We start from the raw sequence: 57,671 nt of genomic DNA, 5'->3' as shown, positions 1-57,671 counted from the left end.
ATAGATTCGCGCTTTGAGGATTTTTAATGCCTTGTCTTTATTTTTGTGCTGGGATTTTTCATCTTGCATAGAGACTGAAATACCTGTGGGAATGTGCGTGATTCGCACCGCAGAATCGGTAGTATTGACACTTTGTCCGCCGTGTCCGCCACTGCGAAACACATCGATTTTTAAGTCATTTGGGTTGATACTCACTTCCACATCATCGACTTCGGGCATTATGGCGATTGTTACGGCAGAAGTGTGAATGCGCCCTTGTGATTCGGTCTCTGGGACGCGCTGCACGCGGTGTGTGCCACCTTCATACTTTAAGCGAGAATACACGCCCTCACCCTTGATAAGCGCGATGATTTCTTTATATCCTCCCACGCTATTTTCGCTTGAGCTTATGATTTCGACTTTCCATTTACGCAAATCCGCATAGCGACAATACGCCTTGAATAAATCCCCCACGAAGATTCCCGCCTCATCGCCTCCTGTGCCTGCGCGGATTTCTAAAAATACATTTTTATTGCCATTTGGGTCTTTAGGGATTAGTAAAATCTTTATTTCGTCCTCTAACTTAGCTTTTGTCGCTTCTAGGCTTTTTAGCTCCTCTTTTGCAAGTTCGCCCAGCTCTTTGTCATCTAGCAGGGCTTTGCTATGCGTGATAGAATCTAGCGTAGAAATGTATTGTTTGGCTTTTTGAGTGATTTCCTCTATGGAGGATTGCTCTTTGCTAAGTTCGGTTAGTAGTTTGACATCGCTTAGGCTTGCAGAATCAGCTAGTTTTGAGCTTATTTCCTCGTAGCGAGAAATGATTGGCTTTAGCTTATCAAGTAGCATTTCTAAGATTTGCTCTTTTGGATTTTGTGCTAGATTCTGCGTGCTACGGAAGTAGATGAAGTATTACAAGATTTGTGAAGTTACGCACTTAGCTTTTTTAGTGCGCTATTTAGTCTGCTTACCTTTCTAGCGGCAGTATTTTTTTTCAAAATGCCCTTAGAGACAAATTTATGCAACTCTTTGTTTGCGATTTTGAATGCTTCTTGGGCTTTTGTCGCGTCTTTGCTTTCTATGCTTTCTCGCACGGATTTTATGATATTTTTGATTCTAGTGCGATAGTAGCGATTGCGGAGCGTGCGCGTTTGTGTTTGTCTTATTCGTTTTTCTGCGGATTTATGGTTTGCCATAAGATTGTCCTTTTGGGAAAATTTAAACTGCGCATTTTACAGCAGTTTTGATTAAAATGAGTTTAATTGCCCCAAAAACATTACAAAAATAGTTGCAAAAATAGTGTAAGATTCTAGTTTACAAACAAAAAGCAAGCCTAAAAAAGCAAGTGAAAATAGTGAAAATAGGGGAAGCGCAAAATCGCATAAAAAATTCTTTAGGAGTTTTTAGACAAATGACAAAATCCACAAAATCACAAAAACAAGCCCTCAAAAAAGTATTTGGCACAGATGGCGTTCGTGGCGAAGCAGGAGGGGTTATTACGCCTAGTTTATGCTTGCGTCTTGGCATAGCAGCGGGGCTATATTTTCACAACACACAAGACTCCAAAATCCCCTCAACCAATAAAATCTTAGTTGGCAAAGACACGCGGCGAAGCGGATATATGATAGAAAATGCCCTAGTTAGCGCACTTACAAGCGTGGGCTATGATGTCATACAAGTAGGACCTATGCCAACCCCTGCGATTGCGTTTCTCACTGCTGATATGCGCTGTGATGCTGGGATAATGATTTCTGCAAGCCACAATCCCTATGAGGACAATGGCATAAAGTTTTTTGACAGATTTGGGCACAAACTAGATGAGAGGGCAGAATCTCACATTGAGGAGATTTTCCACTCGCCCACACTTTTTGACAATGCCTACAAAAAAGGCAAGTCTATCGGTAGCTCAAAGCGCATAGATGATGTCATCGGGCGATATATCGTGCATATCAAAAATTCTTTCCCAAAAGAGCTTACCCTGCAAGGACTTAGAATCGTGCTAGATTGTGCAAATGGCGCGGCATACAAAGTCGCCCCCACAATCTTTCGCGAACTAGGTGCAGATGTAATCGTTCTAAATAATGAGCCAAATGGGTTCAACATAAACGAGCAGTGCGGGGCTATGCACCCTCAAAACCTCGCAAAAGCGGTGCTAAAATATCGAGGGGATATAGGATTTGGACTTGATGGCGATGCAGATAGGCTTGTAGTCGTAGATGACAAAGGTGGCATAGTCGATGGGGACAACCTCATAGGTGCGCTTGCTGTATATTTGCATTCTATAAATGAGCTAGAGAATTCCATAGTCATAGCCACACAGATGAGCAACCTTGCCTTAGAAGAATACCTACAATCCCAAAATATCTCGCTTAAGCGGTGTGGGGTAGGGGATAAGTATGTGTTTGATGCGATGAAAAAGCATAGCACAAACTTTGGTGGCGAGCAAAGCGGGCATATCATCTTTAGTGATTATTCCACCACAGGAGATGGCGTCCTAAGCGCGATACAGGTAATGGCACTTATCTTGCGCAAAAAGGCAAAATCCCACAAAGCCCTGCGTCCATTTGAGCTATACCCACAAAAACTGCTAAATATCAAAGTAACTTCAAAGCCACCACTAGAATCATTAAACGGCTATAAACAATTATGTGAGAAAATCACAAAAGCACATTTGCGCCCGCTTATCCGCTACTCTGGCACAGAAAACAAGCTAAGGATTCTCTTGGAGGGCAAGCAAATGAGTGTGATTGAAGAGATGAGCGCAGAGATAGAGACATTTTTCAAAGGAGCGTTAGGGTGAAAATCTCACAAAATACGACATTTTTTTCATATCTCCCACCCAAATCACCCAAAAAAGCTCCCCATTCCACTGCAAAAAGCAAAATCTATGGCTTCATAAAACTTACCCTTGTCATCATAGCTGTGATTGCTTGCGACCAATATGTAAAAAGCATTATTTTAGATGGATTTCGCTGGAGTAGCGAGATGATTTCTATCGTGCTTGTGTATAATGACGGCGTAGCTTTCTCTATGCTAGCAAGTCTAGGCGAATATCTCAAATGGCTTCAAATGGGATTTTTGCTAGCGATTTTTGCATACTTGCTTTTCAACAATGACGCGATGAAGCGGTATTTTTTGGGTATAGGGCTTATACTAGGAGGTGGGGTTTCTAATGTCATTGATAGATTTATACACGGCGCGGTAGTGGATTTTGTGCATTGGCATTATTGGTTTGAGTTTGCGATATTTAATGTCGCTGATGTGTGTATCGACATAGGCGTGGCTATACTTATGATTCAATGGCTATGGCTAGATAAAAAACACGCTAGCAAAAGCCAAGAAGTCCTAAAATAAATTTTTTGATTACTTTGTAACCCAAAATTAAGCCAAACAACCTTATAATAATGCCTTGAAAATGTGTCAATCACAAGTATTGCGCCTGAATAACTCGTGTTTCTTTTTTGGTGAGTCCGTTAATCGAAGTATTTTAGGCTTTGGTAGCGGTTTTTGTGTGTCGGTATTCGCGTTTGAAGCCTTTAAGTAGGCGAGTGTCTGCCGCCTAAGAGAATCCTCCAGCCTTATTTGTAGCTTGTAAGAGTGGGCTGCGCAAAGTTTAAGTAGCGGTTATTTGGGTGCTTCATCATACAAAATCTTAAAAAGGCTAATAATGTCAAGCAACCCCCCTAGCACTTCGCAATCCTATTCCACGCAATCCTATTCCACTTCCCAAAACATCACAAACAAAAAATCCATACTCATAGTCGGCAATGGTGGCAGAGAATACGCTCTAGGCGAGCATTTGCGAAGTGATAAGCGGGTAGGAGAAATCTACTTTGCCACAGGCAATGCAGGCACAAAAACGCTAGGGCAAAATGTAGAGCTAAAAAGCAATGAGGAAATCACTACCTTTTGCAAAGAGAAGCAAATCGATTGGGTGATTATCGGTGGGGAGAGCGCACTAGTGGCAGGGCTAAGCGATGAGCTAGCAAAAGAGGGCATAAAGGCTTTTGGACCTAGCAAAGATGCCGCAAAGCTAGAGGGTTCAAAAGCGTTTATGAAAGATTTTTTATGTGAGTTTAAAATCCCAACTGCGAAATATATCCAAACAGACAATCCACAAAAAGCCCTAGATTTTGCACGCACGCTTACCCCACCTATCGTAGTCAAAGCTAGCGGACTATGCGCGGGCAAAGGCGTAATCATCACCCAAACTTATGATGAAGCCAAGCAAAGTATAGAGTCAATGCTAAGTGGGAAAAGCTTTGGGGAAGCGGGCTTGCGTATCGTGGTGGAGGAGTATCTAGCAGGCTATGAGCTATCCGTCTTTGCAATCTGTGATGGAGAGGACTTCATCACTTTGCCTGCTTGCCAAGACCACAAGCAGCTTTATGACGGAGATAAAGGACCAAATACAGGTGGTATGGGTGCATACACACCAACACCACTTTGTGATAAAGCCCTAATGCAAAAAATAGAATCTAGGATTTTTGCACCTACGCTAGAGGGAATGAAAAAAAGAGGCACGCCTTTTTGTGGGGTGCTTTTCGCAGGAATAATGGTGGTAGAAAAAGAGGGCGAGTTAGAGCCATATCTACTAGAATTTAATGTCCGCTTTGGCGACCCAGAATGCGAAGTGCTTATGCCACTTTTGCAAACGCCTTTGCTTGATATTTGCGAAGCTGTGAAAAACAAAAGCCTAAAAAACCTTCAAGTAGCATTTAGTGATAAGCACTGCGTAGCAGTAGTGCTTGCAAGTCATAACTATCCCTTTGGTAGTAGCACTCCTCATACTATCAAAATCACTCCTTATGATAAAAATCTAGGGCGAGTGCATTATGCAGGAGTGAGTGAGAGTAGCGAGGATAGGGAGCATTCTATGCTAGCAAGTGGTGGGAGAGTAGCCCTAGCAGTTGGCATAGCAGATAGTTTGCCAAAAGCCAAAGCAAACGCCTACACAATCGCAAAGTCCATACAATTTGAGGGCGCAATATATCGCAAAGACATCGCAGATAAAGCAATCAAGCCTTAGGCAACAAACTTCGCCCAAAAATGCCAAAAAAATGCAAAAACCCTAAAATCTAGCAAAATCTAACCACAAAATCCAAACCATAGCCAAAACAAAAGGAAGCCAAAAATGAGCGATGAGCAAATCCAAGAAATCCTTGATAGAGAGGACATACAGCTAGCAGACATTGATAAGCGATTCATTGCTTTTGTGCTAGATAGCTTGATAGTAAGTGTGGTGGTTTGCTTGCTAAATTTTGGTGCGCTAGAGAGTATCAACAAAAGCCTCCAAGAGAGCAACGCAGAGCAAATCATAAACACTATGAGACCAATGCTATTACAACTGTTTGTGATAGATATGATTTATCAGTGGATTTTCGTGGCGTGGTATGGCGCAAGTGTAGGCAAGATAGTCTGCAAAATCGAAGTGGTAAGTATAGATTTGCTTGATTCACCCTCTGTGCTAAAGTCGCTACTTCGTGCGTTTTTGCGTGAGATTTCACAGCTTGTGTATTATATCCCTTTTATATTTGCGCTAAGCGATAGCTTCAAGCGCACGCTATATGATAGACTTTGCCAAAGTATCGTTATCCAAAAAAAGCAATAGGGATTTTGCGTGGCTAGATTTTGGTGCGGACTTTGGGGGGGATTTTATCACGGATTTTTAAGCCTAATTTGCGCTAGATTTTTCAAAGCCTTTCGCGCTAGATTTTGGATTTTGTTTGTTTGTGTGCTGCTTGCTGGAGTTTGCTTTTCAAATGAGTTTGGCACAAATATGAGAGATTTTAATCTCGATGATGATAGCCTAGCACAAACTTTCAAATCCCAAAGAAAAGCACAAGGCAAAATAAAAGATAGCAAAACTCTCGCCCAAGATTTTGCCCAAACCCCGCAAGAAGCGCAGCCTACCCAAGCCGCACAATCCCAAAATCCACAAGCCGCCCCCCAAGCCACCAAAAATATCCCACCAAATCTCCCTCTATCCTCTGCCTCTAAAACCGCAGCCGCAGAGTATGACAAAGACAATCAGCGGATTTTTGAGCTACTAGCCGATGAGGTAAAAAGCGAAAATAATGTCATACACGCTATCCACAATGCCATAATGATAAATCCTGAATTATACACCATAGCCGATGTCATCAAATACGACATAGAAAACAAAAAAGTCTATGCAGAGGGGGAAGTGAGAATCTATCGGGGTGGCACTTTGCTTGTGCGCACTCATTCTGCTAGCTTTGAGCTAGATGAGCACTATGGGATTTTAGAGCCACTATATTTGCAAGACACCACTAGCGGAATGTGGGTAAACGCCATATCTGGTAGTTCCAAAAAAGGCGTATATGGCTTCAAAAAAGCCATAATCTCGGGCTGTCAAGTCCAAAGCCCGATATGGCGAATGGAAGCTAGCTCTGGCTCATATAATGCCGAAAAACAGCGCGTATCTTTGTGGAATCCTCGCGTTTATATTGGCGATGTGCCGATTTTTTATTTCCCCTACTTTACCATAGATACAAACCTAAACCGCAAAAGCGGATTTTTGTTTCCATACTTTTTGTCATCAAATACAGAGGGGTTTATCTACGCACAGCCCTACTTCGTGCCTATAAAGTCGTGGTTTGATATGACTTTCACGCCACAAGTGCGCACTTCTCGCGGCGCGGGCGGACACTTTGAGATGAGGCTAGTAGATAGTGCAAATGATAGGACTATGGCAGAAGTGGGCTATCTTTATAATTTCGATTCTTACAAAGAAAGATACAACATAAAAAACAGAGAAGTTTATGGCTTTAGATTTTATCATCTAGGCAAGCAGCCACTCCAAAAATATTTTCGCCTAAAAAACGAGCTAGATAATGGAATCTATGTCAATATGGTGCATATGAATGATTTGGACTACTACCGTCTAGATAAGGCAAATAAGCGAATCTATGACGCCACTTACGCTTCTAAGGCAAATTTCTACCTCCAAACAGATAATCACTACTTTGGGCTAAATATCAAATATTTCCTAAACCTAGCCAAGCTAAGCAACTCCACCACCTTACAATCCGTGCCAAACCTCCAATACCACAAATACACAAACTCTCTTTTTTGGAAGTCTTTGCTCTACTCCATAGACTATCAGATGAAAAACACTATCCGCACGCGTGGCTATGGCTATATTGAAAATGCCGTGAAAATCCCTGTGGGCTTGCAGTTTTCACTTTTCAAAAAATACCTCTCTATTGGACTTTGGAATGAATTTTATGCAGAAAATCTAAATATCCACTCCGCTCAAAATAGCTATGTAGGAGGTGTCATCACAAGCGAGGCTCAAAGCCAAAATCTCCCAAATCAACTAAAATACGGCAATATCTTTTCGGCTAATTATTCCCTGTCGCTAAACACGGATTTATCACGCAGTTTTGACAAAATATTTCACTCTATCCAATTTGAAGCCCTATTTAGCGGACCATATCCTTATGTTTCTTATACAGATGGGCTTTTTGATAGGCAAGCAGGACCATACTTTGCCTCCTTGCGTGCGCGTGGGTTAAGCAATCGCAACAGCGCAACACTATCAAGCAATGCAGAATTTGCCAATACTTATCCATTTATGGTAAATGGCGAGTGGAAATACTATGATGACATTTGGGACCCAAGCGGTATAAGTGCGTATTCTATCCTAGCAAACACGCTAGATTTGAAGCTAAGCCAATACTTCATAACCAATAATGGCAATCTTATTTTTGATTGGAAAATCTTTCAGAGGCTAAATTTTGACGCTGATAGCAATGGCATAATAAAAGACATAAACGACCCAAGACAAATCGCTAGACGCCCGCTAGAAAATCGCTTCACCTACTCGCCACTAGATGGGCTAAATCTCTCCACAAGCTTTTTTTACTCTTTTTATTATGGCTCGCTAAATGAAATCTCTGCTAGCATTAGCTACAATGTCGGCACATTTAGTTCGCTACTTTCTTACTACTACAAAGACGGCGGGGCAAATCGTGGGTTTGATTTGACTTCAAATACATTCACTACCAATACCCACGCTCACTATATGCGCGGAGTTTTATCAAAAGATTTTGGGGTTTTTGCGCTATCTATGCAGGCAGGATATGACATTAGCAGAGATGCTTTTCTTGATTGGGATATAGGGATTTATAAAAATGTGCGTTGTTTTGGGATTGGGCTAAAGTTTATAAACCGCAGGCGTCCTATCCTCACAAACAACGATGATAATCCGTTTTTTATACAAAGTGATTATTTCGTGCGCGTAGTGTTTAATTTCGTCCCCTTAGGTGGCACGGGACTTTCTATGAGATTTTGATAGATTTTGATATGGGGAGTTGATAGAGGTTTTGGGCATAGATTTGGCAAGTTTGCTTTTTATGAGATATACTTGCTTATAAGATTTAGCCCCCTTTTTGCTCAAAATTTATTTAGAGATTTTTAAGATTTAAGGAGAGAGTATGCCAAGCAAAATCGCTCAAAAGCACGCCAAATCAAGCATAAAATCCGCACCAAAGCCCACACCGAAAGATATAAACTCTAGCGATTTAGACAAAGACTTTGCTAGCACGCAATCTAGCCTAGAATCAAAAAATCCCACAAGCACCCAAAGTCTTTCAAGTGCCCAAAAGCCCTCCCCTGCCAAAACCACAAAACCACCCAAACCCCAAGATACCCCACGAAGCACAAAATCCACCATACAAACCCTAAACCAAATGAGTGCAAAATCATTTGCCCAAAACTTACCACAAAATCTATCCCAAAATCTATCTAATGAGACGCGCGATACAAGCCCACACGGACTAACAAATCTAGCAGCCAAACTTTTTGCAAACAGAGAAGACGCATTTGACAAACTCTATGATATGTTTGTCAATCAGCATATTGACTCTAGCCAAAATATTATTCTATCTACGAGCTTTGATGGGCTATTTTTCGCGCACAATCTTGCACATAAGCTAAACTCCAAGCTAGATTTGCTTTTTAGCGCGCCTATATTTGCGCCGATGAATGATGAGTGCGAGATAGCAAGTGTGAGTGAAAATATGGATATTGTGCTAAATGAAGAGCTTATTGATAGCTTTGATATTACGCTTGATTATGTCTATGGAGAGGCTAGACGCACCTATGATGAAGTATTGCTTCCTAGAATCTATAAATTCCGCAAAGGCGCGACACTAAGCGATTTGTCCCAAAAAGATGTATTTCTCATCGACCAAGGAGTAGAGAGTGGAATCACAATGAGCCTAGCGATAAAAACTTGTATCCAAAAAAAAGCAAAAAGCATATTCGTCCTAGCCCCTGTAATCGCACGCGATGTCGCCGAGCTACTAAAATCCCAAAGTGATATGCTTATCTGCGTGGCAAGCATAGATTATTTTGTCAGCACCGAGCATTATTACAAAGAGCTAAAAAGCCTAAGCGAAGAAGAAGTGCTAAAAATAATGAGCGCACATACAAAAGCAGACAAAGCAGAAAAAAGCAAAGAATCTATTTAGATTTTTTCTTAGATTCTCTTGCGCAAGTGGGCTTGGTGCTAAGATTTTTTGGCTACTTAGATTCCCTACTACAAAATTCCTTTCATCACTACTACCACTACAAATGCTAGCACAAAAAGCGAGAGATAATACAGCATTTCAAACGCGGTGTTTTCAAACACGATGAAATCTCTTTGCTCCTCTTTTGGGCGTTGAAATTTTTGATAGATTCTGCTTGGTAGATACACAAAAGTGCCATACACAAAAAGAGGTAGCCACAGCAGCAGTCCAAACAACGCTACCATTCCGCCAAAGCCCACTTCATCAGCTCCATTTATCACGCGAAACACAACACTAGCGATAGTTATCACCGCTACCAAAGCGATTGCATAGATTTTGTAAAACTTGACTAATTTTTCCATTTTTACTCCTTGTCTTACTTCTTACACACGCATAGGGCTTTTAAGCTCTTGTATGAGTTAGAAGCTATACTCCACATACCCGCGAAATATCGTATAGCTACCACTTGGACCAAATCTCGTTGGCATCACACGATTATTTCTAACATTTACCGAGCTATTTACCCCCACCGCGCTCGCTCCTAGCAATACACTTTTGATAGGACGAAAATCCACTCTCGCTTCCCAATTTAACACCGTTTCACTACTAGATATGATACTTGTGCGAAACGCTCCATACAAGCTCACATATCGCCATAGATTTACCGAAGCAAAGGCATAAGGCGTGGTGGAGTTATAATAAAAAATCCCATCCGCCCTCTCAAAAGGCGTATTTTGCCCAAAGCTATCAATATATATCGCCCCACGATTTGGTGTGTTTATGATTCCCACGCCTGCAGTCAAAAAGCTCTGCCAATCCTGTCCAGCTGCTACAAATCTCCCCCAATCAATCTGTGCTTCTCCCCAAATAACTCCCCCGCCACCTCCGCTTGTAGAGCTTGCTTGCTTACCTACACCCACATAGGAAGCGAGGTGGATAAGTGCGCGGAAAAATAGCTTTTGGTTGATAGGCAAGTCTAGCTTCGTCTTTAGCCCCGGTGCGACAAAAAAATCTGGCACCATATACAGATATGGACTAAGCACAAGTGCAGCTTGGGGGATAGCAAAATCTGCACGCAGATTAAATGCACCACCGCTAAAGCTACCTACTTTTCCACTTTGATAATCGCCAAAGACTTGATAATTTTGCGCGAAATAATTAGTAAAAAACGCATTTCTCAAAGCCCAAGTAAAATTTAGTGATAGATTTCGCACCCTATCATAGCTAGCACTTAAGCCCTCTGTGTAGTTGGTTATCCACTCCTCATCGGTTTTAAACCGCCCGATGATTCCACCAAATCTCTCATACTCATTATAAAAATCCGCATAGATTTGAGGCACTTCAAAGTAAGTCTGTGAGCGCGTGAAATCCCCCCCATTTGCCTCATATAGCTTAGGCACTATCCACATTTCCGCGCCAAACTTATAGCCCATAAATCGCCTTGTCTCATATCCTAGACTTAGGTTTATGTCGCCATAAGTGGAGTAGGGATTAGCACCGATAGACTGCTGAAAAAGCAATCCTGCGTGCCCATAGATAAGCCCACGCTTAAACCCATCTGCAAACGAACTCGCAGGGGCATTATCAATACGCACCTCACCCGCTCCAAACAGCACAGCTAGCGCACCTGCCCATATCGCTAAAAGTCTCTTTAGCCTCATTTGGTATGATTCCTTTGAAAGTGTCTTTATGCACTTTTGCTAGCAAAAACAATACCACAATTTGCTTATATGATTTTATGCCTTACTTAAAAATCAAAATCCCCACGCACCACACTATGACTAGCTATCGCACTAAGTATTCACACTAAATGCTTATGATACTAAAAGCCTACACTTCCTAGCTCCCAAATCGGCAGGAAAATTCCAAATGCTAGCCACGCAACAAGAAGTGCTATGATGATAGTAGAAAATGGCTCAATATAGGCTAAAATCTTTGCACTTAGCTGCTCATATCTGTTTTTATAGTATTTTGTGCATAGATTTAGCATTTTTGCTAGCTCGCCACTTTGCTGGGCTATACTCAAAAAATGCTTGATATTTGATTCTATATGCGGGCAGGGGCTAAATGCTTCATAGATATTTTTGCCATTTTTTACGCGAGTGAGTGCTAGGCTTAGCTCGTGTTTTAGGTGTGGATTTTGGATAGCATTTGGTGCGACTTTTAGCGTGGTATCAAAATCCACCCCCGCTTCATACAAATGCAAAAAACTCAAAAAATATACCCACAAATCCCTATATAGCACGATTTTACCTATAAGCGGTGCATCTAATATGTAGCGATGAAGGGCAAAATAAATATGATTTTTTGCCCTCATTCCTTGCGCCACAAACGCCGTAGCCAAGCACACAAAAAGTAGCATATACACACCAAAATCCTGCAAAATCTGCGAAGCAAAAATAAGGCTTTTGGAGCTAAAAGGTAGCTCCACACCAAAAGACAAAAACAGCTCGCTAAATTCTGGGATAACAAAATACGCGATAAAAACAAATGCCAAAATCGTGCTTAAAAGAACAAACGCGGGGTAAAAAAGAGCTTTTGTAAGATTTTGCCTTGTGGTTGCTATATGGTGGAAATACTCACTCAAAATCTGCAAAATAGATGGAAGTTTGCCACCTTTTATCCCTGCTTGCAGAAGTGCCACTCCCATAGGCGTAAAGATTTTTTCAAACGGAGAAATCGCCTCACTCAAAGATTCTCCATTTTGCAAAGAAAGCAAAATCTTTCTATACATTTGTGCTAGAGTAGGACTAGGTGTAGTAGCACTTAGGCTCAAAAACGCATCTTGCAAAGGCAGGGCAGACTCTAGCATAATACTTAGTAATGCCAAGTCTTGCGATATGCTAAGCGGGCTTATAGGGCGAGTAAAAAGATTTGCAAAACTTTGATTGCTTATACCATTTGCACCCTTTGCACCACTTGACGCAAATGGGCGAAACACCAACAAAACCTCTGCAAAAACATTCCTCCAAAAATCCACACCAAAGCCCACAATCCTCCCCACAAATGAGCTAGCAAAAAATCCACTATAAGGACACTCTACTATGCTTAGTGGATATATGCCTTTATTTACGGCTTTTTGCATAGCTATATCGCTAGATGAGCCACGCAAAAATATAGTGATTTTTTGGCTTCCTTTTAGTCCCTCTACCCTAAATCGCACAGCCAATCCAAAATCCAAATAATCAAAGCAAAATCTACCTAAAAAGTTTTTTAAGCGTGTTGCCGATTTCTTTTTTTGTCCCCTCATCTATGTGCTTATCAAGCGTTTTTTCTAGCTCTTTGCCCACGCTTTTTTGCACTTCATTGCCAAGTCTAGATTTTAGCAGTTCACCCAAGTCTAGCTCGACTTTGGGGGAAGTGAGATTCCCACTTAGCTTTATGCCTAGCGTGTCTTTTTTTAGCGTGGTTTTTAGCTTGGCATTTATCGTGCTTTTTTCCAAATCCGTTATGATATTTTGACCACTTAGGCTAAAATCGCCGCTTTGCATATTTAGCGCGGAGTTTAGCACCATTTTGTTTATATCACTATTTAGACTTATGTTGTTAAACACTAGTCCTGTGGCGTCAAATTTGGCATATTGCTTGAGTGCGTCTGTTAGTTGATTTTTCAAAAATCTACCATTATCAAGCCTAGCTTTTAGCGTGCCTTTTTCACTCGCAGTGTTATACACCAAGTCGCCATTTACCTTAGAGCTAAACACCTTTTGGATTTGAGCCATACTTAGCACAGAGTCCAAATCCACCTCTTTTATCTTTGCATTGAAATTATCGCCATTTAGCTCCGCATCGACATTTCCGCCAAGACTTTTGGTATGAAAAGTCGCTTTTAGATTTTCACTTAGAGCAAAATCCCCATTCGCTTCAAATTTCCCCACAAGCTCGATTTTGGTCGCAAATTTTAGCTTTTTTAAATCTGGCAAAATCGCGTTATATGGCGAGGAATAAATTCCTTTATGCAAGTCAATAGCGATATTTGGCACATTTAGCCTTGCTAGATTTGAGTCAAAGATAAGATTTGCATTGCCCACACCTTTGTCTAGTTTGGCATTTAGATTCGCACTAAAAGGTGTATTTGGCATATCTAAGTCAAATTCTTTTTTGATTACAGGATTTGAGGTTACGCCCTTTAGGGAGAAGTTTGCTTGCGTGCTTATGCCTTTGTCAAAATCCCACGCTTCAGCCTTGCCACCCACGCTAGCAGAAATGTATTGGGGTTGATATATCATATAAAGTAGTTTTTCTATGCGCAAATTTTGTGTATCAAACTTTACTTTTGCAAGCGCAGATTTGACAATGCTTGCGCTATAAGTGCTAGCAGAATCAGCTATATCAGTTTTGCCTGCAATAAGTATGTTTTCTAGCCCTCCCTCTATGCTTCCCTCTGTGCGAAGTGCACCACGCACTTTCATTCCTAGCAATGGCGTAAACGCGCTAATATCGCTTAAAACTATGCTATACACGCCCTTTGTGTCAAATGATTCTATGTTTGAAGTCGAGCTAAGCTTGATTTTGCCCACATTTGAGTCAAATACAAAATCTTGCTTAATGTCTTTTTTGTCAAATATGCTTTCTTGGTGTATGGTAAATGTGGTTTTTGGGACTTGGATACCAAAATCTTTAGCGATAAGTCGTTGGCTAAAATCCCCCTGCTTTATCTCTAAGATATTTTTCCCGCTAAATTCCATATTTTCGTTGCCTACTATGTCCGCATCAAGGCTTAGCACACCCTCAACATAAGGCTTTTGCCCTATCATTGCTAGCACTTCTGCTAGCTCTAGGTGGGCTATGTCAGCATAGATTTTTAGTGGATTTAGATTTTGGAGCTCTACTTTTATGTCGGTTTTGGATTTGGCGATATTGCTATGCGCTTGCGCACTTAGCGCACCAAATACCTTGCCTTTTGCACTTGCTTCAAGCACAAAAGCACCACTTAGAGGCATTCCAGCCACTTCATCAAATAGCGAAATATCACTAGCATTCACATTTAGCGTAGTGTCAATATTTAGCGTGAAAAGATTATAATCCCCCTTTAGCGCAATCTCTAGCTTTGGCTCATTTTTGATTACAATCTCTAGCCCTGTAAGCCCCACGCTAAAGGTGCTAAGTGTGAGTGGCACGGGCGAGTATTTGTCTATTTGGGATTGCACCACAGGCTTAAAGATAAAATTGCCAATAGGGCTAAACACTAGCACATACACAAGTAGCAATAGCCCCACTATGATACCTGCAGACCATTTCAAAATACGCAACGCCATTTTGTTCTCCTTACAAACTTTGGATTACTTGGATTTAGGGAAGTTTTTGCAAGATGATTTTGCAAAAATTAGCCCTAATTATAATTTGTCTAAGGTTACAAAATGCTTATAAACAATGCTTTAGATGATAAAACACCTTGATTAGCAATTCCTAGCTAGAAAAACCAAAATTCACACACAACAATAAAAACGCTAGAATTTATACCCCACTTGTAGCCAAAACTGCCTCCCCACCTCATAGACTGCCACAGCATTTGAGGAAGCAAAAGCCCCACTTGAAGTGCTACCATTATAAGCAGTATTTGCAATGGTTGATTTGATTTTGCTATTTAGGACATTATAAATATCTACATTCATATACAGTGTTTGTCCCTTATACATATCTAGCTCAAACCCCAATCTCATATCCCAGCTAAAAGCATTTGGAAAGCGCATTTTTCCATATTGAGAGCCAGAAAAGCTAGAATCATAGCGTGGGTCAGTCCTTGTGAGTATCACCATTCTGTCATAGCCCGCACGAAATCTAAAAAAGTTATTCCACACCCACTTTGTTTTGGCGATTTTAAAAGCGTGTGTGGTATCAAGTCGCAGGGTAAAAGGACGCGCCCAATTTTCCACAGGTCTATTGCGATAGTTGATAATCTCTCCATTGTATTTGATAAGTGTGTCATTGTAGTAGGCTTCATCTGCGCTTAGCAGGTTGTAAGTGCGACTTGTGCGAGTGTAGTCAAAGGCAAAAAGATAGTTATGTGCCACACCATAAGTCAATATAGGTTTTATGTTTTTTATGATTAGGCTAAAGATATGGCTTTGGCTACTGCCATCATTTGTCCAAATCGTGTAATTATTTGAGTAGCCCTCTAAGCTTGGCAAACCATTGCTATTTGTCCTAGAGCGGCGCATTATCTCATCTCTACCTTGCCTATAAATGTATTTAAACGCGATTTGAGCGTAGCTTAGATTTTGGCTTATTGCGCCCATTAGCTCATCATCATAAGGGACTTTTAGTTTGTTAAATTTGTAGGTAGAATTATTTGTTGTGCTAGATTCTACAAATGCCTGATTTGAGGAAGTCCTTGTGTAGTTTTTTCGCAAGTTTTGTTCATTGTCATAAAGCCTATATGAAAAAAGATTGCGCCCATAGTAGCGATTTGCCCCAAAAGTGAGAGTGGTTTGGTAGGCTTTTGCAATTGGCGTTATATATCCTAGTGAAAATCTAGGAGCAATCGTATGCTTACTCATATAGTCATCGCCATCAAGCCTCACACCGATTCTAGCATTTAGCTCGCCTATTTTCACCCGCTCAAAGTTCAAATCTAGCTTCATATCATCTTCTGCAAAAACCCCATAAGACACGGAATCTAGGCTTGTTTTGCCTGCTTGATATACTTGCAGGGCATTGAAGTATTGCCCACTCCATTTTGCATTTGCTTGTGTCGTCCCTGTGGTAAATGTATCGCCAACCGAGCAAAAATCCTGTCCTATTCCAAATTGGTCTTTATAGCAGGTGCTTCCATTTGTATTTCGTGGTAGCCCAGAAGTGAAATACACATCTTCTAGCCGATTTCTTTGCACCTTTTGGTAATTGATTTCTGTGCCTATGCGAAATACATTATCAAAGATTCCCCACGACAAAGGATTGAAAGTGAAATCACTCTTTAGCGTAAGTGTATCTTGCAGTGTATCCAAATCGCCATATCCCCCCTCAATAGCCCTACCTGAATTGCCTGTGGTGGCATTTGTATAAGCCCAATTATGAATACTTGAGCCATACCAGCTTATATAGTAGTTTTTATCACTTCGGCGAGAGTTTTCTATGCGTGTGTAGCCTAGCGAGTTTAGCCAAAATCCAATAGGAGTTTGCAGACTTGCCTTTAGCCCGCTTTGGATTCCGCCAGAATCCATTTGGTAGAAGCTGTCTTTGGCGTTATTTGTGAAGTAGGTGTTTGTTTGAGGCATATAGCCTAGATATGCTTCAAGGGTTAGATTCTCTGTAATATCATAGTTCATCTTAGTATAGAAATTATAGCTTTGACGCTTCTGCTGCCTTGTGCCTCCCACTTCTGTGCCTATGTATGCCGTATTTGCCGCAGTTGTTTGCGGATAGGATTTGAGCGGGATAAAGCTCTGTGTGGTATTGAAGCTAGCCACTAGCCCGACTTTGTCCGTGATATAGCCCTCTGTGCTAGCGCGGATAATATGCTTGTGAAAGTTTGGCTGATAGGCTTCACTTGCACTAGCATAGAAATACTCCTCACTTGATTTATCTAGATGATACTCTGTCAAATCACTTGAGGTAAATTGATAGCTTATATTTGCCCTCCAGCCATTTATTCCGCCCGCATTTCTGCGTGGTTTGCGCACGGTGGCTTCTATCACACCACCGCTAAATCTCCCATAAGCCGCACTGATATTGCTATCTTGCACGACAATGCCCTCTAGCAGGCTTGTATCTATGGCAAAGCCTTGATTTTGCCCACCTCGCAAGGTGTTTATGTTGTTATTTACTTCGCCGTGCGGGTCTAAGTCGTTGTTGATATTTAGTCCATCGATTTGGAAATTGTTTTGATAATAAAGCCCACCTGAAATGCTGATATTTGCAGGGTCGATTTCGCCCTGCGCGGTAGAGCGATTTTGGGCATTGTCAAATTGCACATTTGGTAGTAAGCGCAAAATCGAGCCTATATCGCCATTGCCACTTGGGTGGGTTTGTATCATTGATTTTGAGATTACCCCAGCATTGCTTTGGTATTTTGCAGTTGAGCTAGACTTCACATCGGGCGAGCCATAAGCGACTATGCGCCCCAAATCTCTCTCGGTGATAGTTTGTGAAGTGTCTTTTTGGGGTTTTTCATATTGTTTTGTAGTCTGTGTAGCTTGCGTAGTGGGGCTATCAAAATCTTGGGTAGATTCTACTAAAGCTAGCTTAGCAATATTTTTGTTTTGTTGCTTAGATTTTGTGGCATTAGAATCAATATTTTTAGATTCGCTAGAATCGCTAGAATCCACTTGCCCAGATTGTGCGTGAGCTACTCTCTCTCTCTCTCTCTCTCTCGTTATCAGCAAGCGCAATCCCATTAGCGATTTGACTAGCAAATATCCCTTGCGTAGTAAGCGCACTCATCGCACTTGCAAGCAAAAACGCTTTTTGAATACTTTTTGGCATATTTTTCATAAAAACTCCTTAAAATATTTTCGCGCCATATTTTGCACTACAAAAGATATTTTCTCATTATTCATAGCTTTTTAAGAAAATAAGATTCAAATGCAAAATAAAAATATGAAATGATAAAACAAATAAACTTAATCAAACTTTAATAAGAGAAAATATCATAACCGAAAACAAAAAATCGCCAAAAACTACCAAGCATTTTTAGACAACGATTTTTGTAAGCGCGTAAAATTTTGCCTAAAATAACTTGCCTTTTAGTTTTGCTAGTAATTTATGATTATCTAAGCATAATAATAATATAATGCCCTCCCTAAAATTCACAGCACGCCCAAAGCTATACACAAGCTACGCGCTTCTAGCAAAATAGGGCAAATCTAGGACAAAAGGCAACTTAAAGGCAAAATCTTTACAAACTATCTTGCAAAATCTAAAACTGCAAATTCCACAACCAAAATCCACAATTTAAGGAGAGAAAATGAGCAAACAAGCGCATTTGCAAATCCCCAAGCAAATTCCAAAAATCCCCCCAAAGCCTTTAGACAAAATCTCGCACACTTCAAATTCACTCCAAACCCCCTCACAGCATACTACAAGCGACACAAGCAATACCACAAATCACATTTGCCAAAATCCACTAGATTCTAACCATATCGGGCTATATGAGCCACGATTTGAGCACGATGCGTGCGGAATCGGTGCGGTGGCAAATATCCGTGGTATCCGCTCACACAAAGTCATCACAAACGCTCTCCAAATCCTGCTTCAGCTTGAGCACAGAGGTGGAACAAGCGCAGATGATACTTCAGGCGATGGTGCGGGGATTTTGCTTCAGCTTCCACACGAGTTTTTTACCTCTCAAAATCTAAGTTTCGCCCTCCCAGATGAGGGGGACTATGCCGTAGCTCAAGTCTTTCTCTCTCCAAATGTCGAGGCAAAAGAGGAGGGCAAAGCCCTCATAGCCCAAACATTGCAAGAAAAGGGCTTAGAAGTGCTAGGATTTCGCTTTGTCCCTGTAAATCCAAGCGCAATAGGGCAGGTAGCAAGAGATGCGATGCCCTACTTCCTCCAAGTCTTTGTCGCTCGTCCAAAAGACATTGCTCAAGGGATAGATTTTGAGCGCAAACTCTATATAGCAAGGCGAGCGATTGAGAAAAAGGCTTATGCCCAAAATCTAGCTAGGTTTTATATCTGCTCTTTTTCATCACGGACTATCGTGTATAAAGGAATGCTTATCTCCACACAGCTAAGTGATTTCTACCTAGACCTAAAAGATGTCAATATGAAGTCCGCTATCGCCCTAGTGCATTCGCGCTTTAGCACCAATACCTTTCCTAGCTGGGAGCGTGCCCACCCCAATCGCTATATGGTGCATAATGGCGAGATAAACACCATAAAGGGCAATGTAGATTCTATGCGGGCGCGTGAGGGGCTGTGCAAAAGTGATTATTTTGATGATTTAAGCGAGGTGTTCCCTATCATTGCTAAGCCCTCAAGCGATTCTGCAATGTTTGATAATACCCTAGAGTTTTTAAGTCTAAATGGACGAAGCCTAGAAGAAGCATTTATGATGATGATACCCGAGCCGTGGAGCAAAAATCACAATATGGACCCGCGCAAAAGGGCGTTTTATGAGTATCACTCCACACTTATGGAGCCGTGGGATGGACCTGCTTCTATCATATTTACCGATGGGATTATTATGGGGGCGAGCTTGGATAGAAATGGATTTCGCCCATCGCGCTACTACCTTACAAAAGATGATTTTTTGATTTTGGCTAGCGAAACAGGCACGCTAAATATTGATGAAGCAAACATAAAAGCAAAAAAGCGACTAGAGCCGGGCAAGCTACTTCTAGTGGATACTGCACGTGGTAGGCTAGTCTCTGACTCCGAGCTAAAAGACCAATACGCCAATGCAAAGCCATACACAAAATGGCTAGAAAACCTTATCAAAATCGAAAAACTAGAATCTAGCAAGCACAAGCACGAGTTTATGCCAAAAGAGAAAGTCTTGCTACTACAAAGTGCGTTTGGCTGGAGCTATGAGGAGGTAAAAACTAGCATCTTACCTATGGCACAGCAAGGCAAAGAAAGCCTCGCTGCTATGGGGATTGACACGCCTTTGGCAGTGCTAGATTCTACCCCGCAAAATCTATTTAAATACTTTAAGCAGCTTTTTGCTCAAGTAACAAACCCGCCACTAGATGCCATAAGAGAAGAAATCGTAACTTCACAGAGAATCTACTTAGGACGCGAGGGAAATCTCCTAAAGCCAAATGAGACAAACTGCAAGCGAGTGAAGCTAACCTCGCCTATCATTAGCAATGAGGAGCTACACAAAATCCAAAACCTAAAAGGCTTTAGCGTAAAAACACTCTCTATCGTGTTTGACTACACCAAGCAGACTTTGCAAGACGCGCTAGATTCGCTATTTGCAGACGCGCTAGAGTCTATTGAAAAGGGCGCGTCTATCATTATCCTAAGCGATAAGGGCATAGACAAAAATCTTTGTGCGATTCCCTCACTTTTAGCCGTATCTGGCTTGCACAACTTCCTTGTGCGCAAAAACCGCCGCACTCACGCAAGCCTCATCATAGAATCAGGCGAGCCAAGAGAGATTCATCATCTTGCGTGTTTGCTAGGATTTGGTGCGACCGCGATAAATCCGTATTTGATTTATGAGTGCTTATATCAGCTGATTTTGCAAAAAGAGCTAGAGATTCCTTATGAGAAAGCATTGGCAAACTATATAAAAGCCGCTTCTAAAGGTATCGTAAAAATCGCTTCAAAAATGGGAATCTCCACTATGCAAAGCTACAATGGAGCACAAATCTTTGAGTGCATAGGCATAGGCTCACAAGTCATTGAGAGGTATTTCACTTCCACACCTAGCAAGATAGAAGGTATAGGGCTAGAGGACATTGAAGCAGACTATCTATGCGTGCACAAAGCCGCTTTTAGCGCACCACAAATCAACGCCCTGCAATCAAAAGGAGCACACAAATGGCGAGCAGGATATAGCGATGAAGCACACTCCACAAGCGCACATTCTGCAAGCACACACTCTTGCGACAAAGAGGAGCATTTGCTTGACCCTATGGCGATTTTTCGCTTACAAGAAGCCTGCAGGCGCGGAAGCTACGAGCTTTTCAAAGAATACACAAGCATTATAGATTCTAAGCTAGTAAATCTGCGAGACGCGCTTGAGCTAGACTTTAGCGAAGCAATTAGCCTTGATGAGGTAGAAAGTATAGATTCTATCATCAAGCGGTTTAAAACAGGTGCGATGAGCTATGGCTCTATATCCAAAGAAGCCCACGAATGCCTAGCAATAGCTATGAATCGACTAGGTGCTAGAAGCAATAGTGGCGAGGGTGGCGAAAACGCAGAGAGATACAAAAAAGAGCCAAATGGGGATTCTAAATCAAGCGCGATAAAGCAAGTCGCTAGCGGACGATTTGGCGTAAATATCGAATACCTTGCCAACGCAAAAGAAATCCAAATCAAAGTCGCACAAGGCGCAAAACCCGGCGAGGGCGGACAGCTCCCGGGGTTTAAAGTATATCCTTGGATAGCTAGGGCTAGACACTCTACCCCCGGTGTCGCGCTTATCTCGCCACCACCACACCACGATATTTACTCTATCGAGGATTTAGCCCAACTAATCTATGACCTAAAAAACGCAAATCCTCACGCAAATATCTCTGTCAAACTTGTCGCAGAATCTGGCATAGGCACAGTCGCCGCTGGTGTGGCAAAAGCAGGGGCAAATATTATCCTAGTTTCTGGCTATGACGGGGGGACGGGAGCAAGCCCCAAAACCTCTATCGCCAATGCTGGAATGCCTTGGGAGCTAGGACTAGCAGAAACTCATCAGACGCTGATTCTAAATGGACTTAGAGAGCGCGTGAGGCTAGAGACAGATGGCAAGTTGCTAAGCGGGCGGGATTTGGCTATCGCTACGCTACTAGGTGCAGAAGAATACGGCTTTGCCACCGCGCCACTTATCGTTATGGGCTGCACAATGATGAGAGTGTGTCATCTAAACACCTGCCCATTTGGTATCGCTACGCAAGATAAGCTACTTAGAGAGCGATTTGCTGGTAAGGTAGAAGATGTGATGAATTTTATGCGATTTATCGCTGAAGAGCTACGAGAATATATGGCTAGGCTTGGATTTCGCACCATAGATGAAATGGTGGGGCGTGTAGATAAACTGCGACAAAAAAAGCTATCAGGCAAAGCCTCAAAAATCAACCTAGATAGAATGATAAAAAATCTACCCACCTATAACCAAACCGCCACTTATTGCAAAGATTTCAAAGACAATAAGCTAGAAAAAACGCTAGACTCTACCATACTGCTACCTCTATGCAAAAAAGCTCTCCAAGAGGAGCGCAAGACAAATCTAGCCCTAGAAGTATCAAATCTCTCACGCACATTTGGTGCTATGCTTTCTTATGAAATCACCAAAATCTACGGCGCAAAGGGACTAAAAGAGGATACTATCCACATAAAAGCCATAGGCAGTGCAGGCAATAGCTTTGGGGCGTTTTTAAACTACGGAGTGAAGCTAGAAATCATAGGCGATGCAAACGACTATCTAGGCAAAGGCTTAAGCGGTGGCAAAATCATCGCCCGCATAAGCGAGGAGTCCTCCCTAAGCCCCGAAGAAAACATAATCGTAGGCAATGCTTGCCTTTATGGGGCGACTGCAGGGGAAGTCTATCTAGATGGCATAGCAGGGGAGAGATTTTGCGTGCGAAATTCTGGTGTGAGCGCGGTGGTGCTAGGTATGGGAGTGCACGGGTGTGAGTATATGACAGGTGGGCGCGTGCTATGTCTAGGCGATGTGGGCGAAAACTTCGCAGCAGGTATGAGTGGAGGCTATGCTTTTGTGCTAGGACAGCACAATATCCCGCGTGTAAATGCCGAGCTAGTGGACATAAAAGAGCTAAGCAAAGAAGATGAACGCGAGATAAAACAAATGCTACAAACACACATTGACTACACAGGCTCAAAAAAGGCAAAAGAAGTGCTAGGGCGATTTAACAAAAATGACTTTTTTAAGATTTTGCCACGCGATTATGAGGTGGCATTGCGTGCATTGCAATCGTGCAAAAACGAGCCAAATCCCGAGCTAGCGGCGTTTGAGAAAATCACAAAAGCATCAAAAAAATAAGGCAAATATTTTGACAAAAGCCAATAAGGAGTAAAAAATGGGTAACCCACGCGGATTTATTGAGTTTAGCAAGCAAAAACCACAGGCACAAAGCCCAAAAGAGAGAATCAAACATTATAGGGAGTTTTATACACCATTGCCCATAGAGGAGCAGCAGAGACAAGCAGGGCGGTGTATGGATTGTGGTGTGGCGTTTTGCCACACAGGGATAAATGCCCCCGCCCAAAAGCCTTATAGCGAAGTCGCTAGGCAAAATCTCCCCACTTGCACTTCGCAGTCGTGGCGAGTAAGCGGAGGCGAGATAGGCTGCCCACTTCACAACCTTATCCCCGAGTGGAATGACTTAGTATATCGTTCCCATTGGGAGCAGGCATATCATCGATTAAGCCTTACCAATCCATTCCCTGAATTTACAGGGCGTGTATGCCCAGCACCTTGCGAGGATTCTTGTGTATGTGCGATAAATGGCGAATCTGTGGCAATCAAAAACACAGAGCTAAATATCATTGAAAATGCCTTTGAAAATGGACTTGTAAAGCCATTTAGTCCCAAAGTCAAAAGTGGCAAAAAAGTCGCTATCATCGGCTCTGGTCCTGCAGGATTAGCTTGTGCTAATAGTCTAAATGAGCTAGGGCATAGTGTGGTAGTCTATGAGCGAAGCGACAAAATAGGCGGACTACTAATGTATGGAATCCCTGATATGAAACTAGATAAATCTATCGTGCAAAGACGCGTAGAGATAATGCAAAAAAGTGGCATAGAATTTCGCGTAAATGAGGATATAAACACCAAATCAAAAGCAGATAAGATTTTAGCCCAATATGACGCAGTAGTGCTAGCCACAGGTGCTAGCAAGCCTATTGATTTGCAAATCGAGGGTAGGGATAGCAAGGGGGTAATGTTTGCTATGGATTTTTTGCGTGATAATACAAAAAAACTCCTCCAAAGCGCGACTTCAGCCAAAAAAGAGTGTGCAAAAAAAGGTGGCGACATAGCAAAAGATAAGCGCGTGCTTATCATCGGCAGTGGCGATACAAGTGTGGATTGTGTAGCGGTGGCACTTCGTCAAGGAGCTAGCTCTATCACGCGCTTTGAGCGAAGCCCTAAGCGAGAGCAAAACCGCGCAAAATCAAATCCTTGGCCACTAAAAAAGCAGACTTTTTACACAGACTATGGGCTAGAAGAGGCAATAGAGCATTTTGGAAAAGATGTGCGTGAGTATCAAAAGCTAACCAAAAAATTTATCGCCAAAAACGGACAGGTAAGCGGTGTAGTCGCAGTGGATTTGGAGTGGAAACAAGAGGGCGAAAAAAGAGTTCGCTCTGAAGTAAGCGGAAGTGAGAAAGAATACAAAGCAGATTTGGTGCTACTTGCTATGGGGTTTAGCGGGAGTGAAGAAGTCCTAAAAAGCGCGTTTGGAGTGGAGTTTGATAGCAACGGCAATGTAGCTACAAAATGTGGCAATAGTGCAGGATTTTCTAGCCCAAGCAAGTCTTTAGCCACTTCTTTGGAGAAAGAAACCACAGATTTTTCTACAAGTGATTTTACAAGTGGCATCGCAAAATCTAGCGCAAATCTTTTTCGCACAAGCAGGGATAAAGTCTATGCTTGTGGGGATTCACGCATAGGGCAAAGCCTCGTTGTGTGGGCTATCGCTGATGGGATTTGCTGTGCCAAAGCCGTGCATAGCGCACTAAATAAGTAGCTTGGCATTTTTACGCGCTTTTGGTTTTGTGATTTTCTTAAGCAATCACAAAACCTCTAAGCAACTTATCAAGGCATTTTATCAAGCAACAATAAAAGCGCAAAAAAGTTTTTCAAAGATTCTAAAAGATTTTTCTAAAAGATTTTTCTAACCTCGCCACAAATCAAACTTCTAAAACTGCCAAAACCTACAAAAAGCATTTTACTTCCCAAAATGTGTTTGCAACGCGCTTAAAATCTAACCCCCAATAAACACACATAAGAAACTTACACATAGTGTTTGCAAAATCATTTTTGCAAACACACTTCACACAAAACACATTTTACCAAAGCACTTTCACTTGCACACGCTTTTACAGATAACTATAAAAGCGCGATAAGAAATAAGATTTTCTCATTAAGATATTCATTTTAAGACATTTATAAGAATTACTCGCTTTTTTATTTTATTTTTATTTTTTTGTATTATAATGCGGGCGTTTTTTTATTTTATGTGTAAGTATGATTCTCATAAAGGAATAAAAATGAAAAAGAGTGCCACAAACATAAAACGCCTACTTTGCCCTCTTGCTTTTGTGATATTTGCGATAAACACGCAATTAACCTTTATCTTTGCCACACAAAGCACAGATTCTATCACAAACCAAAATGAGAACAACACAGATACGACAAATGAGACAAATGACACTCAACCAAACAACACACAAGAAAAACAAGAATTGCAAGCAAAAGATTTGGGCAAAGTAACAGTTAGTGCGACTACGGGGTTTGATTTGCCGCTAAAAGAAGAAGTCAAAAATATCATTATTATAGACAAGGAGGATTTGCAAGACAAGGGCTATACAAATCTTGAAGACGCACTAGAAAAGCAAGCTTTTTTAAGCTTCATAGCAGGACCACAAGGCACAAAAAATATCGACATTCGAGGGCAGGGATTAGATGCTTCACGCGCTGTAAAAGTCCTAGTAAATCGTGTCCCTATCAATCTCCAAGATGTCGGCAATCCAAGTAGCGCACACGGAAATACAAGCACCGCTCCGTTTAATCACATACCCATAGAATCGATAGAATCCATAGAGATTATCCCCGGTGGTGGCTCTGTCATCTATGGCGGAGGCACACGCGGTGGCGTGGTAAATATCGTTACCAAAAAGCCAAGCAAGGATTTTGCTAGATTTTCACTTCGTGGTTTGGCTTATGAGGGTAGGAGTTCTCTAGGTGGTGGCGTAAGCGTAGATGGTGGCAAAGCACTTGGCAAAAAGCTATTTCTCTCTGCTAGCGCAAGCTATGACTACCAAAGCGGCACACGCCCCAAAGAATACACCCACAATCTCTACACCGCACTTCAAACAATCTATCAAATCACTCCCAATCAAAAACTTGATTTCAACATAAGCTATTCAAAAATGTGGCGATATTTCGCAGGCTATCACAGCAGGATAAACTGCATAAGCAATGGGAGTAATATCTGCACTAATGCGGTGTTGCGTGATTATGATTCCCTAAAAGCAGAGCGATACACTTCGCCAGCAAACGCAAATGGTGGGAGTGAAAACAGCAGTGGCGAAGTTACCCAAGACTTTGTCCAAACCTCGCTTAACTACAATGCAAAATCTAGTGAGAACCTCGCATTTGACGCGCTTTTGTTTTATCAGTTTAGCAACTTTCTTTTTCCTAGCCAAGAGCTAGGAGGTGATACGCTCAACACCTTTGATAATCAAAGCGCAGGGCTAAACCTAAAAATAAAGCACAAAATCCCCAAAAATACCATTATGCTAGGGCTAGATAATCAAATCAAGCTAAGCGACAATCTAGCCAAATCTCGCTCTACAAATGTCCGCAACAAAGGACAAAAATACTCCCTATCAGCATATTTTTTGGATACGATGAAGTTTGCGGAGTGGTTTTCTTTAAGTCTTGGTGGTAGAGGGGATTTTTCATACTTTATGATTAGAGGGCATACGGGTATGAGTTTTGGTAGCTACAATAGCTACTTCCCCATAAACACTTCAAAACCACAGTGGGGATACGCAGCCGAGATAACGCCCGCGTTTCATTATGGCGATTCTGGTGTGGTATATCTAAAAGGCGAGCTAGGCTACATAAGCCCTAGCGTGCGACAAGTCATAAGCTCTGACCCAAACTATGACACCACCAGCACAGGTGTCGCCCCAAAAGTCCCAAGCGATATAAAGCCCGAGCAGTATTTCACAGGCGAGATTGGAGTAAGGGATTATTTTAGGACTTCATCTTTTAGTGCAAGTATCTTTTATACCCACACGCTAAATGAAATTCGTCATCGGCTAAATGGCTTTACTACGGAGTATTTCAACATAGGGCAGACGCAGCGACTAGGTGTGGAGCTAAGTGGCAAGCATTCTTTGTTTGGCGATATTCTAAATCTAAGTGAGAGTGTGTCATACCTCTATACAAATGTCCTAAAGGGGCGGGAGAGTGTAAGCACTAGGCGCACTTCTACGGGGGCGTTTATGGAGGGGAAGCCAATCCCTTATGCGCCACTCTTTAAGGCTACGCTTTTGGCAGATATAAGGGTGCTACAAATAGGCAACAACAAGCTAAATGTGTGGATAAACAACTCTTGGCAGGGCAATCAAGTCGATTTCAACCAAATCAAAATCAACAAAGACAGAGGCTATATCCTAAGTGATATTGGCATAAACTACACTTACAAAGATTCTCACACATTTGTGCTATCTGCGGGGGTTAGGAATGTATTTGACACATTTTATATCGCATATCAAAACACAAGCATAAGCTCTACTAGCGGGAATCTCACAGGCGGGACATATCTAGCAGGTGCGGGTAGAAGCTACTTCATAGATATGCGGTATAGTTTTTAGGTTTTTCTTAGTTGGCTTTTTGGTTGAGTGGATTTGTGTGAAAATTTCTAGCTATTTTATAAAATCTTAGATTTCCATATAGTTTTACTCTTGCCTAATCCAAATATGCCTAATCCAAATAGATTTTTTGCAGATTTTTTAGGGTTGCGTGAGTGTTTGCCAAAAGCATATCAGCTAGGATAAAAGCTAGCATACTCTCACACACCACACTTCCGCGCACGGCGATACAAGGGTCGTGCCTACCTTTTAGCTCTAGCTTATAAGGCTCTATATGAGATTTTGCGCTCTCTATTTTCACCGTGCTTTGTGGGAGAAAAATACTAGGAGTTGGCTTAAAATGCACGCGCACGATTATATCCTCTCCATTTGCTATACCACCCAAAATCCCGCCACTATGATTGCTAGCAAATCTTATTTGGCTTAGTGGAGATTTTGCCCCAAAGCTAGAATCCGCATAAGAATCCCTATCTGCATTATTAGCGCAATCCACGCTATGTTCTAGCTTCATTTCATCGTTATTTTGACTGCCTTTTTTTTGACTAGATTCTATCCCACACCCTATTTCTACGGCTTTGACACCATTTAGCCCAAGCATAGCACTACCTATGGCACTATCTAGCTTATCATATAGTGGCTCTCCTAGCCCACGCAAAACTTCTCTATTTCCAAAAGCCTTTATAAGTGCGCACCCACCGACACTATCCCCCTCTTTTCGCGCTTGCAAAATGATACCTTTTTGCTCCTCCTCTTTGTCTTTATCAAGGGCGAAAATATCGCTATCACAAGCATACTCAAAATCTAGCTTTTCTCCCTTGCACTCTCCTATACTTAGTATTCCGCTTTGTGTTGATATGCCAAATTCTCTCAAAAGCATTTTGGCAAACGCCCCTCCTGCTACGCGTGCTACACTCTCTCTTGCCGAGCTTCTCCCACCACCACGATAGTCTCTAATCCCATACTTGCACTGATATGTAAAATCCGCGTGAGATGGGCGAAACACACTTGCTACCTCGCTGTAATCTTTGGATTTGACATTGCCATTTTCAAATAGCAGTGCGATAGGTGCGCCTGTGCTTACTCCCTCAAATACACCACTTAATATTTGTGGAGTATCTGCTTCTTTTCTAGGTGTGCCAAAGGCGTTTTTGCCCCCTTGCCTGCGGGATAGCTCATCTGCAAGTAGCTCCATATCCACCCTCACGCCCGCTGGGAATCCATCTATCACACAGCCAATGTGCGTGCCGTGAGATTCGCCAAAAGTAGTGAGCCTTAGGGAGTTGCCAAAGGTATTCATTTTTGTGCCTTTTTTTGAGATTTTTTGGCAGATTTTGGCTTTTTGTGTTTTTTGTCTTTTATGTATGATTCTTTTTCATTGTGCTTGTTTTTTTGCTTAGAATCTTTTTTGGATTCTTTTTGATTTTGTGGATTTTTTTGCGTGTCTTTTTGCAAACATTTTTGCGAAGTGGATTCTTTGATTAGCTCTTCATAAGCGAGTTTTGCGCAGGCTTGTTGTGCGCTTTTTTTGGAGTTGCCACTTGCTTTTGCATAGATAGCATCGTGTATGCAAACTTGGATAAAAAACTCCTTTTTGTGGTCAGGTCCCCTCTGCGCTAATAACTCATAGCTAGGAAGCACACCAAATCGCTCTTGGGTTAGCTCTTGCAAAGCGGTTTTATAATCTGTGAGTAGATTTTCAAAGCGCATATTTGGATAAAATTTTTCTATTATCTTACCCAAAATCTCACGCACCTTATCAATCCCCGCTTCTAGATACATAGCTCCCATAATCGCTTCAAATGCGTTTGAAAGCAAAGAATCTTTTTGCCGTCCATAGTTTTGCTCCTCGCTCATAGATAGCACGAGAAAATCTGCCACCCCCAAATCCCGTGCAAATGAAGCGAAACTTTTTTCATTCACAAGGCTAGCACGCATTTTTGAGAGTCTTCCCTCATCAAAATGTGCAAATTTTTTAAACAAATATTCCCCCACTAGCAAATCAAGCACCGCATCACCTAGAAATTCTAACCTCTCATTATTTTTTGTGCTAGCACAGCTTTTGTGGGTTAGGGCTTCTTGGAGTAGTTTTTGGTTTGTGAAATGATAGCCAAGTGCGGATTCTAGGCGAGTGAAGTTAGACATTTTTTTCCTTAATTTTGGAGGTTTGAAGTGATTTTAGTAAAGTGTTTTTAAGATTTTAGCTTAGTTTTAAGTATTTTTAGTGCTTATGTTCTTTGTATATTTTTGCTTTGCGTATTTTTGGGTTAGTTTGTCTTTATCGCTAGTTTTTTCATTCCTTTTTTAAGATTTTGTGCCTTATTTTGTGGATTTTAGATTCCTTTTTGGGTTTGTTTTTGGGATTCTCTCTGTGCTTCCTCACGCGCTATTTTATCACATTTTTCATTCATCATATCCCCATTATGCCCTTTCACCCAAATCGCTTCAATCCTATGTCCCTGTGCCACACGCAGATATTCCCTCCACAACTCCTCATTTTTGACTTTGGCAAAATCTTTTTCTATCCAATTTGGAAGCCATTTGTTTATACTCTCACACACATATTTAGAATCGCTAAAAAGCTCCACATTGCAAGGTTCTTTTAGGGCTTTTAGGGATTCTATCACGGCAGTTAGCTCCATACGATTGTTTGTAGTGAGGGGGTGTGCGCCTTTGATGATTTTTTCTACGCCTTTATATAGCAAGATTCCGCAATACCCCCCAGCCCCCGGATTGCTAAGGCAAGAACCATCAGTGTGAATTTGTATAGTTTTTTGCATTTGTGCTTCTTTGTGGGGTTTTGTCGTAGTTAAAGCCATTGCCAAAGCGCGTAAATCTATGTCGTAGAAAAATTGCTAGCAAATTGCTTTGCACTATTTATAAACGCACTATTTTGCGTAGAATCTATGCTAGAGGCAAATTGTGATTGCTTAGATTCTACTACTCTAAATACCAAATCCATTTGCCCGATGTTTGCACACACTGCGCAGCGATATGAGTCAAACGGAAAGATATTTTTGCATTGATTGCAGCGGTATTCAAATGTAAGCTCGCCTCTTTGCGTAGAATGCGCTTGCAAAATACGCAATGCTTCTAGCTCAAACACCTCGCATTCTTGGTTGTCTTTGACATAGCCTTTTGAGCGAAAAATATCCATTATACTTTTGTGATTTTTTAGCTTCTCAAATGGGATTTCCTCTCTAGTAAATCGCCACAAAATATCCAAAACCTGCAAAACCGCTTCATTAGAATCAATGTGATTTTGTTCGTTTTTTATTAGAGCAGGATTTGAGTGCAAGCTGTGCTCTATGCTTGATTGCGCGTCTAGTGCTAGCACTTCTACCCAAAAAGCCTCTCTATCATACACGCTTAGGTATTCTAGGGCTAAGCGATTGATTTTGCCGCAATAGCGCATAAGCGAGACAATCTCTTTGCGCTTTTTTTCTAGAGATAAAAAGTTGCTATTTTTTAATACCATAAAGTGCAGATATGAGCGCATTTGCTCAATACTAGCGCGTTGCTTGGGCACACTTAGCTCCTCTATGGATTCTAGCGCGTCTAGTGCTTCTTCATACTCACCCATATTTTCATACACGCGCATAAGGTAGTCCAAGACCTGTCTATTTCTAGGATATGCTTTTATGATTTCCAAAAAGATTTCTTTCGCCCTTTGCAAAAATCCTGCTTCAAAATAAGTGATTCCCAGAGATTCTAAGATAATGAGTTTTTCTTGCGTGTTTGTTGTTTTTTCTAAAATCCCTAGATAGATTTTTATGGCATAGCCTCTATCGCCCGCAAGTGCGTATGTTTTGGCAAGTAGCATAAGTGATGGAGTGGGGTTTTTGGATATGGAGAGAAAGTCTATTATTTCATCGCTTAGCGAGCCCTCGCTATAAGATTTTGCAAAATCTTGCAACGCCATTTCTTTCTTTTTTGCTTTGTATTTGTTTCTACTCCAATCAGCAAAAATAAGAATCGCCACAATGCCTAGCAAAATACTCGCCCCAAAAAGCGGGTCGTGGTAAAAATACATTACTTGCTCAAACATTTATATGCCTTTGTTAATCGCACTTTGTAAGGATTTGCAAAAATCGCACCTAAAAACTTTTTGAAATTATGCCCTTTTTTGTGTGATTTTATGTTTTTATGTTTGTTTGCTTTTGTCTTTATTTTTACGCTTTAGAAATGTGATTTGTAAGCTTTGTGGCTTATGTTTTGATTTGTTTTGCCTATGGTTTTCTAAAAACACTTTGCTTACGGTTCTCGCAAGGTTTGGATATGGGCTTTTTGCTTGATTTTTTCAAAATACTCACTTAGCACTTTTTCTTGGCTGTTTTGGGATAGCTTTTGGGCAATATATTGCCTTGCTTCTTCAAAGCTCATAAGCGTTTGCCCATACTTTTTGACTACGCGGAAAGTTACATAGTTGCCCCCACCTGCGTCCAAAATCTGGCTAAACCTCCCCTCTTTTAGTGAAGAAAAAAGCTGCGCTATTTGTGGGTTTAGCGCACTTAGCTCTAGCTTTTCTTGAGTTTTTTCTACTCCACTTATGGTTGTGTTTGGATTGGCTATGGTGCGTTCTAGGAGTTTTGGATTTTTGGCACTGTAGCGAGCGACTTCGACTTCTTTGGGGGTGTTAAACTCACTTTTGTGTTCATTGTAATATTTGTGGATTTCATCTTCGCTTGAAGTCTCTGCAGAGAGCAGCACATTTCTCATAAGCTCCCTAGTCTCTATTTGGTCTTTTAGCTCATCTCTGTATAAGTCATACTCGATTCCCTCTCTTTTGAGTGCTAGCATAAATTGTTGCGTATTCATTTGGTTTTGGGAGGCGATATTTTCGATTTCTCTATCAAGCCTTTCATCATCGATATTGATTTTTAATCGCTCAATTTCTTGGGTTTTTAGCCTCTGTGCGATTAGAAATTCTATGGCTTGAGATTTGTCAAAATGTCGTTGTTTTTGGATATTTTTTATTTCATAGATAGTGATAGGGTCGCCATTTACCTTTATGGCAACCCCACCGACTATGTTTTTGGGGGCTATGTTTTTTGGATTTTTGGACTCTTTTGCGGGGGCGTCTTGTGTGCTTTGTGTGGTTGTGGAGGACTCATTAGATTCATCAGTGTTTCTCGCTGTGTCATTTGTGTTTGTTTCTGTGGTGGTTTTTGTTTCTTGTGATATTTTCTTGCTACTTTTTGCTAGTATAGCCGTGCTTGAAGTAGCACTCACTAGGGCGACACAAAAAAATGTAGCGCAAAAACTGCGCAATGAACGCAATGTATTTGCTAGATTTTGCATATTTTTCCTTACTTGTGATTTTTGATTTGGATTTTTAGATTTTTTGCATTTCTAAAACCTCATAAAATTCTAAATGCTCTAAATCTTGGCATTCTAGCACATATTATTTAATGCAGGCATTTTCTTAACAACTAGAGGTTTTATGCAAACACAATACAGATTTTGCTATTTTTACATTTCGCAATTAGCAAGAACAATCACAAACAAGGACAAACACAAAAACACACCAAATACTATGCGACAAAGTAGCCAAATCTCACGCAAATCTATCGCAAAAACAAGCAAAATCTAGAAAAATATATAAAACATTTTGTGCTATAATGCGGGATTTGTGGCTACAAATGCTACTATTGCTTTGATAAGCCAAGACATAGATTTATGTTATAGATTCTATCACAAGTGAGTTTAAGGAGTTTTTGTGGTTGATTATGGGATAAAATTTTGGTCAAATGATGATTTTATCATCGAAGATGGACTTGTCAAAGTAAATCATCAAAGCAAGCCATCGCTTTTAGAGATAGTCCAAGAAGTGCGCGCACAAGGATATAAAGGTCCTTTGCTAGTGCGATTCCCACATCTCATAGACAAGCAGATAAGAGAGCTTTTTGGCGCGTTTAAAAACGCAATAAAAGAGTATTCTTACAAGGGCAAGTTTAAAGCAGTTTTTCCTCTCAAAGTCAATCAAATGCCAAACTTTATCCTACCTCTTGTAGATTGTGCACAAGGTAGGTGCTATGGGCTAGAGGCTGGCTCAAAGTCCGAGCTTATCATCGCTATGGCTTATACAAACGAGGATTGTCCTATCACGGTAAATGGCTTCAAAGACAAGGAGATGACTTCGCTAGGGTTTATCGCTGCTAAGATGGGGCACAATATCACGCTTACTATTGAGGGGCTAAATGAGCTAAACTCCATAATCGAGGTGGCAAGAGAAATGGGCGAGCCATATCCAAATATAGGGCTTAGAATCCGCTTGCATAGCACAGGCACAGGCGTGTGGGGCAAATCAGGCGGGATAAATGCGAAGTTTGGACTTACTTCTACGGAGTTGCTAGAAGCAATCAAACTACTTGAGCAATCAAATCTTTTAACCCAATTTAGTATGATTCACTTCCATATAGGTAGCCAAATAAGCGATATTTCTCCACTAAAAAAAGCCATAAGAGAGGTGGGAAATATCTATGCGGAGCTACGAAAGATGGGGGCAAAAAACCTCACTTGCGTAAATATCGGTGGTGGGCTAGCCGTAGAATACACCCAGCACGATGGCGCAAACAATCGCAACTACACACTAAGCGAATTTAGCGGAGATGTCGTGTTTTCGCTAAAAGAGATTGTCAAAAACAAGCAAGAAAAAGAGCCCGATATTTTCATAGAATCAGGGCGATTTGTCAGCGCAAATCACGCCGTGCTAGTCGCGCCCGTGCTAGAGCTATTTAGCCAAGAGTATGATGAGAAAGCCCTAAGACTAAAAGAAAAAAACCCACCACTTATCGCTGAAATGCTAGACTTATACCGAAGTATGAGCGAGAAAAATGCCATAGAATATCTCCACGATAGCTTTGACCATATGGAGTCGCTACTTACACTTTTTGACTTGGGGTATATCGATTTGACAGACCGCTCAAACACGGAAGTTCTAGTTCATCTAATCATCAAAAAAGTCATCAAACTCCTAAAGCACAAAAATCACAATGAAATCATTAGAATCCAAGAGCAAGTCCAAGAGCGTTATTTGCTAAATTGTAGTTTTTTCCAGAGTTTGCCTGATTATTGGGGGCTTGGGCAAAATTTCCCTGTAATGCCACTAGATAGGCTAAATCGCCGTCCTACTCGTGGTGCTAGCCTATGGGATATTACTTGCGATAGCGATGGAGAAATCGCTTTTGACGCAAAAAAGCCACTTTATCTGCACGATGTCGATGTAACGCGTGAGGAGTATTTTTTGGGATTTTTCCTTGTGGGTGCTTATCAAGAAGTGCTAGGAATGCGGCACAATCTTTTCACCCACCCCACAGAGTTTAGCGTGGTGTTTGATGAGGATTTAAACAAAGGCTATGAAATCCAAAATCTACTTGAAGCCCAAAATGTGCTTGATGTGCTTGATGATTTGGACTATGACACCAAAGAAATTGAGCGGATACTAAAGCAGAGAATTGATGAGGCAAAAATCAGTGATGAGGACAAAAAAGAAGTGCTAGGGCAGCTATATGTGATGCTAAGTGAAAATGGCTACTTGCGAACTATCAAAAATACCGATGAAAATGATGAATAAAGCAAGCACTAGCAAAAGAAAAGCTCCTCTACCTAAGGAATAAAATGCCACACAAAAAAAGCCACCAAAACCACTCAAACACTAAAGATATGTCAAATGCACAAGACGCGCAGGACAAGCAAAACGCGCAAGATGCACAAAATCCACAAAGCGAAGAGATGACGCCCTCTCCCCTCCAAGCAGGATTTTGGGAAATCATTAGAGAGGATTTTGCCACACCCGAAATCAAAGACCCCGCGCTAAAGAACCCTATCGAATTGTTTTTTAATTACCCGGGTGTTGTGGCATTGTTTCACTATCGATTTGCGCATTTCCTCCACACAAGAGATTGGAAGATTTTAGCGCGTATCATTATGGGCTTTGCTCAATTCCTTACAAATATTGACATTCACCCCGCCGCTCATATCGGCAGGAGAGTGTTTATCGACCACGGCATAGGCGTAGTCATAGGCGAGACTGCTATCATTGGCGATGAAGTAACGATTTATCAAGGGGTAAGCTTAGGAGGAGTAAGCCTAAAGCGCACCAAGCGACACCCCACGCTAGAATCAGGCGTAGTAGTAGGAACAGGCGCAAAAGTGCTAGGCGATATAACCATAGGGGCAAACGCCAAAATCGGGGCAAATTCTGTCGTGGTAAAAGATGTGCCAAAGGGATGCACAGCGGTGGGGATACCTGCTAGGATTTTGACACCACAGAGCAAGGCAGATGAGGGGGCGAGTGATAGCTTCACAGATGAAGCGCAACACAAAGCAAAACCTAGCACAGATTTTGGTGAGATTTTGGAGCAAAATAACGATACACGAACAAAACTACCCGATGTCAGCAAAAGCGCGTTTTTATACCTGCTAGAGCGAATCGAAATCTTAGAGCAAGAAAAAGCACTGCGCGAAGCGCAAAAAGAAAATGGCGACAGCTTCGCAGGAAAAGACTGCGAGGAAGCACTAGAGGAGCTACAACAAATGCGCGAAAAACTAGAGAAGAGATATGAAAAATATATCGCCGCTTTTAGAGACTAGCAATATTTTGGATTTTTATTGCGATAAATTTTGACAAGGACGAGGATTATTTAAAGTATTTTAAAAGTGCAAAAACGCCAAAAGCTACAAAATCCAACAAACAAAGGAGCAAAAATGAGCAAGAATCATTTCACACAAGGAAACCTAAAAATGCAAGAAAATCCAAAAAGCCAAATGAAGATTTTTATAAAGTCTTTTGCGCAAAATGTGAGAGATGATTTTGCAAGTGCTATAAAAGCAAAAATAGCTGTTGTGTCGCTTTTGGCAGGGCTTTTATCTCTTAGTGTAGCTTACACACAAAGTGTAGCGCAAGGCACAGCACAAAATCCTAAAAGCGATTTTAAGCGATACGAGCTAAAAGAGGGTAGGGATTTTATCGTGCTAAAAGAGCCACTACCAAATGCACAAAACTCCGTGATAGAGATTTTTAGCTATGCTTGTCCGTTTTGCTATCGGTATTCCAAAATCTTGCCTAAAGTCATTGAGTCTTTGCCAAAAAATGTCGAGTTTAAGCCCTATCATTTAGAAAAAATGGGGGATTATGGCAAGGTGGCTTCCCAAGTTTTTGCAGTATTGCTAGATAAAGACAAAAAGTCAAATATCACTACCAAAGATAGCAAATCTGCTTTTCTCAAAGCGCAAAAAGCCTACTTCAGCGAATATAACATAAAAAAAGAGCGGTGGGGGCAGGGCAAAAACCTTCAAGCATTTTTGCACACAGGGCTAGATGCAGCAGGAGTAAAGATAGAGGAGTTCTATGCTGCATTGCAAGAAAAGGGCGTGCAAGAGATTTTGCGCTCTTGGGAGGCAGGCTATGAAGTTGCTATCATTCAGGGTGTGCCAGCATTTGTGGTGAATGGTAAATATTTGATTTATACCAAGTCTATTGCTTCGCTAAAAGATTTGGAATACAAAATAGATGAGCTTCTAAAAAAGTAGCAAAATATAGCGACACAAACAACACAAGCGACATAAAAGCACAAAAATGACGCAAAATCCGCAAAAGCAGCTCACTTCACAAAAGCTAGCATATTTTTGGTGGGCTTGCGCGTTTTGCTGCTTTGCTTTGGTTGGAATCTCACATTTATTTTTCCAAAATTATTTGTTTATGCGCCCTTGCGAGCAGTGCGTATATATCCGCTATGCTTTTGTTACTCTTGGACTTGGTGGGGTGATTTTAGGATTTGGATTTCAAGTCCAAAAAAAGCAAAATCTAGCAAATGGTGTGTTTTTCATAGTTAAGGCTTTGGCTAAGATTTTAGGCTTTTTGGTGGCGTTTTATGGAAGCATTCGTGGGATTATTTATAGTGCTTTTTTGCTAAAGGTTCATCGTGCGCTAAATTCAAGTGCATTTAGTGATTCTAGTGATTTTGGGGAGTCTAGTGAAGCGATTGAAGAAGTTATTTTTGGTTTGCAGGGGTGCTCTATGAAGCCTAGATTTGATTTTGGCTTGCCTTTAGATGAGTGGCTACCAAGTGTCTTTACCCCCACAGGAGATTGCGGGCAAGACTTTGCTTTGCCACCTAGCGATATGGTTTTAGCCCCATTGCGTGAGTATTTTATTGAGGCATATTCGCAAGGGTGGTATCTGCTCCCAAGTGTGAAATTTGGCACTATGGCAGAGTGCTGTTTGCTAGCTTTTGGCATTGGATTTATTTTGCTTAGTGTTGGTTTTGTGTGCTATGTTCGTAGCGTTGTGCCATTTTTGTGCGCTAGATTTTGCGCTTTGGCACAAAAATATGCTAAAATCCGCTGAATTTTGAATTTGCAAAAATCGCTCAAACAAAACTTTAAGGAGTAAAAAATGAAAATACTTGTCGTGCAAGGACCAAATCTAAACCTACTAGGACACCGAGACCCTAGAATCTATGGACCACTTACACTAGAGCAAATCCACGAAAATATGCGCTCTTTTGCCAAGCAAAACAACTTCGAGCTAGACTTTTTCCAAAGCAACTTTGAGGGCGAAATCATTGACAAACTTCAAGAATGCGTAGGTGGCGAATATAGCGGAGTGCTTATCAATCCCGCTGCTTATGCGCACACTTCCATAGGCATAGCCGATGCGATAATGTCTTGTGGTGTGCCTGTGGTGGAGGTGCATATCAGCAATATTTTTGCTAGAGAGGATTATCGCAAGGTAAGTTATAGTGGTGGAGTTTGCGCAGGTGTGATAACAGGCTTTGGTGCGTATGGCTATCATATCGGGCTTATAGCACTTGGACAGATAATAAGCGAACTAGAGGCTTTCAAAGCAAGTCAAGAAGCCCAAGCCAAAAATGCCCAAAACCAAAATAACTAGCCAAAATCTATGACGAGCCAAAAACGGTCTAAATTCTCACACTTCATTACCCAAGATGAAAGTGCGCAGTATTTTGAGGTGGGGTATAGCTGTGATAATGCGATTTTGCTATGTCTAGGAGATGAGCGCGTATTTATCACTGATGCGCGCTATACCACAGAAGCAAGCGAAAATCTATCTAGTGGCGTAGAGCTAGTCCAAAGTAACAATCTGCTAGAATCTGCTATAAACATTCTTTCAAAATCTGCCATAAAATCCCTTGGCTTTGATAGCACGCAGCTTAGCGTAAGTGCGTTTGAGAAGCTAAAATCCACCCTCCAAATCGAGCTAAAACCTACTCCAAACTTTCATCAAATGCTACGAATCTGCAAAAGCGAGCAAGAAATCTCTCTCATTAAAGAATCCCAGCGACTAAACAAAGAGGCTTATAAAAGATTTGCCAAAATCATAGATGAAATATGTAGCGACAAAAATAGCGCGTATCAAAAAGTGTTTTTAGATGATAGCCACTCTTTAAGCGAAAAAGAGCTTTTTGCCATAGCCAAAGTAGTGCTAGAAAACGGCGGGAAGCATGATTTGAGCTTCTGCCCTATACTAGCGATAAACCAAAACGCCGCTAAGCCCCACGCCCTGCCAAGTGATAAAAAGCTGCAAAATGGAGATTTGCTTTTGTTTGACGCGGGAATCAAGTATAAACGATATTGTTCAGATATGACGCGCACGACTAGAATTAACTTTGGGTGCGAAGATTTTGCACGCAAGGATTTTGATAGTAGGGACTTTGAGTGCAAAAATGGTGGCAAGCAAAAATCTAGCGAGGCAAAATCTCGTGGCACGCATTTTGACAAATCACAAACATTTGCCAACAAAGAGCTACAAAAAATCTATGACACCGTGCTAAAAGCACAAGAAAACTGTATAAAAAACTTACGCGCAGGAATGAGCGGAAAGCAAATAGACGCACTCGCACGAGAAGTGATACAAAAGGCTGGATTTGGCAAGTATTTTTCACACAGCACAGGACACGGCATAGGGCTTGACATACACGAGCAGCCTTTCATCTCTACGCGAAGTGAGACTATCATAGAGGATAATATGGTGTTTTCTATCGAGCCCGGAATCTATATCCCACAGCACTATGGCGTGCGGATAGAGGATTTGATAGTGGTGCGAGGTGGCAAGGCAGAAGTTTTGTGATTTTTGCGCTTAAATCTAAAATCTTTCAAAAGTCCGTAAAAAAGCCATAAAAATCTGTGGGATTAAAATCAACAAATATCACAAAAATATAACGCAAAATCGTGCGGTAGCTTTAGTGCTGATTTTGCTTTAATATTATTGATTCAATCTATATTTTTTAGTGATTTTGCTTGGCTAAGTAGTAGGAGTTTGGATTCTTTTAGGCTCTGTATTTGGGTTTGCAAAATCACTTCTTTTTGCTCATAAAAATCGTTTATCGCTTCACTTAGGCTAAAAAGCGTGGTTTTATAAAGCGCGTTTGTAAGTAATAGCTTATCTTGAAATACAAGAAAATGTAGCCCCTGATTTAGGCATTCGCGCACATTTTCTAGGCTTAAGTGAAATGGCTCAAACTCACTTGGATTTTCTAGGTGCTTTTTTAGCGCGTAAGTCATTTTGTTATCAAGGCTTTCTAGAGTAAGTTCTATGGTGTTTTGATACTCTAAGATTAGGATATTTTTTAGGCTAGCTAGCTCGACTTCAAGCCTGCTAAGTGCCCTCTCTTGCAGTAGTGCATACTCCCTCACAAAAGAATCTAGTAGTGAATTTATAGATTTTGCAGATTCTGCGTAGTTTGTAGAGAGTGTAGAATTTGCAGAATTTGCATTTGTAGGATTTGTAGAATCTAGCGCGTTGCTTGATAGATTTTGCACTACATTTTGCTCTAAGTTTTGGTAAATATCCTCATAAGCACAAAGCCTAGATTTCCACTCCTCTAGCATAGCGATAAACTCACGCTCTTGTGTGATGAGAAACTCTCTAAAATCTTGTCCAAAATCACTTATCATAAAGCCTATTTTTCGCAAATCTCGCAGATAAGTGTTTTCACTTTTTGTCAGCTCACTTTTTAGCGTGTCTTTTGGGAGCATTGTGATAGTTTTTTCTTGTGTGGTTGATTTTTTTAGCCCTAGTGCGTTTTTGCGCGTAGTGTGGTATGGTATTTGTCGGCTTTCTTGGGCGTTGAAAATGTATTGTGCGAGGCTATCAAGTTTGGCATTTAGCTGTGGGAAAAGCGTGTCAAACTTCATACTTAGCCCGCTTTGATTAGCATTAAACCTCACAAATGCTGCTTTTGTTTTTAGGGATTGCGTGAGCGATAGCCTTAAGCGCAGGCTTTTATGCACCCTAAATGCCTCACTTATTAGCAAAGATTTTAGCGAGCGCAAAATCTTTTTGGTTTTTATCTGCGTGCTTTTTGTTCGTAGCTCTTTTTGGATAAAATCTAGGACAGCTTGGATATTTGAGCTTTCCCAAAGCGTGTTTTTTGGACTACCATTTGGACTATTTTTTGAGCTATCGCTTTGGTAAGAATCTAGTGCTTGCTTTGCAGAAATAGGGATAATTTCGGCAAAAAACCCACTAAATGCGCTATTTGCATAGGCTAGACTTGTGCTAATTTCTTGCTCATCTTTTAGTCTGTCTTTTTGGTTTAGAATACATAGGCTTTTGGCAGAGTATTGCTTTAGGTGTTCTTGCAAAATATCTTTTTCACTTTGCTTACCGACATTATCGATAAGAGAAAGCCAAATGATACCATCGACTTCGCGCAAAATCGCATTGGTCGTATCCGTGTCGATTTGATTTTGGGAGTTAAACCCCGGGGTGTCTAAAAATGTAATGTTTTTTAGTAGTTCTATCGGGGCTTGTAGCTTGAAGTGCGAAATTGTGGCGTTTTCTATGCTATCGATTTGGTGGAGATATGCTAGAGGTTTTAGCTTTATGCTAGAATCTTTGTAATGCACTTCTATAAGTAGATTTTGAAGCAATTTTTGAGGTAAATTTTGAGATGAGTTTTTAGGTGGATTTTGCGATAATTTTTGCAAAATATTTTGTGAAGCATTTTGCAAATGATTTGTATCTTGTGGATTATTTTGACTTATGGCACTGCCCAAATTCTCTCCATAAGAGATTTCACATACTTTCGCAGTAACAGGCGTAACACCACTAGGGAGAATCTCGCCACCCAAAAGTGCGTTTATAAAGCTACTTTTGCCACTTGAGAATTGCCCCACAATAGCGATTTTTAGATGAGAGATTTGCTCTTTTGAGCGCGTCTCTAGCTCTAGATTTTGCAATATTTTTTCTTGTGTAAAATCTTTTTGTGTGCTAGCTCCACGCAAAAATCGACTTTGATTTAGCGCGTATCTTGTGCTATTTATAGCTTGCTGCAATGGATTGTTTGCGTTTATATTTAGGCATTCTTGGATAAATGATTCTAGCAAAGAATCTAGCGCATTTTGGGATTGTATCTCACTCATTGCAATGCCTTTATGATAATCTCTAATTCATTTTGAATGTCTTTTAGGGCTTTATCTTTATTTGCGCAAGCTGATTTTAGGCTCTCTATGTCGGTGTTTTTTATTGCTTCTAGGCTTTTGGCAATCGTTTCTTCAATCAAAGCCACTTTAGCTTTGGTAGCCTTTAGACTTGCTTCCAAAATCTCCTCAAACTCGCTTAAAAATGCGGATTTTATCGCTACATTGTTTTCTAAAATAATATCACCAAGACTTGCAAACCCACTTTTAAGCGCACTATCTAGCTCATTTCTAAAATCCACTTCCAAAGTAGATTTTGAAGCGGATTTATAAGAGCTAATCACGGCATAGACACTAGAGATAAGAGCAGATTTGATATGAAATAAATGCTCTTTTGCATTTAAAGAAAACAAATCGCTAGAATCAAATTTTGACTTTTGCTTAGATTCTACCCTAGATTTTATCGTAGAATCCGCGGAATCTACACCACTTTTAGAATCCACAAGCAGTGTTTGTGCACTCATAAAATCTATCATTTGGATACTTGCTTTTAGGCTAGCGATTTTTTGGGCACTCTTGTAGCGATATTCGCGAAGCAAATCCGCGCTTATATCATCGATACTTACTTCTAGTAGCTGGCTTATGCGCTCTTTTTTTGGCACGCTACCACGAGAGATTTCATAGAGCATATCATCATACACTAGGCTATTTAGTCGGTTTTTGTGCATATTTAGACTTGTTGTTATGATTTTTTGTAGTCCTTCTAGGTAGGATTCTAGCTCACTGCCAAGCGTGCTAAACTCGGCTTTTTGCGCTTCGTAGCTCTGCATTATGGCTTCTTGCTTTGCTTTTGTGTCTTTTATGACGGATTCTAGTTCATCTTTTGAGGCACAGCTTAAAGCTAGCTCTATACCGACTTTTTCAATCTCTTCTTTGACAATCCCACCCACAGCCCTATAAGCACGATACAAAATATCTCGTTGCTTTTGGCTATTTTCACCTAAAAGTGCGTTATCTAGGTAGTCTTGGACAGCTAGGATTCCTGTTTTTTCTTTGTCATAGCCTTTTGCGCTGGCTTGGGCTATGATTTGGGCGTTGTTGCTTGTGTAGCCTAGTGCGAAGTAGCTTGATATAGGGATAAAATCTATGCGAGATAAAAGCGCGTCTATGTCGCCATCAAACCGTGCTTTTGTGAGCTCTTTTGCTAGCGAAGCGCGGGTATAATCTAGGCTAGATTCTAGCTCTTTTGGGCTTAGCAAATCAGCCCTACTTAGCACAACCAAAAGCCTAGCGACATTTGAGCGCAAAAGGCACTCCAAGATAAAATCCATATCCACTTCAGTAGCCGCACAGCTCGCATTCATAATGTGTATAAGCAAATCACAATGAGTGATAAATTCTCGCGTGATTTTTTCTCTAGCGCGTATAGGGTCATCTAGTCCCGGTGTATCGACTATCTCTACGCCATTGCTAGATTTGCTAGAATCAGTATCTAAGCGTTTGTTTTGTAAAAATGGCAGTGCGATAAAAAGCTCGACTTTTTTGATGAGGTTGCAATATTTTGTAGAGCTATTTGCCGAAGTATAATCACGCAATTCCCCCAAATCTATATCTTTGCTTCCTTGCTCCAAAAGGGATTCTAGCTCATTGCCAAAAGCCTCTTTTGTAGATTTTACAAATTCGCTCATATTTTTATCGCTTAAATCACTTTCAAACCCTCCCCACTCCTGCTTACTCCAAAAATGAACCCTCGCAAAATCTTTTGTGCTATTTCCCTCTTTTTTGTCCGCATTTTCAAAAATCGGGCGCAAAATACTAAGATTTGCCGTCTCTGGAATCGTGCTAGTGCCCAAAATCTCTCTACCCAAAAGCGCGTTTAGAAAGGTGCTTTTACCCGCACTTAGCACGCCTGTGATACCGATAGAAAATGATTGATTAGCACTTTTTTGTTGGATTTGAGATAGGGCGGTGGGGTTAGAAATACCGATAGTATTTAGCTGCTTTATGAGAGAATCTAGCTCACTTTGCAGGGCTTTTAGATTTAGTGTTTTTGCTGGGCTTTGTGTCGCTTCTTTAGTGGCGTTGTTTTGCTCTTTGGCAAAGTTTTCAAAAAGTGTTAGAAGTGCGCGAGTGTGGGTAGTGCTTAAAAGATTTGCGCTATTTAGTCGCAAAAAATGTGGAGCAAGTGCCACTAATCGCACAGCACTTAGCTCAAATAAAATGTGCTTTTGGGTGGTTTGTAGCGTGTCAAAATCTAGCTTAAAATCTCTCTTAAAATCCGCTTCTTGCCAAAAATTTTGCATAAGATTTATGAAAATCTTGCTTTGGCAAAATGTATCAAAATTATCAGTATTTGCACTTAGGATAATGGCTAATTCTTGAGTGTTTTGCGGGATTTGTATGGATTTTGCATTGTAGCTTGTGCTGTTTTGGACACTTGGATAAAAAATAGCACAAAAATCCTGCCATAATTTTTCTCTTTGTTCGCTTTGCTTACTAGATGGACTAATATCTGTGGGCATACTAGCAGAAATATTAGAGTGTGTATGAGAATGTGTGGGCTGCTTATGTGGCATATCTAGCCTTTTTGTTTTGCTATGCGTTGCTTACTTTTGCGCTAAAATTTGTGATTGTAGCATATTTAGTTTGTGTAGGCATTTGTTTTGCAAAAATTGTGCGATATTTTAAAAGAGCAGCTTTTCTAGGAATGTTTTGTCAAGTGTCGCTTTGCAAAGAGAGTTTTTAAGATTTTATCGTGTTATATTTTACACAAATCAGCACCATAAAATCAAAACCTTAAAAATAGGATTTTACAATGACAGAGATTGATAAGCAAAGCCTGCAAAATGCCAAAGGGCTTTTTGAAAGCGGGGATATAGACAAAATTGAAGTAGGCACAACACAAGGGCTTAAAGCGATTCACAAATACCTTTTTGATGGCTTATATGACTTTGCTGGAAAAATAAGAGTGCAAAATATCTCAAAAGGCAATTTTCGCTTTGCAAATGCACTTTATCTAAAAGAAGTGCTAAAAGTCATAGATACGATGAGTGAGAGAGATTTTGAAAGCATTATCACTAAGTATGTGGAGGCGAATATCGCCCATCCGTTTATGGATGGCAATGGCAGGGCTACTAGAATCTGGCTTGATATGATTTTAGGAAAAATCTGGGTGTCGTGGTGGCGTGGCAAAATATCGACAAACACAAATATTTGCAAGCTATGGAGCGAAGCCCTGTGAATGATTTGGAGCTAAAATCCTTGATTTCCCCAAACTTAAGTGCAAATATCAATGATATAGAATCGATTTTCAAAGGCATAGAGCAGTCGTTTTTTTATGAAAGCAACGATTAGCACCGACTTACAAAACACCAAAAATACACTTTTAAGCAAAACGCTATCAAAAAATCGCTAGAATCTCGTTTTTATTTTTTGTGTAAAATTAAGCGTCTATATTGTCGCTAAGCAAGCTTGCGCAAATCCCAAACTTCAGCTATTCCTAAAAAGGTAATCACAATATAAAGCACGCAATCAAGCAAAATCACAAAAATCAAAGGAGGCAAAATGCAAATCCCACAAAATCTACAAAAACAAAATCTACTCTATGAGGGCAAAGGCAAAAAGCTCTATGCCACACAAGAAGCAAATCTCATCATCGCAGAGTTTAAAGACGACTTAACAGCGTTTAATGCACTCAAAAAAAGCACGCAAGAGGGCAAAGGCTCGCTAAATTGCCTTATTAGCTCTGCGATTTTTGAGATTTTGGCAAAAAATGGTGTGGCTAGCCATTTTGTCGCTAGGCTAGATGAGAGCAATATGCTTTGCAAAAAAGTTTCTATCATTCCGCTTGAAGTAGTCGTGCGAAATATCGCCACAGGCTCGCTTAGCAAGCGACTTGGCATAGAAGATGGCAAAGTGCTACCCTTTAGTCTTGTGGAGTTTTATTATAAAGATGACTCACTAGGCGACCCACTTGTAAATGACGAGCACTGCGAGCTACTAGGAATCATAAAAGACAAAAACGATTTGGCGATTTTGCGACAAAAGGCTTTGGAGGTAAATAAGATTTTGCGTGCATTTTTTGATGATAGAGGGGTAAATCTTGTGGATTTCAAGCTAGAATTTGGACGAGAAGCGCAAGGAGGCACAGGAGAGATTTTGCTAGCTGATGAGATTTCGCCTGATAGCTGCAGGCTATGGGACAAAGCGACAAATAAAAAACTTGACAAAGATAGATTCCGCCAAGATTTGGGCAATCTAAAAGAGGCTTATGAGGAAATCCTAAAGCGCATTCAAGGCTAGCAAAAAACCTAAAACAAATCCGCAAAATCTAATTTCAAGGAATTACAATGAAAGCAAAGGTAACTATCTACCTAAAAGAAGGCGTGCTAGACCCTCAAGCAAAAGCAATCCACAATGCCATAAAATCCTTTAATATTGATGAGATAAAACAAGTCAGCATAGCAAAGCAAATAACGCTAGATTTTGGTTCTTGTGATAAAGACAGCGCACAAAACCTAGCCCAAAAAATTGCCAAAGATTTGCTAGCAAATCCTGTGATTGAGGATTATGCGATAGAAATGTTAAAATAGAATCAAAAAGAGGATAGAAATGGTAGCAATAGCGCGTTTTGCTGGGACAAATTGCGAATTTGATATGCAATATGTGTATGAAAAGATTTTGGGAGTGCCCTGTGAGATTGTCTGGCATAAGCAAACGCACTTGCCAAGCGGGACACGCCTAGTGGTGCTAGCAGGTGGATTTAGCTATGGAGATTATCTAAGAAGTGGAGCGATAGCGAGATTTGCACCTATAATGAGCGCGATAAAAGATTTTGCAAAAAATGGTGGCAGAGTGCTTGGCATTTGCAATGGATTCCAAATCCTAACGGAGGCAAATCTTTTGCCCGGTGCGCTAAAGAGAAACAAAGACTTGCACTTCATATCTAAAAACCAAAACCTAATCATCACAAACACTCGCAATGCCTTTTTGCGCGACTACAAAAAAGGCGAGGTAATCACTTTGCCCATAGCCCACGCTGATGGGAGCTATTATTGCACCGCACAAGAGCTAGAGAAGCTAGAAAAAAACGAGCAGATTTTGCTAAAGTATGAGAGTGATATAAATGGCTCTGTGGGGCAAATCGCGGGGATTTGCAATGAGGATAAAAATGTCTTTGGGCTTATGCCACACCCAGAGAGGGCGTGCGAGAAGCTACTTGGCTCACAAAGTGGGCTAGCTATGCTAAAATCCATACTAGATTTTCGCTAAAAGCCCACAAATCTAAAAACCCAAAAAGCCTAGAATCTAAAAAAGGGGAAAAAATGACACTGCAATCAAAAATACGATTTTACACACAAATACGCAAAAAAAAGATATTGCCTAGTTTATCTCTTGCTCTATTTTGCGCTTTTGTTGGATTTTTTGCTACCCCCTCTAATGCAGAGCAAAACACACAGCCCCCCCAAAATCTAGATTCTCCACAAGCTGCCCAAATCCCCCAGACTTTGGAGCAAATCATCGAGCAAGATATACCAAATAATGCTTTGCAAAATATGCAGCAGAATTTGGAGGCTTTGCAGAATTTCCCGCAAGAATCTTTGCCCGATGAGAGTGCGCTAGGGTTTGGCAATGATGAGGGAAATATAAACGCCCCACAAAATCCCCTAAATTCTCAAGCTATCTATGCAAGCCCTGATGAAAAGCTACTCTTTGTGCGAAACGCCACACAAGAAGCCCTGCTAAATAAAACTATCTATGTTGGGCAAAAAATCCCTATCACTTACAACGCGCTATTTTTCAATGGTGCAAGCCTTAGCCAAAGTGCATTCCAAGACAAAACAGCCACAAACAAAATCGCACTACAAAATCCGCTTGAGACTTGGCAAAAAGATTTAGAATCTGCTCAAAAAGGCGAAGATGTCTACACTATCACTTATGTGTTTAAAATCAAATCTGCCAACGCGATAATCCCGTCATTTGAAGTGAGTGCGATAAGCCAAGACGGAGGGATTATTGATTCGTTTTTGGTAGAATCTATCGCGATAAACGCGCTTGACTTGTATCAAAACAAGCGATATGTGGGCGTGGTGGCAGATAGATTGGAGCTAGGTGCTTACAAGGCGCGAAGCTATGATGATGAGCACAATCTAGTGGCGTTTGAGATAAGTGCTAGCAATGCAAATCTAGAGGATTTTAAGCTCCCGAGTGTAGAAAAGCAGGGCATTGAGAGGTCAAATTTTTCAACTCCAGAATCTAGTGCGATTTTTTATGCACTTATCCCCAAAAATATCCAATCAGTGAGTTTTGAGTATTTTTCTTTAAGCAACAATCGCTTTGAAGAGATTAGATTTCCTGCGATTCCAAATGCACAAAGCACAGAATTTCAAGAGGACTTAAAGCCAAAAAACACTTACTTACTCTACACTGCGCTAGGGATTTGCACGCTAGGGCTTATATGTGTGGGCTTAGGCTTTGCTTTCAAAGCACCGCTTAGGTATGTTTTTTGGGCTTTGGCAGTGGCGATTTTTGCCTATCTGCTACATTATCTACTTTATACCAAAAACGGCATTGTAAGCCCAAATAAGCATATTTGGATTCTCCCTACGCACAATTCCACATTGCTAGAAACCACCACAAAACCTATCGAAGTCAAAATCATAGGCGAATATAGTGGGTATTATAAAATCATTACCCCTGAAGAAAAAGTCGGTTGGGTAAAGCAAGATGATGTCGAGTAAACTAAAATCTAGCAATCCAAAATCCAACCTGCCCAAAAGCGAAAAGAAAAATAAAAGCCAAAAGGGATAAAATGCTTATAAAAGAGATTTTTTACAAAGCAAAAGGCATATACGAAACAATCGTCATAGCCGTGGGGCTTGCGTGCATTATGGTGGGGATTTATTTCACAAAGCACAAAAACAATGCCTTTGGGGCGCGCAGGACTTGCAAAATCTTTTTTTGGCTATCTCGCATACGACTAGAAAAAGTCGGCGAGTTTGATGAAAGCGCGGAGCTAATCATTATGAATCATCAAAGTGTCGCAGATATACTCTGCCTTGAGGCATACCACCCACGAAATATCTGCTGGGTGGCAAAAAAAGAGCTCGGCGAGATTCCCTTTTATGGATTTGCCCTGCGAGGTCCACAGATGATTTTGATAGATAGGGAGGATAAGCGTGGATTGGCATTGCTACTAAAGGTAGTGAAAGAAAAACTTAGTCAAAATCGCCCTATTGTGATATTCCCTGAAGGCACTCGAGGCAGGGGAGGAGAGCGATTTTTGCCATTTAAAGCAGGGGCAAAAATCATCGCAGAAAAATACAACCTAAAAATCCAACCAATCGTGCTAATAAACACGCGCAAAATCTACAACACTTCACCTTTTGAAGCGCGAAGTAGTGTCGCTAGAATGGTGCTTCTAAAGCCTTTTCATATCAATGAAATGCCAACTAAAAATGTATTTTTTAGCCAAGCAAAATCTAGCCAAAAATATGTAGCTAGCACAGATGAAGCGCAGCAAACAAACGATGCTGCTAGGGCTGATAAAAATGATTGGTATAAAGAGCTAGAAAAAGTGATGCAAGAAGTGTATTTGGAGCATTATAAAGAGCTAAATTGAGTAATCGCTTTTGGCAAATGCGAGATTTTGCCTATTTTGTGTTTATTTTTTGTTTATTTGCCTATCATTTGTTACTTATTGTTACCTCATAACTTTGTTTTTTTTTTTTTTTTTGAGCGCAAATATTGCATTTTTAATATAAAAACGCTATATTATCACAAAGTTTGCGCTAAATGGAGTTTGAAATAAGGAGGCAAACAAGATGAGCAAGGACAATAAACACCAAGCCAATATCATTACCGTAGCCAACCAAAAGGGTGGCTCGGGCAAAAGCACCATAACGATTAACCTAGCCGTGAAATTGCTAGAGTTTTCTAGCAAAGTGCTCGTTATGGATACCGACCCACAAAAAAGCATCGAGACTTTCACAAATATCCGCGAAAGCGAAGCAAATTCTAAGAAAAATCTACGATACTTCACGCTTTCAAATCGCACAGGCAATATCGCAGAATCCCTAAAACAATTCCTTGAACTCTATGAGTATATCATTATCGACACAGGAGGCATAGACAGCCAAGAGTCGCGCAAGGCTATGCTTTATGCGGATTCTATTATTTTGCCTACCACGCCATCACAGCTTGATGTCGATGTATTGCAGACAATGCTACAAACTCTCACAGAGATAAAAGACATAAATGATGAAGTAAAGATTTTGATTTTGATGAATAAGATTAGCACGAATGTATTTCTTGGCAAGGATTTGCTAGAATACAAAAAAACCATTGAAAAGATTCAAAAGAATCTTGGCGTAAAAGATGGTTTTTATCTTTTAGAGAGTGTGCTAAAAGAGCGTATCGCATACAAAAGAGCTATCAGCGAGGGGCTTGGTATCTCTGAATACAGCGATGCGAAAGCTAGAGGCGAGTTTGAGGAGTTTTTTGCAGAGTTTGCAAAGATTGGGGATTTGCAGGCTTTGAAATCATCAAACTCTAAAAAGAAGAAATAGCTTAAGTGCTAGGCTTCAATCCCCACTAAATTCACTAAGGAGACACAAATGGAAAAGACTCAAAGCCCAAAGGACAAAATCAGCAAGATTGCTAAAATAGAAGGTAGCCAAAAAGCGCAAAAAATCATTGCAAAAGCACCTCAAACAAGCTCAAGTAAGACTAAGTCATCTACAAGGACTTCAAAAGTAGCTACAAAAGCAAAGGCAAAAAAGCCACGCACTTTGACTAAAGCAAAAACCACAGCAAAACAAGCTATCAAAAAGGTGGCAAAAGGAATCAAAAAAGACTTGTCTTTCCGCGTAGATGAGAAATCGCTAGCAAAAATTGAAGCGTTTTTCAAAGATTTTGCCAAAAAAGCAGAGGACAAAAGCGCGTTTATTGAAGAAGCAGTCCTAAAACCTATCAAAAAGACTGCCAAAAAAGGCAAAGCAAAACTTAAGAAACTAAAAAAATCTTAAAGCTATAAGGCTTTGGAGATATGACAACGATTTGAAGCCAACGGCTTTGAATCGTTTTTGGGATTTGACACATTAGCTACACTAAAATCTTAGATAAGTCCAAAGTTTGTTTAGGGGTTTTTTCTAGGGCTTTGACATTGCTAAGTTTTGGTGCTAGTTTTTTGGTGTGCCACTCGGACTAGATTTGCTTATGCTTTTCTCGCTTTTTAGCAAATTAGCAAGAATTTTTAAGCAGGCTTTGTCGCACGGAAATCTTAAGCAAAATCTAAAGTCCTCTTTTTTCTTTTGTTGCTCACACTCTATTTCACTATCTTAATATCTCTTGCGTTCTACCCGACTAGGACTTTTTAATAAAGCCCTTACAAAGCACTCAAACAAATGCTTATTTTTCTAAGATTCTAGGAAGTGTGATTCCCCTTTGTCCTTGATACTTCCCGCCTCTATCTTTGTAGCTTACTTCACACATTTCATCTCCTTGAAAAAACAACACTTGAGCTATGCCCTCATTTGCATAGATTTTGGCAGGAAGTGGCGTGGTGTTAGAAATCTCAATAGTGATATGCCCCTCAAATTCTGGCTCAAAGGGCGTAACATTGACAATAATCCCACACCGCGCATAAGTGCTTTTGCCTAGACATATCGCAAGCGTATCGCGCGGCATTTTAAAATACTCCACCGTGTGTGCTAGCGCAAAGGAGTTGGGCGGGACTATGCAAAATCCGTCTTTTGCCTCTTTGGTGATGACATTGTTTTCGTGGAAATTTTTGGGGTCTACCACCATAGAATCCACATTGCTAAATATCATAAACTTGCTTCCCACGCGAATATCATAGCCATAACTTGAAAGCCCAAAAGAAACAATATTTTTCCCCACTTGCTTTTCGCAAAATGGCTCTATCATTCCGTGTTCTAAGCTCATTTTTCGTATCCATTTATCCGATTTTAGCCCCATTTGGTGCTCCTTTTTGCATTTGATATTTTGGAGTTTAAAGATTGTTTTAGCTTTTGTTTTTGCTAAATGTGCTATTATACAAGATTTAATTTGCTTGAAAAAGGATTTTTGATGAATTTAGCAGACATCAAACGGCTTATTGAAATATTCAACAACAGCCAAATAGCAAAACTAAGCCTAAGAGAAGATAATTTTGAGCTAAAGCTTGACAAAAGCTACGCTCCCACTGCTCCAGCTACACCCGCCACACCTCCTCCACTTCCTAGCACTCCACTTGCCCAAGAGGTTTCTACAAACACAGCAAGTGCTACACCCACCCCAAGCGCACCCACACCACCCGCCACAAAGAGCGGAGATTTTATCACTTCGCCTATGGTTGGGACATTTTATCATCGTCCTAGCCCAGAGGCTGCTCCCTATGTCGCTGTGGGCGATACAGTCAAAAAGGGGCAAACTATCGGCATTATTGAAGCAATGAAAATAATGAATGAAATCGAAGCAGAATTTGACTGCAAAATCTTAAGCATAGAGACTGATGATGGGCAGCCTGTGGAATACGGTAGCAATCTCATAAAAGTGGAAAAACTCTAAATGAAGCCAGCAAAGCAAGCCAACACTTTGGCAAATAACCAAGACAGCGCAAAATCCCCAAAATCAAACGCCACAAAAACGCAAGGCGCAAAATCACAGCCAAAGCCAAAAAAACTAGAGCGCATTCTCATAGCCAATCGTGGCGAAATCGCCCTGCGTGCCATTCGCACGATTCAAGAGATGGGCAAGCAGGCAATAGCTATCTATTCTACTGCAGATAAAGACACGCACTATCTTGATGTCGCCGATGTCAAAATCTGCATAGGTGGGGCAAAATCTAGCGAGAGCTACCTAAATATCCCTGCGATTATGAGCACAGCTGCTTTAGTCGATGCGGATGCGATTTTCCCGGGGTATGGATTTTTGAGTGAAAATCAGCATTTTGTAGAGATTTGCGCTCATCACGGCGTAGAGTTCATAGGACCAAGTAGCGATGTAATGGTGCTAATGAGCGACAAATCCAAAGCAAAAGATGTGATGAAAGACGCGGGCGTGCCTGTCATAGAGGGGAGTGATGGCGCACTCAAAGACTACAATCAAGCCTACGAAGTCGCCAAAAAAATCGGCTACCCCGTAATCCTAAAAGCCGCTGCAGGTGGTGGTGGACGCGGTATGCGTATCGTAGAAGATGAAAGCCTGCTAAAAAACCTCTACCTTGCCGCAGAGAGTGAGGCTTTAAGCGCGTTTGGAGATGGCACGATTTATATGGAAAAATTCATCAACAAGCCCAAGCACATTGAAGTTCAGATTCTCGCTGATAAACACGGCAATGTGCTTCACATAGGGGAGCGCGACTGCTCTGCCCAGCGCAGACAGCAAAAGCTAATCGAAGAGACTCCAGCTGTGGTGCTTAGCCAAGAAGTGAGGGCAAACCTCCTAAAAACAGCTGTCAAAGCAGCTAAACATATCGGTTATGTAGGAGCGGGGACATTTGAGTTTTTGCTAGATTCCAACAACAAAGATTTTTTCTTTATGGAGATGAATACCCGCTTGCAAGTAGAGCATACAGTTAGTGAAATGGTAAGCGGACTTGACTTGGTAGAGTGGATGATACGCATAGCGGAGGGCGAGAAGCTACCTAGCCAAGATGAGATAGAGTTCAAAGGACATAGCATAGAGTGCAGAATCACAGCAGAAGACCCTGTGAAATTCTACCCAAGTGCAGGCAAAATCACGCAGTGGATAACGCCCGGTGGTGCAAATGTGCGGCTTGATAGCCACGCGTATGCGGGCTATGTCGTGCCTATGTTTTATGATTCGATGATTGGTAAGCTAATCGTGTGGGGCGAGGATAGAAACAAAGCCATTGCCAAAATGAAGCGTGCACTAAAAGAGTTTAAAATTGAGGGAATCAAAAGCACGATTCCATTTCACATAAAAATGATGAGCAATGCAGATTTTCTAAAATCCAAAATCCACACCAAATACCTAGAGCAGGATATGGAATAGTCTTTGCAAAAATCCAAAAGAGCAAAAATTTAAAAATCTGTGTTGATTTTTAGTGGGGATTTGCCTAAGGTTTTGGAGTTTTATAAGAGGATTTTAGATTTGTGATATAGATTTTGCTAGACTTTTTAGGCAAAATTTAGTCAAAATCCACAAAAGAGATAGCAAATGCAGATAGATTCTAAGCTAAAACCCCTACATATAAATGATGAAAAAAAAGCCACGCCCAAGTCAAAAGACACTGCCAAAAATGATGACAATATAGACACTGCTAAAGAGATACCCCCTCGCCACCTACTATCAGCAGAATCAATAAAAACTAAGCCCACGCCATTGCAAAAGCTAGATTCCCTCCAAAATCCAAGCAACACTCCAAGCCACAACCTAAACGCTATAAACACCGCTCTAGGCGAACTAGAAGTGATGACAAAGTCCCTAAACACCCTCCAAAAGCACCAAAAAGTCTATGAAAAGCTCGCCCTAAAGCTAGACCAAGCCACAGAGGAGCAAGATGATGAAGCTATGCAGGCCATTGAGCAAGAAGCCCAAAAAGTCTATGAAAAAATGCAAGAAGCCTACAATCTCGCAAACTTTGGTGGCAAAAATGTCTTTGAAAAAACCTATACAAACCTCGTCCCAGAAGTCGCTATCTTAGGTAAAAAGGTAAATCCAAACACGCTAGAAATCAAAAATAGCGATGCCGTGATAGAATACGCTAGCTTGCTAAAAGAGCAAAAAGCCCAAGTAAAAACTGCGCGCAAAATCCTCTACAAACGCGCACAAAGTGAAATGGACGAGCTAGCAAAAACCGATAAAAGCTATGAGAAGCTAAATAGAGATATGTTACTAAGCGAGGAGTTCAAAGCCGCGCAAGGTGGCAGAGGTATCCGCGCCGAGCGAGTGCTACAACTGCTAAATTTACACTAGATTTTACTTTTTAGACTTGTTGATTTTATAACTGCACATTTTTTTGCCCCACCCTCCAAAAAGAAAAACAAATAATCACAATATAAGGATTTTTATGCAAAAACATATCCCTGTTTTGTTGCGTGAAGTGCTTGATATATTTGCGCCTGTATGCGTAGCAAATGCAAATAACAATCCCGTGATAATTGATTGCACTTTGGGGTTAGGAGGGCATACCCTAGAATTTTTAAGAGAATTTCCCTCTTTGGAAATCATCGCCATAGACAAGGATACACAAGCCATAGACATAGCCACAGCCTATGCCAAAGAAGCGGGACTAAGTCAAAGGCTTCACACCATAAACGCGCCTTTTTCACTTGGGATTGAGAGGGCGTTTGAGCTAGCAAAATCGCTAGATAGACGCATAGTAGGGGTTTTGGCAGATATAGGGGTTAGCTCTATGCAGCTAGATAGTAGCGAGCGTGGGTTTGGGTTTGGCTCTCACACACTTGATATGCGTATGGATTTGGCTCAAAGCAAAGACGCAAAATATGTGATAAACACATATAGCGAGTTTGAGCTAGGGCGTGTGTTGCGCGAGTATGGCGAGATAAAAGAGTATAAAAAGCTAGCCAAGTCTATCAAAGCGCGTATAAAATCTAGTGGGGATTTTGAAAGTGCGAGGGAGTTTAGCGAGTTTTTGCGCTCACATAGCTCGCACAAAGGAGGCAAAATCCACCCCGCTACACTTGCATTTCAAGCGGTGCGAATGGAGGTAAATAACGAGCTAGATGAGCTAAAAAACGCACTCTTTGCGCTAGAAAATCAAAGCAATGCTATGAGTGGCGCAAGGGTAGGGATTATCAGCTTTCACTCACTTGAGGATAGGATAGTCAAAGAGACTTTTAGGCAGTGGGCTAGACCGTGTGTGTGTGAAGCAAGTGCGATGAAATGCGTATGTGGTGGGGATAATGCCAAAGGAGAGATTCTTACCAAAAAGCCACTCATAGCCAGCGCAAAAGAAGTAAGCACAAACCCCCGCTCACGCAGTGCCAAACTACGAGCATTTGCGTTTAGGCAATAAACATTTAAGTATTGCTAGAAATGAGATTTTCTAATTTGGCTAGAAAACCTTATAACATAGCCTAAAATGATAATATTTAGATTTTGCCTTTATCGCAAATAAGCTATCTCACATTTAAAAACATAATAAATTTGTTTCTCTAATGACTAGCGCAAAATCTTTTTACAGAATGCTATGAGAATTTTTAAGATTCTCATAGCAGATAGCATTAGATGAGAAGCGTGGGATTTGCACTAAAAATCATACTGCAAGGAAATATAATATCTCCTGCCCTCGCGGATATAGTTATAGTGGTTAGCCCAAGTCAATGTCGTCCCATTATTGCCACCCATATAGCTTTGGTAATCCACAAAATTACGATTAAGCAAGTTATACACCGCAAATGTTATACGCAGATTCTCCGTAGGCTTGCCATACACGCCTAAATGCGTGAGATATATCGGCTTATAGTATTCGCCAAGCGCAGCTGCGGCGGTATTTGGCGTGTTTGGATTGCCTCGATAGAGATGCGTTTTTACCTCCTGCCTTATGTATGCACCGAAGTATTTGCTATCATAGTTTAGGCTCGCATTGACACTATGAAGCGGGACATTAGTAAGCCTTTGGTCTGTGCTCCCTGTCGCGCCCTGTGCGGTGCGAGATATGTAGGTGTGATTAAATGTATAAGCCCCATTTAGACTTATCTCGCCATACCCCACCTCGATAGGTCTAAGCCCAAGTGCCACTTCCGCGCCATAGGATTTCGCCTCGCCTAAGTTTGCATAATATGAACAGGTATACTGCCCTGTCGCGCCACAAATTTGCCCAGTAGTGCCTACCACTGTGCCTTGTGCAAATCCTCCAACGCTTGTGATTCTGTCTTTAAAATCTGTGTAAAATCCCGTAACACTTAGATTAAAAAAGTCATTATCAGTAAGCAGCGAAAGTTCATAAGTTACGCTTGTTTGTGGAGTAAGGTTTGGATTCCCATAGGTTGGCTGTGCTCCAGAGGCAGAAAAGCTCACAATCCCATTTACAAGCTGATTGAGCGCAGGAGATTTATAGCCTGTGCTTACACCGCCCTTTAGCGTAAGCCAGCCATCAATGATATTATAGGCAATATACGCGCGGGGAGAGAAATTGCTCCCAAAAATGGAGTTAAAATTCCCTCGCCCACCAAGTGTCAAAAACACTCTATCAAAGAGCGCGAACTCGCCTTCAGCATACACCGCACCGATATGTTGGTCTTTTAGAGAGCTCGCACCTTGCGCGACTACTGCTAGGAGATTATCATTAAAGGTGTTATACCAATAGCGCGCACCTACGCCTAGATTTAGCCCGACATACCGCCCGAAGTTAAAAAACATTTTGCTTTTGTGCTCGGCAATCACATCTTGCGCACGCAATTCTCTATCATCGCCCGCACTCACGCCATTAAAAGGACCTGTGGCAAGCGTGCCATTGGGGACACTTGTATTTTGTGGCACAGTGCGCCCATCATTTTCTGTGAGATTATACTGCACGCTATTATCCATTTTATAAGATTCAAAAATCGCCCCCTCATTGCGATAGTAATTCCCCTGATGAGAGAGAACCGCATTTGTTTGAAAAAC

General features: G+C 41.1%; 42 protein-coding genes and 2 pseudogenes (2 of these 44 cut by a window edge). 27 read left to right on the top strand and 17 right to left on the bottom strand.

The genetic code is table 11. The annotated features are described in order from the left end of the window. Both prfA and rpsT read right to left on the bottom strand, forming a co-directional pair. Nucleotides 1–825, bottom strand: partial view of a peptide chain release factor 1 gene (gene prfA / locus CQA40_RS01390; RefSeq protein WP_115519203.1) — the 5' portion only. It extends 240 nt beyond the left edge of the window; the window shows 825 of its 1,065 coding nt (coding positions 1–825); the start codon lies at nucleotides 823–825; the stop codon falls past the left edge of the window. 80 nt (nucleotides 826–905) lie between these two features. Then, nucleotides 906–1,172, bottom strand: a complete 267-nt coding sequence (gene rpsT / locus CQA40_RS01385; protein WP_115519202.1) for a 30S ribosomal protein S20 — start codon at nucleotides 1,170–1,172, stop codon at nucleotides 906–908. 215 nt (nucleotides 1,173–1,387) lie between these two features. On the opposite strand from rpsT, the gene glmM reads away from it, so the two are divergent. From glmM to CQA40_RS01355, 6 genes are all read left to right on the top strand, one after another. Further along, the gene (gene glmM, locus CQA40_RS01380) at nucleotides 1,388–2,776 is read left to right on the top strand and encodes a phosphoglucosamine mutase (RefSeq protein ID WP_115519221.1); all 1,389 of its coding nucleotides are present in this window, start codon (nucleotides 1,388–1,390) and stop codon (nucleotides 2,774–2,776) included. Further along, nucleotides 2,773–3,330 carry a signal peptidase II gene (lspA, locus tag CQA40_RS01375; RefSeq protein WP_258864414.1) on the top strand — a complete coding sequence of 186 codons (558 nt, stop codon included), beginning with the start codon at nucleotides 2,773–2,775 and terminating at the stop codon, nucleotides 3,328–3,330. Before glmM ends, lspA begins: the two co-directional genes overlap by 4 nt. Before the next feature lie 313 nt (nucleotides 3,331–3,643). Next, nucleotides 3,644–5,005, top strand: a complete 1,362-nt coding sequence (gene purD, locus CQA40_RS01370) for a phosphoribosylamine--glycine ligase (RefSeq protein WP_115519201.1) — start codon at nucleotides 3,644–3,646, stop codon at nucleotides 5,003–5,005. A gap of 105 nt (nucleotides 5,006–5,110) precedes the next feature. Further along, the gene (locus CQA40_RS01365) at nucleotides 5,111–5,587 is read left to right on the top strand and encodes an RDD family protein (protein WP_115519200.1); all 477 of its coding nucleotides are present in this window, start codon (nucleotides 5,111–5,113) and stop codon (nucleotides 5,585–5,587) included. Between the two features lie 9 nt (nucleotides 5,588–5,596). Further along, entirely contained in the window at nucleotides 5,597–8,296 is a 2,700-nt protein-coding gene (locus CQA40_RS01360) for an LPS-assembly protein LptD (protein ID WP_115519199.1), read from the top strand. A gap of 142 nt (nucleotides 8,297–8,438) precedes the next feature. Continuing rightward, entirely contained in the window at nucleotides 8,439–9,476 is a 1,038-nt protein-coding gene (locus CQA40_RS01355; RefSeq protein ID WP_181882785.1) for a hypothetical protein, read from the top strand. A 68-nt stretch (nucleotides 9,477–9,544) separates the two neighbouring features. Here the strand turns inward: CQA40_RS01355 and CQA40_RS01350 are convergent, their stop codons facing one another. The 6 genes from CQA40_RS01350 to CQA40_RS10950 form a co-directional block, all read right to left on the bottom strand. After that, entirely contained in the window at nucleotides 9,545–9,877 is a 333-nt protein-coding gene (locus CQA40_RS01350; protein ID WP_115519198.1) for a hypothetical protein, read from the bottom strand. 57 nt (nucleotides 9,878–9,934) lie between these two features. Continuing rightward, complete coding sequence (locus CQA40_RS01345; protein ID WP_115519197.1) at nucleotides 9,935–11,176, bottom strand: outer membrane family protein; 1,242 nt, start codon at nucleotides 11,174–11,176, stop codon at nucleotides 9,935–9,937. 161 nt (nucleotides 11,177–11,337) lie between these two features. Beyond that, the gene (locus CQA40_RS01340; protein WP_115519196.1) at nucleotides 11,338–12,765 is read right to left on the bottom strand and encodes a type II secretion system F family protein; all 1,428 of its coding nucleotides are present in this window, start codon (nucleotides 12,763–12,765) and stop codon (nucleotides 11,338–11,340) included. Further along, nucleotides 12,713–14,773 carry a hypothetical protein gene (locus CQA40_RS01335; protein ID WP_115519195.1) on the bottom strand — a complete coding sequence of 687 codons (2,061 nt, stop codon included), beginning with the start codon at nucleotides 14,771–14,773 and terminating at the stop codon, nucleotides 12,713–12,715. Before CQA40_RS01335 ends, CQA40_RS01340 begins: the two co-directional genes overlap by 53 nt. 192 nt (nucleotides 14,774–14,965) lie before the next feature. After that, nucleotides 14,966–17,839: a Plug domain-containing protein gene (locus CQA40_RS01330; RefSeq protein ID WP_258864413.1), complete on the bottom strand. Its 2,874-nt coding sequence runs from the start codon at nucleotides 17,837–17,839 to the stop codon at nucleotides 14,966–14,968. Then, the gene (locus tag CQA40_RS10950) at nucleotides 17,772–17,948 is read right to left on the bottom strand and encodes a hypothetical protein (protein ID WP_181882784.1); all 177 of its coding nucleotides are present in this window, start codon (nucleotides 17,946–17,948) and stop codon (nucleotides 17,772–17,774) included. The genes CQA40_RS01330 and CQA40_RS10950 overlap by 68 nt, the downstream gene beginning before the upstream one ends. A 472-nt stretch (nucleotides 17,949–18,420) precedes the next feature. Between CQA40_RS10950 and gltB the strand changes: the two genes are divergently transcribed. From gltB to CQA40_RS01315, 3 genes are all read left to right on the top strand, one after another. Further along, nucleotides 18,421–23,127, top strand: a complete 4,707-nt coding sequence (gene gltB, locus CQA40_RS01325; protein ID WP_115519194.1) for a glutamate synthase large subunit — start codon at nucleotides 18,421–18,423, stop codon at nucleotides 23,125–23,127. Nucleotides 23,128–23,164: 37 nt separating this feature from the next. Beyond that, nucleotides 23,165–24,832, top strand: a complete 1,668-nt coding sequence (locus tag CQA40_RS01320; RefSeq protein ID WP_115519193.1) for a glutamate synthase subunit beta — start codon at nucleotides 23,165–23,167, stop codon at nucleotides 24,830–24,832. A 523-nt stretch (nucleotides 24,833–25,355) separates the two neighbouring features. Continuing rightward, complete coding sequence (locus tag CQA40_RS01315) at nucleotides 25,356–27,692, top strand: TonB-dependent receptor (protein WP_181882783.1); 2,337 nt, start codon at nucleotides 25,356–25,358, stop codon at nucleotides 27,690–27,692. Between the two features lie 109 nt (nucleotides 27,693–27,801). Here CQA40_RS01315 and aroC read toward each other — a convergent pair whose 3' ends face one another. From aroC to CQA40_RS01290, 5 genes and pseudogenes are all read right to left on the bottom strand, one after another. Continuing rightward, entirely contained in the window at nucleotides 27,802–28,986 is a 1,185-nt protein-coding gene (gene aroC, locus CQA40_RS01310; protein WP_115519191.1) for a chorismate synthase, read from the bottom strand. Between the two features lie 176 nt (nucleotides 28,987–29,162). Further along, nucleotides 29,163–29,831, bottom strand: a pseudogene (rnc, locus tag CQA40_RS01305) (ribonuclease III); the annotation flags it as partial. Between the two features lie 188 nt (nucleotides 29,832–30,019). After that, complete coding sequence (gene rnhA / locus CQA40_RS01300) at nucleotides 30,020–30,466, bottom strand: ribonuclease HI (protein ID WP_115519189.1); 447 nt, start codon at nucleotides 30,464–30,466, stop codon at nucleotides 30,020–30,022. 56 nt (nucleotides 30,467–30,522) lie between these two features. Beyond that, entirely contained in the window at nucleotides 30,523–31,734 is a 1,212-nt protein-coding gene (locus tag CQA40_RS01295) for a lipopolysaccharide assembly protein LapB (RefSeq protein ID WP_115519188.1), read from the bottom strand. Between the two features lie 206 nt (nucleotides 31,735–31,940). Beyond that, on the bottom strand, nucleotides 31,941–32,987 hold the full coding sequence (locus tag CQA40_RS01290; RefSeq protein WP_115519187.1) for a peptidyl-prolyl cis-trans isomerase: 1,047 nt from the start codon (nucleotides 32,985–32,987) through the stop codon (nucleotides 31,941–31,943). Nucleotides 32,988–33,405: 418 nt separating this feature from the next. Between CQA40_RS01290 and speA the strand changes: the two genes are divergently transcribed. From speA to CQA40_RS01260, 6 genes are all read left to right on the top strand, one after another. Further along, nucleotides 33,406–35,262: an arginine decarboxylase gene (gene speA / locus CQA40_RS01285; protein ID WP_115519186.1), complete on the top strand. Its 1,857-nt coding sequence runs from the start codon at nucleotides 33,406–33,408 to the stop codon at nucleotides 35,260–35,262. 158 nt (nucleotides 35,263–35,420) lie between these two features. Continuing rightward, nucleotides 35,421–36,281 carry a serine O-acetyltransferase gene (gene cysE / locus CQA40_RS01280; protein ID WP_115519218.1) on the top strand — a complete coding sequence of 287 codons (861 nt, stop codon included), beginning with the start codon at nucleotides 35,421–35,423 and terminating at the stop codon, nucleotides 36,279–36,281. 114 nt (nucleotides 36,282–36,395) lie between these two features. Further along, a complete protein-coding gene (locus CQA40_RS01275) occupies nucleotides 36,396–37,220 on the top strand; it encodes a thiol:disulfide interchange protein DsbA/DsbL (RefSeq protein ID WP_220271885.1) in 825 nt (274 codons plus the stop codon). Nucleotides 37,221–37,266: 46 nt separating this feature from the next. Then, nucleotides 37,267–38,037: a disulfide bond formation protein B gene (locus tag CQA40_RS01270; protein ID WP_115519185.1), complete on the top strand. Its 771-nt coding sequence runs from the start codon at nucleotides 37,267–37,269 to the stop codon at nucleotides 38,035–38,037. A 48-nt stretch (nucleotides 38,038–38,085) separates the two neighbouring features. Further along, nucleotides 38,086–38,583: a type II 3-dehydroquinate dehydratase gene (gene aroQ / locus CQA40_RS01265; RefSeq protein ID WP_115519184.1), complete on the top strand. Its 498-nt coding sequence runs from the start codon at nucleotides 38,086–38,088 to the stop codon at nucleotides 38,581–38,583. A 9-nt stretch (nucleotides 38,584–38,592) separates the two neighbouring features. Further along, nucleotides 38,593–39,780, top strand: coding sequence for a M24 family metallopeptidase (locus CQA40_RS01260; protein ID WP_115519183.1), 1,188 nt, complete (start codon nucleotides 38,593–38,595; stop codon nucleotides 39,778–39,780). Between the two features lie 143 nt (nucleotides 39,781–39,923). Here CQA40_RS01260 and CQA40_RS01255 read toward each other — a convergent pair whose 3' ends face one another. Together CQA40_RS01255 and CQA40_RS01250 are read right to left on the bottom strand one after the other, a co-directional pair. Continuing rightward, complete coding sequence (locus CQA40_RS01255) at nucleotides 39,924–42,077, bottom strand: dynamin family protein (RefSeq protein ID WP_115519182.1); 2,154 nt, start codon at nucleotides 42,075–42,077, stop codon at nucleotides 39,924–39,926. After that, nucleotides 42,074–44,650 carry a dynamin family protein gene (locus CQA40_RS01250; RefSeq protein WP_115519181.1) on the bottom strand — a complete coding sequence of 859 codons (2,577 nt, stop codon included), beginning with the start codon at nucleotides 44,648–44,650 and terminating at the stop codon, nucleotides 42,074–42,076. Before CQA40_RS01250 ends, CQA40_RS01255 begins: the two co-directional genes overlap by 4 nt. A gap of 239 nt (nucleotides 44,651–44,889) precedes the next feature. Here CQA40_RS01250 and fic point away from each other — a divergent pair. The 8 genes and pseudogenes from fic to CQA40_RS01210 all read left to right on the top strand — a co-directional run bounded on the left by fic (nucleotide 44,890) and on the right by CQA40_RS01210 (nucleotide 51,100). Beyond that, nucleotides 44,890–45,428, top strand: a pseudogene (fic, locus tag CQA40_RS01245) (protein adenylyltransferase Fic). Nucleotides 45,429–45,638: 210 nt separating this feature from the next. Next, nucleotides 45,639–46,376: a phosphoribosylaminoimidazolesuccinocarboxamide synthase gene (gene purC / locus CQA40_RS01240; protein WP_115519180.1), complete on the top strand. Its 738-nt coding sequence runs from the start codon at nucleotides 45,639–45,641 to the stop codon at nucleotides 46,374–46,376. A gap of 47 nt (nucleotides 46,377–46,423) precedes the next feature. Further along, nucleotides 46,424–46,666, top strand: a complete 243-nt coding sequence (purS, locus tag CQA40_RS01235) for a phosphoribosylformylglycinamidine synthase subunit PurS (RefSeq protein ID WP_023928448.1) — start codon at nucleotides 46,424–46,426, stop codon at nucleotides 46,664–46,666. Nucleotides 46,667–46,685: 19 nt separating this feature from the next. Next, nucleotides 46,686–47,345 carry a phosphoribosylformylglycinamidine synthase subunit PurQ gene (gene purQ / locus CQA40_RS01230; RefSeq protein WP_115519179.1) on the top strand — a complete coding sequence of 220 codons (660 nt, stop codon included), beginning with the start codon at nucleotides 46,686–46,688 and terminating at the stop codon, nucleotides 47,343–47,345. A gap of 53 nt (nucleotides 47,346–47,398) precedes the next feature. Then, nucleotides 47,399–48,814 carry an SH3 domain-containing protein gene (locus CQA40_RS01225; protein WP_147290133.1) on the top strand — a complete coding sequence of 472 codons (1,416 nt, stop codon included), beginning with the start codon at nucleotides 47,399–47,401 and terminating at the stop codon, nucleotides 48,812–48,814. Between the two features lie 71 nt (nucleotides 48,815–48,885). Beyond that, nucleotides 48,886–49,695, top strand: a complete 810-nt coding sequence (locus CQA40_RS01220) for a lysophospholipid acyltransferase family protein (RefSeq protein WP_115519177.1) — start codon at nucleotides 48,886–48,888, stop codon at nucleotides 49,693–49,695. A 202-nt stretch (nucleotides 49,696–49,897) separates the two neighbouring features. After that, nucleotides 49,898–50,641, top strand: a complete 744-nt coding sequence (locus tag CQA40_RS01215; protein WP_115519176.1) for a ParA family protein — start codon at nucleotides 49,898–49,900, stop codon at nucleotides 50,639–50,641. A 48-nt stretch (nucleotides 50,642–50,689) separates the two neighbouring features. After that, on the top strand, nucleotides 50,690–51,100 hold the full coding sequence (locus CQA40_RS01210; protein ID WP_115519175.1) for a hypothetical protein: 411 nt from the start codon (nucleotides 50,690–50,692) through the stop codon (nucleotides 51,098–51,100). A gap of 382 nt (nucleotides 51,101–51,482) precedes the next feature. Here the strand turns inward: CQA40_RS01210 and dcd are convergent, their stop codons facing one another. Continuing rightward, nucleotides 51,483–52,052 (bottom strand): dCTP deaminase, encoded by a 570-nt coding sequence (gene dcd, locus CQA40_RS01205; protein WP_023928455.1) that lies wholly within the window; start codon nucleotides 52,050–52,052, stop codon nucleotides 51,483–51,485. 111 nt (nucleotides 52,053–52,163) lie between these two features. Here dcd and accB point away from each other — a divergent pair, with 111 nt between their 5' ends. The 4 genes from accB (at nucleotide 52,164) to rsmH (ending at nucleotide 56,079) form a co-directional block, all read left to right on the top strand. After that, nucleotides 52,164–52,643: an acetyl-CoA carboxylase biotin carboxyl carrier protein gene (gene accB / locus CQA40_RS01200; protein WP_115519174.1), complete on the top strand. Its 480-nt coding sequence runs from the start codon at nucleotides 52,164–52,166 to the stop codon at nucleotides 52,641–52,643. Continuing rightward, nucleotides 52,644–54,092, top strand: coding sequence for an acetyl-CoA carboxylase biotin carboxylase subunit (locus tag CQA40_RS01195; protein WP_115519173.1), 1,449 nt, complete (start codon nucleotides 52,644–52,646; stop codon nucleotides 54,090–54,092). It begins immediately after the preceding gene. Nucleotides 54,093–54,257: 165 nt separating this feature from the next. Continuing rightward, nucleotides 54,258–55,016: a hypothetical protein gene (locus CQA40_RS01190; RefSeq protein WP_115519172.1), complete on the top strand. Its 759-nt coding sequence runs from the start codon at nucleotides 54,258–54,260 to the stop codon at nucleotides 55,014–55,016. Between the two features lie 94 nt (nucleotides 55,017–55,110). Then, complete coding sequence (gene rsmH / locus CQA40_RS01185) at nucleotides 55,111–56,079, top strand: 16S rRNA (cytosine(1402)-N(4))-methyltransferase RsmH (RefSeq protein WP_115519171.1); 969 nt, start codon at nucleotides 55,111–55,113, stop codon at nucleotides 56,077–56,079. 233 nt (nucleotides 56,080–56,312) lie between these two features. On the opposite strand, the gene CQA40_RS01180 is transcribed toward rsmH, so the two are convergent. Then, on the bottom strand, nucleotides 56,313–57,671 hold the end of the coding sequence (locus CQA40_RS01180; RefSeq protein WP_115519170.1) for a TonB-dependent receptor domain-containing protein. The gene runs 1,530 nt beyond the window's last position; 1,359 of the gene's 2,889 nt are visible here — the last part of the coding sequence; its start codon lies off the right edge, out of view — the gene reads right to left on this strand; its stop codon occupies nucleotides 56,313–56,315.

Source organism: Helicobacter sp. MIT 01-3238, assembly GCF_003364135.1.
Lineage (GTDB): Bacteria > Campylobacterota > Campylobacteria > Campylobacterales > Helicobacteraceae > Helicobacter_B.
This window is presented reverse-complemented; position numbering and strand designations above follow the sequence as displayed.

Excerpts from the sequence above, each read along its gene's own strand:
- rpsT (WP_115519202.1), bottom strand. The coding sequence starts at position 1,172 with ATGGCAAACCATAAATCCGCAGAAAAACGAATAAGACAAACACAAACG.
- glmM (WP_115519221.1), top strand. The coding sequence starts at position 1,388 with ATGACAAAATCCACAAAATCACAAAAACAAGCCCTCAAAAAAGTATTT.
- purD (WP_115519201.1), top strand. The coding sequence starts at position 3,644 with ATGTCAAGCAACCCCCCTAGCACTTCGCAATCCTATTCCACGCAATCC.
- CQA40_RS01365 (WP_115519200.1), top strand. The coding sequence starts at position 5,111 with ATGAGCGATGAGCAAATCCAAGAAATCCTTGATAGAGAGGACATACAG.
- CQA40_RS01355 (WP_181882785.1), top strand. The coding sequence starts at position 8,439 with ATGCCAAGCAAAATCGCTCAAAAGCACGCCAAATCAAGCATAAAATCC.
- CQA40_RS01350 (WP_115519198.1), bottom strand. The coding sequence starts at position 9,877 with ATGGAAAAATTAGTCAAGTTTTACAAAATCTATGCAATCGCTTTGGTA.
- CQA40_RS01345 (WP_115519197.1), bottom strand. The coding sequence starts at position 11,176 with ATGAGGCTAAAGAGACTTTTAGCGATATGGGCAGGTGCGCTAGCTGTG.
- CQA40_RS01340 (WP_115519196.1), bottom strand. The coding sequence starts at position 12,765 with ATGAGGGGACAAAAAAAGAAATCGGCAACACGCTTAAAAAACTTTTTA.
- CQA40_RS01335 (WP_115519195.1), bottom strand. The coding sequence starts at position 14,773 with ATGGCGTTGCGTATTTTGAAATGGTCTGCAGGTATCATAGTGGGGCTA.
- CQA40_RS10950 (WP_181882784.1), bottom strand. The coding sequence starts at position 17,948 with ATGAAAAATATGCCAAAAAGTATTCAAAAAGCGTTTTTGCTTGCAAGT.
- gltB (WP_115519194.1), top strand. The coding sequence starts at position 18,421 with ATGAGCAAACAAGCGCATTTGCAAATCCCCAAGCAAATTCCAAAAATC.
- CQA40_RS01320 (WP_115519193.1), top strand. The coding sequence starts at position 23,165 with ATGGGTAACCCACGCGGATTTATTGAGTTTAGCAAGCAAAAACCACAG.
- CQA40_RS01315 (WP_181882783.1), top strand. The coding sequence starts at position 25,356 with ATGAAAAAGAGTGCCACAAACATAAAACGCCTACTTTGCCCTCTTGCT.
- aroC (WP_115519191.1), bottom strand. The coding sequence starts at position 28,986 with ATGAATACCTTTGGCAACTCCCTAAGGCTCACTACTTTTGGCGAATCT.
- rnhA (WP_115519189.1), bottom strand. The coding sequence starts at position 30,466 with ATGCAAAAAACTATACAAATTCACACTGATGGTTCTTGCCTTAGCAAT.
- CQA40_RS01295 (WP_115519188.1), bottom strand. The coding sequence starts at position 31,734 with ATGTTTGAGCAAGTAATGTATTTTTACCACGACCCGCTTTTTGGGGCG.
- CQA40_RS01290 (WP_115519187.1), bottom strand. The coding sequence starts at position 32,987 with ATGCAAAATCTAGCAAATACATTGCGTTCATTGCGCAGTTTTTGCGCT.
- cysE (WP_115519218.1), top strand. The coding sequence starts at position 35,421 with ATGACGCCCTCTCCCCTCCAAGCAGGATTTTGGGAAATCATTAGAGAG.
- CQA40_RS01275 (WP_220271885.1), top strand. The coding sequence starts at position 36,396 with ATGAGCAAGAATCATTTCACACAAGGAAACCTAAAAATGCAAGAAAAT.
- CQA40_RS01270 (WP_115519185.1), top strand. The coding sequence starts at position 37,267 with ATGACGCAAAATCCGCAAAAGCAGCTCACTTCACAAAAGCTAGCATAT.
- aroQ (WP_115519184.1), top strand. The coding sequence starts at position 38,086 with ATGAAAATACTTGTCGTGCAAGGACCAAATCTAAACCTACTAGGACAC.
- CQA40_RS01260 (WP_115519183.1), top strand. The coding sequence starts at position 38,593 with ATGACGAGCCAAAAACGGTCTAAATTCTCACACTTCATTACCCAAGAT.
- CQA40_RS01255 (WP_115519182.1), bottom strand. The coding sequence starts at position 42,077 with ATGAGTGAGATACAATCCCAAAATGCGCTAGATTCTTTGCTAGAATCA.
- CQA40_RS01250 (WP_115519181.1), bottom strand. The coding sequence starts at position 44,650 with ATGCCACATAAGCAGCCCACACATTCTCATACACACTCTAATATTTCT.
- purC (WP_115519180.1), top strand. The coding sequence starts at position 45,639 with ATGCAAATCCCACAAAATCTACAAAAACAAAATCTACTCTATGAGGGC.
- purS (WP_023928448.1), top strand. The coding sequence starts at position 46,424 with ATGAAAGCAAAGGTAACTATCTACCTAAAAGAAGGCGTGCTAGACCCT.
- purQ (WP_115519179.1), top strand. The coding sequence starts at position 46,686 with ATGGTAGCAATAGCGCGTTTTGCTGGGACAAATTGCGAATTTGATATG.
- CQA40_RS01225 (WP_147290133.1), top strand. The coding sequence starts at position 47,399 with ATGACACTGCAATCAAAAATACGATTTTACACACAAATACGCAAAAAA.
- CQA40_RS01220 (WP_115519177.1), top strand. The coding sequence starts at position 48,886 with ATGCTTATAAAAGAGATTTTTTACAAAGCAAAAGGCATATACGAAACA.
- CQA40_RS01215 (WP_115519176.1), top strand. The coding sequence starts at position 49,898 with ATGAGCAAGGACAATAAACACCAAGCCAATATCATTACCGTAGCCAAC.
- CQA40_RS01210 (WP_115519175.1), top strand. The coding sequence starts at position 50,690 with ATGGAAAAGACTCAAAGCCCAAAGGACAAAATCAGCAAGATTGCTAAA.
- dcd (WP_023928455.1), bottom strand. The coding sequence starts at position 52,052 with ATGGGGCTAAAATCGGATAAATGGATACGAAAAATGAGCTTAGAACAC.
- accB (WP_115519174.1), top strand. The coding sequence starts at position 52,164 with ATGAATTTAGCAGACATCAAACGGCTTATTGAAATATTCAACAACAGC.
- CQA40_RS01195 (WP_115519173.1), top strand. The coding sequence starts at position 52,644 with ATGAAGCCAGCAAAGCAAGCCAACACTTTGGCAAATAACCAAGACAGC.
- CQA40_RS01190 (WP_115519172.1), top strand. The coding sequence starts at position 54,258 with ATGCAGATAGATTCTAAGCTAAAACCCCTACATATAAATGATGAAAAA.
- rsmH (WP_115519171.1), top strand. The coding sequence starts at position 55,111 with ATGCAAAAACATATCCCTGTTTTGTTGCGTGAAGTGCTTGATATATTT.